Annotated in this window: 45 protein-coding genes and 4 tRNA genes (1 of these 49 cut by a window edge); 25 read left to right on the forward strand and 24 right to left on the reverse strand. The window is 66.1% G+C overall.

Annotation, left to right across the window (positions count from 1 at the left end; all coding sequences use genetic code 11):
• The first annotated feature begins 43 nt into the window (after positions 1 to 43).
• From FGS76_RS04065 to FGS76_RS04075, 3 genes are read left to right on the forward strand one after another with little or no spacing between them, the layout of a single operon-like run.
• Positions 44 to 1,174: an N-acetylglucosaminyl phosphatidylglycerol synthase gene (locus FGS76_RS04065; RefSeq protein WP_138771356.1), complete on the forward strand. Its 1,131-nt coding sequence runs from the start codon at positions 44 to 46 to the stop codon at positions 1,172 to 1,174.
• Entirely contained in the window at positions 1,158 to 1,955 is a 798-nt protein-coding gene (locus FGS76_RS04070; protein ID WP_138771357.1) for an N-acetylglucosaminyl phosphatidylglycerol deacetylase, read from the forward strand. The genes FGS76_RS04065 and FGS76_RS04070 overlap by 17 nt, the downstream gene beginning before the upstream one ends.
• The gene (locus FGS76_RS04075; protein WP_170214394.1) at positions 1,952 to 2,938 is read left to right on the forward strand and encodes a glucosaminyl phosphatidylglycerol flippase; all 987 of its coding nucleotides are present in this window, start codon (positions 1,952 to 1,954) and stop codon (positions 2,936 to 2,938) included. The genes FGS76_RS04070 and FGS76_RS04075 overlap by 4 nt, the downstream gene beginning before the upstream one ends.
• 881 nt (positions 2,939 to 3,819) lie before the next feature.
• Here the strand turns inward: FGS76_RS04075 and FGS76_RS04080 are convergent.
• Positions 3,820 to 5,517, reverse strand: coding sequence for a sulfatase family protein (locus FGS76_RS04080; RefSeq protein WP_138771359.1), 1,698 nt, complete (start codon positions 5,515 to 5,517; stop codon positions 3,820 to 3,822).
• Positions 5,518 to 5,673: 156 nt separating this feature from the next.
• Here FGS76_RS04080 and FGS76_RS04085 point away from each other — a divergent pair, with 156 nt between their 5' ends.
• A complete protein-coding gene (locus FGS76_RS04085; RefSeq protein WP_138771360.1) occupies positions 5,674 to 6,621 on the forward strand; it encodes a LysR family transcriptional regulator in 948 nt (315 codons plus the stop codon).
• A 31-nt stretch (positions 6,622 to 6,652) separates the two neighbouring features.
• On the opposite strand, the gene FGS76_RS04090 is transcribed toward FGS76_RS04085, so the two are convergent.
• From FGS76_RS04090 to FGS76_RS04105, 4 genes are all read right to left on the reverse strand, one after another.
• Complete coding sequence (locus tag FGS76_RS04090) at positions 6,653 to 8,035, reverse strand: MFS transporter (RefSeq protein WP_240692406.1); 1,383 nt, start codon at positions 8,033 to 8,035, stop codon at positions 6,653 to 6,655.
• Positions 8,036 to 8,120: 85 nt separating this feature from the next.
• On the reverse strand, positions 8,121 to 10,454 hold the full coding sequence (locus FGS76_RS04095; RefSeq protein ID WP_138771361.1) for a xanthine dehydrogenase family protein molybdopterin-binding subunit: 2,334 nt from the start codon (positions 10,452 to 10,454) through the stop codon (positions 8,121 to 8,123).
• Complete coding sequence (locus FGS76_RS04100; RefSeq protein WP_276607922.1) at positions 10,447 to 10,950, reverse strand: (2Fe-2S)-binding protein; 504 nt, start codon at positions 10,948 to 10,950, stop codon at positions 10,447 to 10,449. Before FGS76_RS04100 ends, FGS76_RS04095 begins: the two co-directional genes overlap by 8 nt.
• Positions 10,934 to 12,247 (reverse strand): cytochrome c, encoded by a 1,314-nt coding sequence (locus FGS76_RS04105; RefSeq protein ID WP_138771362.1) that lies wholly within the window; start codon positions 12,245 to 12,247, stop codon positions 10,934 to 10,936. Before FGS76_RS04105 ends, FGS76_RS04100 begins: the two co-directional genes overlap by 17 nt.
• A gap of 216 nt (positions 12,248 to 12,463) precedes the next feature.
• On the opposite strand from FGS76_RS04105, the gene FGS76_RS04110 reads away from it, so the two are divergent.
• Positions 12,464 to 14,143 (forward strand): OpgD/OpgG family glucan biosynthesis protein, encoded by a 1,680-nt coding sequence (locus FGS76_RS04110; protein ID WP_138771363.1) that lies wholly within the window; start codon positions 12,464 to 12,466, stop codon positions 14,141 to 14,143.
• Positions 14,144 to 14,167: 24 nt separating this feature from the next.
• On the opposite strand, the gene FGS76_RS04115 is transcribed toward FGS76_RS04110, so the two are convergent.
• From FGS76_RS04115 to thpD, 5 genes are all read right to left on the reverse strand, one after another.
• Complete coding sequence (locus FGS76_RS04115) at positions 14,168 to 15,301, reverse strand: sulfotransferase family protein (RefSeq protein WP_205717171.1); 1,134 nt, start codon at positions 15,299 to 15,301, stop codon at positions 14,168 to 14,170.
• Positions 15,298 to 16,014, reverse strand: coding sequence for a hypothetical protein (locus tag FGS76_RS04120; RefSeq protein WP_138771364.1), 717 nt, complete (start codon positions 16,012 to 16,014; stop codon positions 15,298 to 15,300). Before FGS76_RS04120 ends, FGS76_RS04115 begins: the two co-directional genes overlap by 4 nt.
• 4 nt (positions 16,015 to 16,018) lie before the next feature.
• On the reverse strand, positions 16,019 to 16,333 hold the full coding sequence (locus FGS76_RS04125) for a hypothetical protein (RefSeq protein ID WP_205717172.1): 315 nt from the start codon (positions 16,331 to 16,333) through the stop codon (positions 16,019 to 16,021).
• Positions 16,334 to 16,342: 9 nt separating this feature from the next.
• Positions 16,343 to 17,719 (reverse strand): arylsulfotransferase family protein, encoded by a 1,377-nt coding sequence (locus FGS76_RS04130; protein ID WP_138771365.1) that lies wholly within the window; start codon positions 17,717 to 17,719, stop codon positions 16,343 to 16,345.
• A gap of 138 nt (positions 17,720 to 17,857) precedes the next feature.
• Positions 17,858 to 18,778, reverse strand: a complete 921-nt coding sequence (thpD, locus tag FGS76_RS04135; RefSeq protein ID WP_138771366.1) for an ectoine hydroxylase — start codon at positions 18,776 to 18,778, stop codon at positions 17,858 to 17,860.
• A 363-nt stretch (positions 18,779 to 19,141) separates the two neighbouring features.
• Between thpD and pgm the strand changes: the two genes are divergently transcribed.
• Positions 19,142 to 20,806, forward strand: a complete 1,665-nt coding sequence (gene pgm, locus FGS76_RS04140) for a phosphoglucomutase (alpha-D-glucose-1,6-bisphosphate-dependent) (protein WP_138771367.1) — start codon at positions 19,142 to 19,144, stop codon at positions 20,804 to 20,806.
• Positions 20,807 to 20,960: 154 nt separating this feature from the next.
• Here the strand turns inward: pgm and acnB are convergent, their stop codons facing one another.
• Positions 20,961 to 23,555, reverse strand: a complete 2,595-nt coding sequence (gene acnB, locus FGS76_RS04145; protein ID WP_138771368.1) for a bifunctional aconitate hydratase 2/2-methylisocitrate dehydratase — start codon at positions 23,553 to 23,555, stop codon at positions 20,961 to 20,963.
• A gap of 484 nt (positions 23,556 to 24,039) precedes the next feature.
• Positions 24,040 to 24,942, reverse strand: coding sequence for a lysophospholipid acyltransferase family protein (locus FGS76_RS04150; RefSeq protein WP_138771369.1), 903 nt, complete (start codon positions 24,940 to 24,942; stop codon positions 24,040 to 24,042).
• 111 nt (positions 24,943 to 25,053) lie between these two features.
• Between FGS76_RS04150 and FGS76_RS04155 the strand changes: the two genes are divergently transcribed.
• Positions 25,054 to 25,662 (forward strand): MiaE family protein, encoded by a 609-nt coding sequence (locus tag FGS76_RS04155; protein WP_138771370.1) that lies wholly within the window; start codon positions 25,054 to 25,056, stop codon positions 25,660 to 25,662.
• 103 nt (positions 25,663 to 25,765) lie between these two features.
• Here FGS76_RS04155 and FGS76_RS04160 read toward each other — a convergent pair whose 3' ends face one another.
• From FGS76_RS04160 to FGS76_RS04170, 3 genes are read right to left on the reverse strand one after another with little or no spacing between them, the layout of a single operon-like run.
• On the reverse strand, positions 25,766 to 26,506 hold the full coding sequence (locus FGS76_RS04160; protein WP_138771371.1) for a UDP-2,3-diacylglucosamine diphosphatase: 741 nt from the start codon (positions 26,504 to 26,506) through the stop codon (positions 25,766 to 25,768).
• On the reverse strand, positions 26,503 to 27,108 hold the full coding sequence (locus FGS76_RS04165; protein WP_138771453.1) for a peptidylprolyl isomerase: 606 nt from the start codon (positions 27,106 to 27,108) through the stop codon (positions 26,503 to 26,505). The genes FGS76_RS04160 and FGS76_RS04165 overlap by 4 nt, the downstream gene beginning before the upstream one ends.
• A gap of 41 nt (positions 27,109 to 27,149) precedes the next feature.
• A complete protein-coding gene (locus tag FGS76_RS04170; RefSeq protein ID WP_138771372.1) occupies positions 27,150 to 27,647 on the reverse strand; it encodes a peptidylprolyl isomerase in 498 nt (165 codons plus the stop codon).
• A gap of 85 nt (positions 27,648 to 27,732) precedes the next feature.
• Here FGS76_RS04170 and FGS76_RS04175 point away from each other — a divergent pair, with 85 nt between their 5' ends.
• The 4 genes from FGS76_RS04175 to FGS76_RS04190 are packed head-to-tail and all read left to right on the forward strand — an operon-like array spanning position 27,733 to position 32,604.
• Entirely contained in the window at positions 27,733 to 29,415 is a 1,683-nt protein-coding gene (locus FGS76_RS04175; protein WP_138771373.1) for a glutamine--tRNA ligase/YqeY domain fusion protein, read from the forward strand.
• Complete coding sequence (locus tag FGS76_RS04180) at positions 29,397 to 31,502, forward strand: FUSC family protein (RefSeq protein WP_138771374.1); 2,106 nt, start codon at positions 29,397 to 29,399, stop codon at positions 31,500 to 31,502. Before FGS76_RS04175 ends, FGS76_RS04180 begins: the two co-directional genes overlap by 19 nt.
• A complete protein-coding gene (locus FGS76_RS04185) occupies positions 31,492 to 31,719 on the forward strand; it encodes a DUF1656 domain-containing protein (RefSeq protein WP_138771375.1) in 228 nt (75 codons plus the stop codon). Before FGS76_RS04180 ends, FGS76_RS04185 begins: the two co-directional genes overlap by 11 nt.
• Positions 31,720 to 32,604 carry an efflux RND transporter periplasmic adaptor subunit gene (locus tag FGS76_RS04190; protein ID WP_138771376.1) on the forward strand — a complete coding sequence of 295 codons (885 nt, stop codon included), beginning with the start codon at positions 31,720 to 31,722 and terminating at the stop codon, positions 32,602 to 32,604.
• Positions 32,605 to 32,905: 301 nt separating this feature from the next.
• Here the strand turns inward: FGS76_RS04190 and folD are convergent, their stop codons facing one another.
• Positions 32,906 to 33,751, reverse strand: a complete 846-nt coding sequence (folD, locus tag FGS76_RS04195; protein ID WP_138771377.1) for a bifunctional methylenetetrahydrofolate dehydrogenase/methenyltetrahydrofolate cyclohydrolase FolD — start codon at positions 33,749 to 33,751, stop codon at positions 32,906 to 32,908.
• 178 nt (positions 33,752 to 33,929) lie between these two features.
• Between folD and FGS76_RS04200 the strand changes: the two genes are divergently transcribed.
• From FGS76_RS04200 to FGS76_RS04245, 10 genes are all read left to right on the forward strand, one after another.
• Positions 33,930 to 34,006: transfer RNA gene (locus FGS76_RS04200), tRNA-Pro, on the forward strand.
• Between the two features lie 29 nt (positions 34,007 to 34,035).
• A tRNA-Arg gene (locus FGS76_RS04205) sits at positions 34,036 to 34,112 on the forward strand.
• 40 nt (positions 34,113 to 34,152) lie between these two features.
• A tRNA-His gene (locus FGS76_RS04210) sits at positions 34,153 to 34,228 on the forward strand.
• A gap of 163 nt (positions 34,229 to 34,391) precedes the next feature.
• Positions 34,392 to 35,705, forward strand: coding sequence for a trigger factor (gene tig / locus FGS76_RS04215; protein ID WP_138771378.1), 1,314 nt, complete (start codon positions 34,392 to 34,394; stop codon positions 35,703 to 35,705).
• A 281-nt stretch (positions 35,706 to 35,986) separates the two neighbouring features.
• Positions 35,987 to 36,637: an ATP-dependent Clp endopeptidase proteolytic subunit ClpP gene (gene clpP, locus FGS76_RS04220; protein WP_138771379.1), complete on the forward strand. Its 651-nt coding sequence runs from the start codon at positions 35,987 to 35,989 to the stop codon at positions 36,635 to 36,637.
• A 96-nt stretch (positions 36,638 to 36,733) separates the two neighbouring features.
• Positions 36,734 to 38,017, forward strand: a complete 1,284-nt coding sequence (gene clpX, locus FGS76_RS04225; RefSeq protein ID WP_138771380.1) for an ATP-dependent Clp protease ATP-binding subunit ClpX — start codon at positions 36,734 to 36,736, stop codon at positions 38,015 to 38,017.
• A 67-nt stretch (positions 38,018 to 38,084) separates the two neighbouring features.
• Positions 38,085 to 40,481, forward strand: a complete 2,397-nt coding sequence (lon, locus tag FGS76_RS04230) for an endopeptidase La (protein ID WP_138771381.1) — start codon at positions 38,085 to 38,087, stop codon at positions 40,479 to 40,481.
• Between the two features lie 229 nt (positions 40,482 to 40,710).
• Positions 40,711 to 40,983, forward strand: a complete 273-nt coding sequence (locus FGS76_RS04235; RefSeq protein ID WP_138771382.1) for an HU family DNA-binding protein — start codon at positions 40,711 to 40,713, stop codon at positions 40,981 to 40,983.
• 10 nt (positions 40,984 to 40,993) lie between these two features.
• Positions 40,994 to 41,070 (forward strand) — tRNA-Asp (locus tag FGS76_RS04240).
• Between the two features lie 94 nt (positions 41,071 to 41,164).
• The gene (locus FGS76_RS04245) at positions 41,165 to 43,087 is read left to right on the forward strand and encodes a SurA N-terminal domain-containing protein (protein ID WP_138771383.1); all 1,923 of its coding nucleotides are present in this window, start codon (positions 41,165 to 41,167) and stop codon (positions 43,085 to 43,087) included.
• Positions 43,088 to 43,324: 237 nt separating this feature from the next.
• Here the strand turns inward: FGS76_RS04245 and FGS76_RS04250 are convergent, their stop codons facing one another.
• From FGS76_RS04250 to gloB, 7 genes are all read right to left on the reverse strand, one after another.
• On the reverse strand, positions 43,325 to 44,125 hold the full coding sequence (locus FGS76_RS04250) for an enoyl-ACP reductase FabI (protein WP_138771384.1): 801 nt from the start codon (positions 44,123 to 44,125) through the stop codon (positions 43,325 to 43,327).
• Positions 44,126 to 44,199: 74 nt separating this feature from the next.
• Entirely contained in the window at positions 44,200 to 45,807 is a 1,608-nt protein-coding gene (locus FGS76_RS04255) for an ABC transporter ATP-binding protein (protein ID WP_138771385.1), read from the reverse strand.
• Complete coding sequence (locus tag FGS76_RS04260) at positions 45,804 to 46,850, reverse strand: ABC transporter permease (protein ID WP_138771386.1); 1,047 nt, start codon at positions 46,848 to 46,850, stop codon at positions 45,804 to 45,806. The genes FGS76_RS04255 and FGS76_RS04260 overlap by 4 nt, the downstream gene beginning before the upstream one ends.
• Positions 46,850 to 47,932 (reverse strand): microcin C ABC transporter permease YejB, encoded by a 1,083-nt coding sequence (locus FGS76_RS04265; protein WP_138771387.1) that lies wholly within the window; start codon positions 47,930 to 47,932, stop codon positions 46,850 to 46,852. Before FGS76_RS04265 ends, FGS76_RS04260 begins: the two co-directional genes overlap by 1 nt.
• Positions 47,932 to 49,731: an extracellular solute-binding protein gene (locus tag FGS76_RS04270; RefSeq protein WP_138771388.1), complete on the reverse strand. Its 1,800-nt coding sequence runs from the start codon at positions 49,729 to 49,731 to the stop codon at positions 47,932 to 47,934. The genes FGS76_RS04265 and FGS76_RS04270 overlap by 1 nt, the downstream gene beginning before the upstream one ends.
• 124 nt (positions 49,732 to 49,855) lie before the next feature.
• Positions 49,856 to 51,370: a LysM peptidoglycan-binding domain-containing protein gene (locus FGS76_RS04275; RefSeq protein ID WP_240692408.1), complete on the reverse strand. Its 1,515-nt coding sequence runs from the start codon at positions 51,368 to 51,370 to the stop codon at positions 49,856 to 49,858.
• Between the two features lie 283 nt (positions 51,371 to 51,653).
• A complete protein-coding gene (gloB, locus tag FGS76_RS04280; RefSeq protein WP_138771390.1) occupies positions 51,654 to 52,427 on the reverse strand; it encodes a hydroxyacylglutathione hydrolase in 774 nt (257 codons plus the stop codon).
• Between the two features lie 61 nt (positions 52,428 to 52,488).
• Here gloB and FGS76_RS04285 point away from each other — a divergent pair, with 61 nt between their 5' ends.
• The 3 genes from FGS76_RS04285 to dnaQ are packed head-to-tail and all read left to right on the forward strand — an operon-like array spanning position 52,489 to position 54,482.
• Positions 52,489 to 53,322: a class I SAM-dependent methyltransferase gene (locus FGS76_RS04285; RefSeq protein WP_138771391.1), complete on the forward strand. Its 834-nt coding sequence runs from the start codon at positions 52,489 to 52,491 to the stop codon at positions 53,320 to 53,322.
• Positions 53,323 to 53,325: 3 nt separating this feature from the next.
• On the forward strand, positions 53,326 to 53,769 hold the full coding sequence (gene rnhA / locus FGS76_RS04290) for a ribonuclease HI (protein ID WP_138771392.1): 444 nt from the start codon (positions 53,326 to 53,328) through the stop codon (positions 53,767 to 53,769).
• Entirely contained in the window at positions 53,766 to 54,482 is a 717-nt protein-coding gene (gene dnaQ, locus FGS76_RS04295; RefSeq protein ID WP_138771393.1) for a DNA polymerase III subunit epsilon, read from the forward strand. The genes rnhA and dnaQ overlap by 4 nt, the downstream gene beginning before the upstream one ends.
• A gap of 87 nt (positions 54,483 to 54,569) precedes the next feature.
• Here the strand turns inward: dnaQ and nhaB are convergent, their stop codons facing one another.
• Positions 54,570 to 56,165 carry a sodium/proton antiporter NhaB gene (gene nhaB, locus FGS76_RS04300; protein ID WP_138771394.1) on the reverse strand — a complete coding sequence of 532 codons (1,596 nt, stop codon included), beginning with the start codon at positions 56,163 to 56,165 and terminating at the stop codon, positions 54,570 to 54,572.
• A 310-nt stretch (positions 56,166 to 56,475) separates the two neighbouring features.
• Here nhaB and FGS76_RS04305 point away from each other — a divergent pair, with 310 nt between their 5' ends.
• A protein-coding gene (locus FGS76_RS04305) for a FimL-related protein (protein ID WP_138771395.1) crosses the window boundary here: on the forward strand, positions 56,476 to 57,671 show its 5' portion. It continues 502 nt past the right edge of the window; 1,196 of the gene's 1,698 nt are visible here — the first part of the coding sequence; its start codon is at positions 56,476 to 56,478; the stop codon falls past the right edge of the window.

Consider the following 57,671-nt stretch of genomic DNA (forward strand, 5'->3'; position numbering starts at 1 on the left):
TTGACGAAAATCAGCGAGTTGAGCCAGGGAGAAGGAGAGCCGCTTGAAGATTCTCGATAGCACCTTGTTTTATACGCAATCAAGCGGCGGGGTGCGCACTTATATTGATGCCAAGCGTCAGGCGCTGCTGCGCCGTGACGGCATGGGCCACAAGGTGGTGCTGCCCGGCGCCGGGGTACGCTTCGAAGAGGATTTCATCCAGTTGCCGGCCATGCCGCTGCCGCTGGCGCCGGGTTACCGGTTCCCGGTACGGCTGGGGCTGTGGGCCAACGTGATGGCCGGTTTGCAGCCGGACGTGATCGAAGCCGGCGACCCCTATTCGCCGGCCTGGGCCGCCCAGCGCGCCGCGCGCATGCTGGACGTGCCGGCGGTGGGTTTCTACCACTCGGACCTGCTGTCGCTGATCCACCATCGGGTGGGCGCCTTTCTGGATTCCGGCACGCGGGCCTATATCCGCCGTCTGTACCAGGGCTTCGACCTGGTGCTCAGCCCCAGCCAGGTGATGGCGCGGCGGCTGGCGGAGTGTGGCGTTGAAGACGTGCAGGTGCAGGCCCTGGGCGTGGATCTGAACGCCTTTCATCCGCGCCGGGCCAAACCCGATGCCCGCCGCACCCTGGGCATCGAGGACGACCGCCCGCTGCTGGTATTCGCCGGCCGTGGCACCCAGGAGAAAAACATCCCGGTGCTGCTGGAGGCGATGCGCGCCTTGCCCGACTATCACCTGCTGCTGATCGGCACCGGCCTGCAACCGGAGGCGCCGGACAATGTGTCGGTGATCCATGAATTCTGCCCGACCCCGGAAGTGGCCGGCTGGATGGCGGCGGCGGATGCCCTGGTGCACGCCGGCGACCAGGAAACCTTCGGGCTGGTGGCCCTGGAAGGCATGGCCAGCGGCCTGCCGGTGGTGTGCGCCGATGCCGGCGCGCTGCCGGAGGTGGTGCCGGCCCGTTGCGGTCGCCATGCACCGGCCAACAACGGCGGCGCCTTCGCGGAAGCTATCCGTGATCTGTTCGAGCACGACGATCCGGCGGCGCTGGGCCGTGCCGCCCGGGCCCACGTGGAAGCCCGGCACAGTTGGGACACCGTGGTGGACAGCCTGCTGGGCCACTACCACCGGGTGCTGGGCGTTTACGATCAACCTGTCTTGGCGCGAACCCATGAATCCCATCCCTGACGATCCCCGGGCACCGGCGTTCATGCTTTCCCTGCATGACGTGGCGCCCCACAGCTGGCCGCTGTACCGCGCGTTCCTGGCGGAGCTGGAGCGCGAGGAAGAGGGCGGTGAGCTGCGCTGCACCCTGTTGGCGGTACCCAATTTTCACCATGACGACCTGGCCGAACGGCACCCGGCGTTCTGCCGGGCGCTGCGGGCCCGCCAGGACGCCGGGGACGAACTGGTGCTGCACGGTTACTACCATGAGGACGACGGGCCGCCGCCCCACGGGCCCGCCGGCCTGCTGCGTCGCCGGGTGCTCACCCACGAGGGCGAGTTCTCGGCGCTGAACCGGGGCGAGGCGGCGCGCCGCATCCGCGACGGCCTGGCCATGTTCTACGGCCAGGGCTGGCACGCCGATGGCTTCGTGCCGCCGGGCTGGGTGACCAACAGCGAAGGCCGCAACGCGATCCGCGAAGCCGGCTTCGCCTACCGCACCGACGGCGGCGCCATCTACCGGCTGCCGGACGAGCGCCGCTGGCCACTGCCGACCCTGGTGATGTCCTCGCGCAGCGCCTGGCGCCGGCGCCTGTTTATCCTGCTCAACCGGTGGCGCATGTTCTACTACCGCGGTGCGCCGATTCTGCGCCTGGCGCTGCACCCGGTGGATCTGCGCCATGAAGAGAGCCGCCGCTTCTGGCTGGACACGGTGCGGCGCCTGCGCCGGCAGCGGCGCACCGTGACCAAGCGCCGCTGGCTGCTGGAACAAAGCCGGTTCGAGCAGCGGCGAGCGGCGCAGTGAGTCGGCACTGGCGCTGGTTGCTGGCCCTGGCCCTGCTGGTGGGCGGCACGGTGCCGCTGGTGCTGGGCGGGCCGGAAGCGTTCCACGATCTGGCCCGGTTGCCGCTGGGCTGGTTGCTGCTGCTGCTGGCGATGATCGGTCTGTGCTGGAACCTGAACGCCTGGCGCCTGCGCCTGATGCTCAACGGCCGGGCGCCGACCCTGGGCCACGGTTCCGCGCTGATCACCACCGTGGCCACCGAGTTCAGTCTGAACGCCACCCCCGGGGGCAGCGGCGCGCCGTTCACACTGGCCGCCCTGTTGTCCCGCCATGGGGTGGCGCCTTCCCGGGCCACCGCCGTTCTGGCGGTGGATCAGCTTACCGACATGCTGGTGTTCGCCACCTTGCTGCCCACCGTGGCCTTCTACGGCCTGGCCCGCTATCTGGACTGGGGGGCCTGGTGGCAATTGGCGGTGCCGCTGGGGCTGCTCTTGGGCGGACTGGCGGCGGTGGTGCTGACCGTGCGCCACCAGCGCTGGCTGCTCGTGGCCTCCGGCGAGCTGCTCGCCTGGTTGGGCATGCGCCGGCGGCGCCGCTTCCGGCTGGCCCGGGCCACCCTGCGTTTTCGGCGCGGCCTGGAGGAGACCCTGGCGGTGTCCCGGCGCCGGCTGGCGCTGATGTTCGGCCTGTGCATGTTGCACTGGTTGCTGCGCTATTCGGTGATCTATATCGCGGTGCTGGCCCTGGGCCAGCATCTGGATTGGGCCTATGGCTTTTTCGTGCAGATGGTGGCCATGGGCGCCGGCCATCTCACCCTGCTGCCCGGCGGCGCCGGTGGCGCCGAGGTGGCCGGCGCCGCCTTGCTCAATCCCTGGCTCGGCACTGTCACCGCCGCCACCGTGATCGTGATCTGGCGATTCGTGACCTTCTACTGGTACCTGATCGTCGGCGCCCTGCTGATGCTCTACCTCGGCGCCCGCGAAACCCGTCCGCTGATGAGCTGATCTGACAGCGGCGAACTGTTTAACGGTTGATTGAAGTTTCGTTCTCCAGCCGGGACGCAATCACGATGGCGCCGGAAGGGATCGCGACTAAAGTCGCTCCTACAGGTCAACACTGGTCTCCCCAGAGGTGGCTGGGGGTGTTGTAGGAGCGACTTTAGTCGCGATGAAGATGGCGCCGAGGGGATCGCGGCTAAAGCCGCTCCTACATCTCAACACTGGCCTCCCCGGACAGTGGCTGCGGTTGTTGTAGGAGCGACTTTAGTCGCGATAACGATGGTGCCGGAGGTGATCGCGGCTGAAGCCGCTCCTACATCTCAACACTAGCCTCCCCGGACAGTGGTTGGGGTTGTTGTAGGAGCGACTTTAGTCGCGATGAAGATGGCGCCGAGGGGATCGCGACTAAAGTCGCTCCTACAGTTCAACACTAGCCTCCCCGGACAGTGGTTGTGGTTGTTGTAGGAGCGACTTTAGTCGCGATAACAATGGCGCCGGAGGTACAGCAATCCCCAGCCTACGAAGCCGCCACCACCACCCACCCCGGTTCATCGTTGTTGGTACCCGGAACGGTTCCGCTACCTCGGAGCAGAGCCGTGTGGGGACCTTCCGGGACCCTTGAGAACAGGACGTTCGAAAGGGAGCCTACAGGGGTGAGGCAAGCGTGTTGCGAAGCACTGCTTCGCGCGCCGCCGAACGCCGCCCATCTGTGATGGGTGGCCGGGCCCGCTTGCGGGTACTCGCGGCGTTCCCGGAAGGTCCCCACACGGCTCTGCGCCCCGGATAAAGACCCGCTTTTTCAAACGATGCACCAATAAAAAGCCCCGGACCTTGCGGCCCGGGGCACGCCCCCCAAGGGCGAATACGGAATCAGCGGTGTGGCTGGTCTAGAGCGTGTACATAAAGGTGGGTCCGATAAATTCGGCGCCGTTGTCCTCGCCCACCTCGTCGGCCACCAGCCGGTTGGTTTTCTCGTTCATGGCCATGATCAGGGCCTGGTCCGGGTCCCGCCCGGTGGCCAGGTTGTGGAGTTCGTGGGGGTCCTGCCAGGTGTCGTAGAGCTCCAGGTCGTTGTGGGCGTTGAGGGTGTTCCAATCGGTGGGAGTGTGGTGGCTGTCCGGGCTGAAGTAGCGGGCGAACTTATAGCGGCCATCGAACACGCCCCGGTGCAGTCCCCGGTTGCCCAGTTCCGGGCCCAGCCGCAGCTGCTTGAGAAAATCGGCCATCAGCTTCACCGGGGTGATTTCGTCGCCTTCGGTGACCAGCCGGCGGGTGGCTTCCGGGTCGGTGTACAGCAGCACCCCGTAGGCGAACAGCACCCCTTGGTCGTCCCGGCGGGTAGCGCCGCCGTTAAGCACCGGGCTCAGGTCCACCCCGGGGGTGTCGGTCTTGCTCTGGCCCTCGGTGGCCAGCCCCACCAGGGTCGGCAGCAGGTCCAGGGTGGAGCCCAGGTTGGCCACGGTGCGCCCGCCGCGCACGTCCGGGTGGCGGATGATCAGTGGCACCCGGCTGTTTTCCTTGTAGACCATCGGGCCCTTCTGTCGCAGGCCGTGGGCGCCGGCCATTTCGCCGTGGTCGGCGGTGTAGACGATGATGGTGTTGTCCATCTGGCCGCTTTTTTCCAGCGCCCACAGCACCCGGTCCACCTGCCGGGACACGTCGCGCAGGCAGTTGTAGTAGTAGCTTTGGTTGGCCAGCCAGGCGGCTTCGTCGTCCTTGTCGATGTGCCCGTAGAGGGTGTCGATCACATCGGCATAGGAGTGGTGGCACCAGGGTTTGCCGGCCAGGGTTTCACGATGGAAGGAGGCGGGCAGGGGCAGGTGGGTCCAATCCCGGTCGTAGAGCGGGTCGTTGGGCGCCGGTCGCAGCGGCGCCATGAACATGGGATTGGCCCGGGAGCGGTCCTGGGCCTCGCTGGTGGAGAAGAACATGATGTCGTGGGGATTGACGAAGTTCACAGCCAGCAGCCAGGGCCGGTCCAGTTTGCCGCTGTCGCGCAGCAGCCATTGGCCGGCCTCGCCGGACACCATGCGATCGGCCAGATAGCCCTGCCATACGGAGCCGTGCACGTCGCCGGTGAGGTTGTAGTCGTGGAAGCCGTAGGGTTCCAGGGCCTGGCGCCGGCTGGGGTAGCTGCCGTACATCAGGCCGGGGCCGTCCTCGATATCGGACAGGTGCCACTTGCCCTTGTAGGCGGTGTGGTAGCCCAGGGCCTGGAACACATGGCCCAGGGTCGGCAGGTCGGTGTTCAGGGTGGGAAACGGCGGCGCGTGCAGGTTGGCGGTCATGCCGGTGTGCATGGTGTGCTGGCCGGTGTACATCACCGAACGGGACGGCGAGCAGGGCGAGGTGTTGGCGTGGTACTGGGTGAAGCCCACGCCCCGGGCCAGCAGCTTTTCGTGGGCCGGCAGGTCCAGCTCGCCGGGCAGGTCCGGCCAGCTTCTTTCCTGATCGGAGACCAGCAACAGCACATTGGGGCGCTTGCCGGCGCCACCGGCGGCGGCACGCAGGGCCGGCGCGGTGCCCAGGGCGGCGGTGCCCAGCGCCAGTTGCTTGAGCAGGGTGCGTCGGCTGAAGGACGTCATCGGCTTGGTCTCGGCGATTTCTCGTTGTTTTTTTGAACGATGGGCGGGAGTATGGCGCCATAACCCATTACTCGGGGTTATATATCCATGCCTTCGGCGCCGGCCGAGGCTGCCAAGGCCGCCGCCGGGCGGCACCGAGAAGCCCCGGGAGGGCCCATGTGGCAATTGCAGCAGTTGGTTCAGTTCCGCGCGGTCTATGAGCACCGCAGCCTGTCGGCGGCGGCGCGGGCGCTGGGCGTCACCCAGCCGGCGCTGAGCCGGGTCCTGCAGAAACTGGAGGAGGAGCTGGGCGCGCCGCTGTTCCAGCGCCATACCCGTTCGTTGCGTCCCACCGAGTTCGCCTCCGTGTTGTACCGGCAGGCGTCACGGGTGCTGCACGAGAGCGCCGGCCTGGACCAGATGGTGGAGCGCTTCCGCCAGGGCCGGGAGGGGCAGGTGCGGCTGGGCTGCGGGCCGTTCGTGCCGGACTTGCTGTCCCGGGAGCTGGCGCTGGCCATGGAGCGGGCCGGGCTGAAGCTGCATCTGGATGTGCACACCGACCATTTCGAGGCCCTGCGCGAAGGGTTGTACGGCTACCGCTATGATTTTCTGCTCTACGACGTGCGTGGCCGGGCCAATCTGCCCGACCTGGACGACGCGGTGGTGGAACCGTTGCTGGACCTGCCGCTGAGAATGGTGGCGCCGGCGGACTGGCTGCGCGGCGAGGCCCGGGCGGCGCTGGACTCGGAGGCGGCGGCGCTGGCGTTCGTGGCCGGCCGGCCCTGGGCGATGCCCCGGGTGTCGCCGGATTACGGCCGCCAGGCGGCGCCCTGGTTCCACCGCTTGCTGATGGAGCGCAATGGCGCTGAATTCCTGATGCCGACGCTGAGCGCCTGTGTGGGGCTGTGCCGGGCCGGCCACGCCCTGACGCTGGCGCCGGACGCACTGATCCGCGAAGAGCTGGCGGCGGGCTGGCTGGTGTCGCTGCCCCTGGATGTGGGCGCCACCGCCCACACCTGCGCCTACCGGTTGCGCTCGCGGCCCCTGTCCCAGGCCGCCGGCCGGCTGTGGCGGCTACTGGCGGAGGGCGGCCTGGGGCTGCGCGAGCAGACCGTTATACCTTAGGCGTTATACCTTAGGCGTTATACCTTAGGCGTTATACCTTAGGCGTCACGCCAATCCGCAACAGACTGATCAGCGCCGCCGCCAAGGAGAAGCCGGCGGCCATCAGCAGCGCCGGGGTGATGGCGTCGTCCATCAGGCCGAACATCAGCGCGGTGAGGGCCGCGCCCAGGGTCTGGCCAAGCAGCCGGGTGGTGCCCTGCATGCCGCCGGCGCCGCCACTGCGCTGGCGCGGCGCGGAGCCGATGATGGCGCGGTTGTTGGGGGCCTGGAAAAAGCCGAAGCCGAACCCGCACAGCGCCATGCAGCCGAGAATCACCCCCAGCGGTGCCTGATTGGAGAGCACCGCCAGCAGCACCAGACCCACCACTTTCAGCAGCAGCCCCAGCGAACACAGGATGCCGATCGGGTAGCGGTCCGCCAGCCGCCCGGCGATGGGCGCGGTGACCATGATCGCCGCCGGCCAGGGGGTCATCAGCAGGCCGGTCTGCACGGCGCTGTAGCCGAGCACGTCGTGCAGATAGAAGGGCAGGGCGATAAAGGCGGCCATCTGGCTGGTGAAGGAGCAGAACGAGGTGCCGATGGCCAGGGCGAACGGGCGGATACGCAGCAGATCCACCGGCAGCATGGGCGACGGCTGGTTCAACTGGCGGCGCACCAGGGCGGTGCCCACCAGCAGGGCGGCGGCCAGGGCGGCCATCGCCGGCAGCGGCGACAGGCCATGGGCCAGGCCGTCCACGGCGCTGACCAGCAGGCCGATGGCCAGGGCGTTGAGCAGGGCGCTGGGCCAGTCGAAGCGGCGCGCATCGGTGGGGGTGCGCGGCAAATTGCGCGAGGCCAGGTACAGCGCCAGCAGGCCCAGCGGCACGTTGAAGGCGAACAGCCAGGGCCAGTCGGCCACCGACAGAATGCCGGCGGCCACCGTGGGCCCCAGGCCGGAGGACAGCGCCACCACCATGGCGGTGAGGCCGATGCCGCGCCCCAGGGAGCGGGCCGGGTAGATAAAGCGCACCAGGGCGGCGTTGACGCTCATTACGCCGGCGGCGCCCAGGCCCTGGAAAAACCGGGCCACCGCCAGGGTCACCAGGGAATCCGCCAGGGTGCAGACCAGGGAAGCGACCACGAACAGGCCCAGGCCCAAACGGTAGATGCGGCGGTAGCCGACAATGTCGCCCAGGGACGATAACGGCAGCAGGGTGGTGGCCACCGCCAGCAGGTAGGCGTTGACCACCCACACCACCTGGGAGCGGCTTACGTCCAGACTGTCGGCGATGGTGGGCAGGGCCACGTTGACGATGTTGCTGTCCATCACCGACATACCGATGCTGGTGGCGATGGCGAGCATGGCCAGGCGGCGTTGCCGCGCCGGCAGACCGTCATGCTCGGGACGGTCCTCCAGGGAACTGCTTGCGGCCAAGAAAGGGCCTCCCGGTCGGGTTCAGGGTCGGCCCGTCATCATACGCCTTTATCGGCGGCGGTGCTCCGGTCGGTGGCGGCGCCGGTTAACTCTTGGCGCCGCTTTGCAACGCCTCGCGGACCGCCGCCGGGGTGATCGGCAGATGGCGCAGACGTACCCCCACCGCGCTCTCGATGGCGTTGGCGATGGCCGGCGCCACCACCGTGGTGCCGGGCTCGCCGAGCCCCACCGGAACCTCGGTGCTCTCCACCAGTTCGATCTCGATGTCCGGCGTGTCGATCATGCGCAGCGGGGTGTAGCTGTCCAGGTTGGTGTTGCGCACCCGGCCGTTCTTGAACTCGGTGCCTTCATAGAGCGCCATGGATACACCCCACAGGGCACTGCCTTCCACCTGGGCGCGGGCGCCGTTGGGGTCCACCACGGTGCCGCAGTCCACCACCAGCCAGACTTTGTGCACCGACACCCGGCCGCTGTCCCGGTCCACGCTCAGGTGCACCGCGCCGCCCACCCAGGTGGGCATGCTGCGCGACTGGCCGTAGGTGGTGGCGATGCCGATGGCGCTGTCCTTGGGCAGGTCGTCGCGGCCATAGCCGGACAGGGCCGCCACCCGTTTCAGCACCGCCGCCTGACGGTGGGCGCCGCCCACGGAATTGGGCGCCTGGCCGGCGTTGCGACCCTCGGCCTTGAAGTGGTTGAGGCGGAAGCGCACCGGGTCCTCGCCGATATGGCGGGCGGCTTCGTCCATAAAGCTCTCCACCGCGAAATTGATCCAGCCCGGGGACACCGAGCGCAACCAGCCGGGGCGGAAGGTGTGTTCGGCCAGCTCGTTGGAGATGGCCCGGGCCCGTTGCGCGCCGACGCCGTACCAATGGTCGATGCCGTCCGAGGAGAACGGGTCGTAGGGCTCGCCGTTGGTGCCCTTGGGCATGAAGGAGGGGATCATCACCTTGGTGGGCCAGCCGGACGCCACCGCGCTGTCCATGCCCACCACTTTTTTGTCGCCGTCGAAGGCCATGCGCAGGCGGGACAGGGTGGGGGAGCGCACGCTGTCGAAGTGGCTGTCGTCGGCACGGGTCATGATCATCTTCACCGGCTTGCCGTCCAGCGCCTTGGAGGCCAGCGCGGCGGGAACCGCATAGTCGCCGTTGAGCCGCCGGCCGAAGCCGCCGCCCAGCAGGTAGGTGCGCATCACCACCTTGTCCTCGTCCACGCCCAGGGCTTTTTGCAGCCAGGGCAGGCACAGGGACTGCCACTGGTTGCCGGTGTGCACCTCCCAGACCCCGTCGTCGTTGCGGAATACCAGGGCGTTGGCCGGTTCCAGTTGGAAATGCAGCACCGTCTGGGTGCTGTAGTCCGCCTGGAAGGTGTCGGCGGCGTCCTTGAAGGTGGCATCCACATCGCCGGTGTCGCCGGTGTCCATGATGGCGCCACTGCCGCTGTCGTCGATCAGACGCCGGTTCTCGGTCTGGATTTCCGCTTCACCCACTCCGGTGGCGTCGCCGGTGTTGTAGGACACCTTGATATGGCGAGAGGCCTTCAGCGCGGCCCAATGGTTATCGGCGATCACCATGGCCCAGCCCGGCGCGGTGCCGGACGGATCATCCAGCTTCAGGGTCTGCTGGTAGCCCTTGATATCCTTGGCGGCGCTGTCGTCGATGTTGGTGATGGTGCAGTCGTAGCGGGTCGGCGGCAGGATCGGCACGGCGTGCACCATGCCCTCCACCTTGGCGTCGATGCCGTAGATCGCCTGGCCGTTGGTCTTGGTGTCGATGTCCAGGGCCTTCAGGTCCTGGCCCAGCAGGGTGAGCTGGTCGTGGGGCTTGAGCGGCAGGTCCTTGAGTTCGTCCTCGCTGAATTGGCGGTCCAGCCCCTGTTTGACCAGTTCGCCGAAGCCCATGCTGCGGCCGCCGGCGCTGACCCGGCCGTCCGCCACGGTCACCGCGTCCGCCTTGATGCCCCACTGGGCGGCGGCTTTTTCCGCCAGGGCCAGGCGGCCGGCGGCGCCGGCGCGGCGGTAGACCGGCCAGCTTTGCCAGACCGACCAGCTGCCGCCGGTGACCATGGTGCCCCACTTGGGATCGCTGTCCACGTGCTCGATGTGCACGTCCTCCCAGCGGGCGCCCAGCTCATCGGCCAGGATGCGGGCGATGGCGGTGCCCACGTGCTGGCCCATTTCGGCGCGGATCACATTCACATTGACCCGGCCTTCGGTATCGATCCAGTACCAGATGGTGGGTTCGAAACGTCGCCCGGCGGCCTCCAGGGGCTGGCCGTCGGCGGCTTCCGGATTCATCGCCGCCAGACCGGCGCGGGGAAAACCGAACACCGCGCCGGCGGCGCACATGGACACCAGGAAGCTGCGCCGGGTAAGGCGCGGCGTCGCCGGAGCGTGGTCGGGTAAGCGGCGTGGATCAACCATGGGCGCTGCCCTCCTTCATGGCGGCGGCGGCATCACGGATGGCGCCACGGATGCGCGTGTAGGTCATGCAGCGGCACAGATTGCCGGTCATCACCGCGTCGATGTCTTCGTCGGTGGGGTTGGGCATGTCCTTGAGCAGCGCGGCGGCCTGCATGATCTGGCCGGACTGGCAGTAGCCGCACTGCGGCACCTGCAGTTCCCGCCAGGCCTGTTGCAGCGGGTGGCCGCCATCGGCGTCCAGGCCCTCGATGGTGGTGATCTCGGCGCCGGCCACATCCTTCAGCGGGGTGATGCAGCTGCGGGTGGCGTGCCCGCCCACATGGACGGTGCAGGCGCCGCACAGGCCGATGCCACAGCCGAATTTGGTGCCGGTGAGGCCGGCCAGATCGCGCAGGGCCCACAGCAGCGGCATGTCCGGGTCCGCGTCCAGGCGGACCTTTTCTCCATTAATGGTGCACTCGATCATGGTGGTGTCCTCGTCAGTGCGTGCCGGCATGGGCGCGCAGGTCGCCCACCCGGGCGGGCAGATCCGGCCAGGACGGCAGGTCCGTTCGGCTGGCGCGCAAATAGGCGGCGATGGCGGCGATCTGCTGGTCGCTGAGCGCGTCACGGAAGGCCGGCATCACCACGCCCTGACTGCCTTCGTCCGACGGCACCCCGTCCAGGATCACATGGATCAGGTTGGCCGGATCATCCAGCCGCACGGCGGAGTTGATGCCCAGCTCCGGGCGCGTCGCTTTCAGATCGTCGGCGCTATCGTTGTAGTGGCAGGACGCGCAGGCGGTGGCGTACAGGCGCTCGCCATCGTCGAGACGGTAGGCCGGGTCCGGCTTGCCGGCGGCCACGCTGGCCTGCACCGGCGAATAGTCCGGCTGTGGCTCGGCGCCGCTGTCGCCGTCCCGGGCGATGCTGGCGAAATAGACGCCCAGGGCCTGCAGGTCCGGGTCCGACAGTTCGGCCACCCCGGCGTGCACCACCGGCCCCATGGGACCGGCGGCGATACCGTGGTAAGCCTCGGCGCCGTGTTTCAGATACAGGGTCAGGTCGGCGGCGGTCCAGCGCACCGCCGAGGGATTGGCGCTGGTGAGCGCCGGGGCCACCCAGCGGTCGATGGTGGCGCCGGCGTAGCGCCGGTCACCGTCCTCGGCGCCCAGGGCGTTGCGGGGCGTGTGACAGGCTCCGCAATGGCTGATGCCCTCGGCCAGATAGGCGCCCCGGTTCCAGGCATCGCTCTGGTCCGGGTCCGGTTGATAGCGGCCGAAGTCCACGAACAGCAGCTTCCAGCCGGCCTGCAGGAAACGCAGATTCAGCGGGAACGGCAGGGTGTTTTCGCGGGTGCTTTGTTTTACCGGTTCCACTTCGCTCATCAGGTAGGCGTAGAGGGCGTCCACGTCCTGGTCGGAGAGCAGGGTGAAATGGTTATAGGGCAAGGCCGGGAAGAGATGCCGCCCCTGGCGGTCCACGCCCTCGTGCATGGCACGCCGGAACGCCTCCGGCGACCAGCTGCCGATGCCGGTTTCCGGGTCCGGGGTAATGTTGGAGCCATAGATGGTGCCGAAGTCGCTGACCACCGGGTAGTTGCCGGCATAGGGTTCGCCACCGGCGGCGGTGTGACAGGTGCTGCAGTAGCCCGCCCCCGCCAGCACCCGGCCCCGCTCGATGGTGTCGGCGTCGAAGGCCGGGCGGTCCGCCGCCGCCATGGCCGGCAACTCCGGGTGCCAGGCGTAAAACGCGAATGCGCCCGCCACCACAACGCCCACTACCACCAGGGCGAGGAAAATACGTTTGATCATGGTGTGCCCCTTGCAGACCGATCCGGCCACCAACATACACCCGCAGCCGGTGTGGGCCAATATTCCCGGACACTTCCCAGGGTTTTGTTTTGTGAACCGGTGCCGGAACGGGCGCCCCCGGAACCGGTCCCAATATTCAAGCTTTTACCCTCGCCCGGGACGGCATCGGTTATCGTTTCCGTACCCTCGGCCCTTGGCACAAGGACCCACATTTCGATGAAACGCAGAACCCTGTTGAAGAGCGCCCTGGCCATGGCGGCCTGGTACGGCCTGCCGTCCGCGCCGCTGTTCGCCGCCGCCCGCGCCAACGCCTCAACCGCCGAGGCCTCAACCGCCGACAACCCCCTGGCCGACGGCCAGGCACAGCCATTCAGTTTCGACGGCCTGCGGCGGCGGGCCCGGGAACAGGCCGCCAGGCCCTACCGGGATGGCGCCCGGCGGTTGCCGGACACCCTGGCGGCGCTGACGCCGCACCAGTACAACGAGATCGGGTTCGACCCGGGGCGGGCCCTGTGGCGCGGGCAAAGCGACCAGCTCAACGTGCAGTTCATCCATGCCGGCATGGCCTTCGACCAGCCGGTGCGGATGTACTCGGTGGACCCGGACAGCGGCCAGGCCCGGGAGATTCATTTCCGTCCGGAGCTGTTCGACTACCACCGCGCCGACGTGGACGTGGCGCAGCTGGGCAGCGACCTGGGCTTCGCCGGCTTCCGCGTGTTCAAGGCGCCGTCCCTGGACGAAAAGGACATCATCTCGTTTCTCGGTGCCAGCTATTTCCGCGCGGTGGACGGCTCCTACCAATACGGCCTGTCCGCCCGGGGCGCCACCGTCAACACCTTCGCCGAGGGCGAGCAGGAGGAGTTTCCGGACTTCACCCATTTCTGGTTCGAGACGCCGGCCCGGAACGCCACCCGGTTCACCGCCTATGCGCTGCTGGACTCGCCGAAACTGGCCGGTGCCTATCGCTTCGTGATTGATTGCGGCGACGACGGGGTGGTGATGGACATCGACAGCCACCTGTTCCCCCGCGAGGCCGTCAGCCAGCTGGGCATCGCGCCGATGACCAGCATGTTCAGCTGCGGTGGCCACCAGCGGCGGCAGTGCCGCACCCTGCATCCCCGGGTGCACGACTCCGACCGGCTGGCCCTGTGGCGGGGCAATGGCGAATGGGTGTGCCGGCCGCTCAACAACCCGCCACGCATTCAGTTCAATGCCTTCGGTGACCACGACCCGAAGGGCTTTGGCCTGCTGCAGACCCACCGGGACTTCGACGATTACGAGGATGTGATCGGCCGTTACCACGACCGCCCCAGCCTGTGGGTGGAGCCCAAGGGACAATGGGGCGACGGTGAAATCCAGCTGCTGGAATTGCCCACCACCGGCGAGACCATGGATAACGTGGTGGCGTTCTGGAAGCCGCGACAGGCGATCCAGGGCGGCGAGGCGCTGAGCTTTGGCTATCGGCTGCACTGGGCCGCCCGGGCGCCGGTGCACACCGAGCTGGCGCGGGTGCGCGCCACCCTCAGCGGCATGGGCGGCTTTCCGGAAGGCTGGGCCCCCGGCGAGCACTATCCGGAGGTGTGGGCGGAACGCATCGCGGTGGACTTCGTGGGCGGCGAGCTGAAGGCGTTGTACGACGCCGATATCGATGTGGACACCCAGTTGGATACCTCCGCCGGCCAGGTGAAGGACCTGCATGTACTGTGGGTGAAGGACCTGGACGGTTTCCGCATTCTGTTCGACTGGTACCCGGACAGCGACGCCACGGACCCGGTGAACATGCGGCTCACCCTCAGTGCCCGGGGCAAGGTGATCAGCGAGACCTGGCTGTTCCAGTATTTTCCGCCGCCGAAGGAAGAACGCCGGTTCCCGCCGTTCCCCGGTAGCCAGGCGTGAGGGGGCCCCGTCACGCCCGGATGATCATGCTCCGGTGTAGCCGAAACGCCGCGCCACCGGCGCGGTGATCTCCTCGATCAGGGCACGCTCGCGCTCATCGAACCGGGGCTGGTAATAGGTGGGGGCGTGCAGCCCGCTGGCCAGGCGCTGGCGTTCCGGGTCCGATAGCGGCAGTTCGGCGTGCCGGAACACGCCGGCCAGGGTGTGATCGGCGTCGCCGCAAAGATCCTCGTAGCGCACCACCAGGGCGGCCTGGCCCAGGGCCCGGTCGGCGTCCAGGGTGTCCGCCACCTGCCGGTAGACCGCCGTCCAGTAACGGGCCCAGCCTTCCACTTCCTGGCCGCTTTGCCACAGGGCGGTGATCCGCGCGGTTTCCCCATCGTTGCCCATGTTGATGGCGCGCCGGTCGAGGCCGAATTCGTAATGGCCCACCCGCCGCATATGTTCCAGGGCACGGGGTTCGGCGGTTTCGCCGGCCACGAACAGGGCTTGCTGTTTCATCAGCGAAGCGATGTGCCAGACCGGGTCGCGGATCATCACCAGGAAGCGGGCGTCCGGATAGAGACGGTGCAGATAGCCGAGCCGGGCCAGGTTGTAATTGCCCTTGGCCAGATAGCGGCGGCGCTCCCGGATCGCCAGCAGCTTGCGGATGTGTTGATCGTAGAACGCCTCGAAGTCCGGGTGACGGTCGTCGCGGCCCAGCACCGAGCTGTGGTCGGGATCGTGGGCGTTCGGGAAGAACGCCATCCACAGCATTTCCTCGAACGCCTCCGGACTTTTCGAGGTCACCTGAATGCCATCCTTATGGGCCCGCTCGCGGGCCTCCTCGTGGGCGCCGGGCACCAGTGACAGCCAGCGATTCCACCAATAGGGAATCGGCAGGAAGGGAAAGTCCGCGTAACGGTGGGAGGCCACCTCCGGGTGGCCGGCCAGATGTTCCAGCACGATGGTGGTGCCGGAGCGCGCCAGGCCCGCCACGTACAGGGGCCGGTCCACGGTCAGGTCTTCGATGGCGTCGGCCACCGCCCGGGTCTCCAGATTGCCCAGCTTGATCCAGGCGCGGGGGTGACGGTGCACCCAGCCGCCGGCCAGATGCATCCAGGTGGCCACCTGAAAATCCGGGTCCTCGGTGCGGTCCGTGCGTGCGGATGTGTTCATTGGATTTTCGCCCATCGGTAGGTGAGCAGGGAAACGATCAACATGATCGGGAAGAACACCGCCAGCCAATGGCGCAGCCAGCCCGGGCCGAACGGCAGGTACTCCGGTTGGGGCAGGGCCAGGGTCACCCGCTGCACGCCGCTGTCCTCCGGCAGATAGCCCAGCGGGTTACTCACCAGCCAGTTCCACCAGTGGCGCTGTTCCACCACCGGAATCGGCGCGGTGACCGGCACTTCCGCCACCTGGCGCTGGCCCTGGCGGACCTGGATCACCGGCGTGTCCCCGCCGACCGACCAGTGCGCCTGGTAGTCCGCCGGCGCCGCCTCCAGGGCCGGCGGCTGGCCCGCCGGCGGCAGCCGGTGCGCGTAGTGGCCTTCGATCCAGGTGAGCAGGGCCAGCAGCGGCAGGATCGAGATCAGCGTGGGGATCACCACCAGGCCCAGATGCCGGAAGGCGGTGACGAACTGGTCGCGGATCAGGGGGCCGGCATCGCTGAATTCGCCGTCGAACCCGTTCAGCGCCCGGCGGGCCTCCCGGGCGGCGCGCTTGGCATCGCCGATGCGCCTCTGCGGTGACAGCCACTTGTACAGAAACAGAGTGCCGACACCGGCCACGGCCGCCCACACCGCCAGCCGTGCCACCGCCGGCAGCAGTGTGGCCAGGCCGGTGTCGACCAGGGCGAACAGCGGGGCGGGCAGATCGAACAGCGCCATGGGGCTAGACGCGCCGGTCGTCGTCGCCGGGGCGCGGCGATTCGTCGGTGTGACCCGCCGGGGTCTCGTCCACCGGTGGCTCCGCCACCTTGGCGGCGGACTCGTCGGCGGCGGCCTTGCGGCGCCGGCGCATGCGTCGGATCGGCCACATGATCACGAACAGCAACGCCACGCCGATGGCGGCGACGATGCCCCACAGGGCGGTGAGCAGGCTGAGCCCGGCGCCGGGGCCCACGTAGGCACAGGCCAGGCCTGGCAGCAGCAGGGCGGGCAGGGCCAGGGCGGCGGCCCGGGTTGCCCGGGAAGTATGAATACTCATGGTGGTCTCCTAACGTTGCTCTGAAGAGGGTTGTTTCCGAGACGGTGCTTGCGGTTCTGCTTGCACTTTCAGTTGCGAGCGGAATGCCGGGTCCAGGTCCTCCGGGGCCACCCGTTGGGCGGCGGACACCACCGGGATGTACTGGTCCCGGTCGCCGGCGCGCACCGGATTGACGAACTCCCAGACGATCTCGCCGTCGGCCACTTCCAGCAGGCGGCCGCCGTCGGATTCGGTGATCAGCCAGTTGCCGTTGGGCAGTTCTTCCACGGCGCCGCGCAGGCCGCTGTCGAAGGGATGCGCGGCGTCGCCGGTATAGCGCGCCACGATGCGCTGATCCTCCGGGTCCACTTCGAGCACGCGGGTGCGGTTGCCGGGCTCGAAGTTGCCCAGGTTGTCGAACAGGGTGAAATGGCCGGCCCGGTTGATGCGCGGATAGTGCTGCCCCAGCCAGGGGCCCTTGACGGCCCAGTTCATGGTGCCGCTGTGCGGGTCCACCAGGGCCACCGCGCCGGGATGGCGGAACGACAGCAGCACCTGGCCGGCATGGCCCTTGGCCGGCGCGAAACGCTGGCTCATGGCCGGCGTCAGGTACTGCACGCTGTTGGTGTGCAGCGGGTCGGCGGTGGCGAAGCTGGGCACCGCGTAGAACAGATCCGCGTAGGGCGACTCGACGAACGAGCGGGCCAGTGACACCTTGCTGAGTTCCTTGCCGGTGTCGCCGTCGAGCACCACCAGGAAGTCGTCCAGCCAGGGGTACTCCAGCCGGGCAAAGTCCGGCAGCGGCCGGTCGGTGAATTCATGGGTCAGGGTCACCACGTTGCCGTCCGGGGTAATGTCCAGGTCGTGGTGAGTGCTGGCGTGGTAGCGCCAGATCACCTTGGAGTTGGCGTCCAGCTTCACTAGGCCATAGCCCCAGGGGGTGTCGTTGTTGGCGATGTACATCGCCAGCAGGTCGCCGTTGGGCAGCAGTCGCGCCTTGCGCCAATAGATGCGGTCGTCCGGGCGCGGCGGGCGGCCCACCGGGCTTTGTTGCCACACCTGGCTGTAGGGCAATGCCCAGCGGTGCACTTCCCGGCCGTCCATATCAATCAGGCTGGCATGGCTGCCGTCGCCGGAGGTGTACAGGGTCAGGCCCGCCTGGGCCCGCCGCCGGTCGTGCACGGTAACGCCCCGATCGTCCCGGCGGGCGTCCCGCCACAGATCGGACTGCGTGTACAGATCGCTGAGCGAGTGTTGCTGCAGCAGCGCACCGGCGGCCTTGTGGGCATCGTTGAAAAGCGGGTAGGGGAAGGTCCGGGTCAGCACCACGAAGGCGCCGGCCACGAACGCGATAAAAACAATCGCGAGGAAAAAAACCGTGAAGCCGATTCGATCCGAATTTTTCATGCCGTCATCCTGAAAGCACTGGCAAGGTCGCCTGCTTAATAAACACCCGGCATGGCAGATGGTTTGTCAGTCTTTGTAAAAGCTGGGGAATAGGGCGGGGTTTTGTGAACCGGGCCTCATTGAGGCCCGGTTGGTGGCTTAGAGTGGCTCCAGATTGTCGTACATGGACAGCGCCGCGGTATCGTCACGGTTGGCCAGAAAGCCGGGCCGCGCATCGGTGCCGCCGTAGGGTTTCTCCAGGCCGTTGTCCACGCTGTTATAGACAAAGAACAGATTGGCCCTTGGCCAGGGCGACAGGTTTTTGTTGGACGCGTGCAGGGTATTGCACTCGAACAACAGCAGTGAACCCGGCGGGCCCTTGGGCGCCTGAATGCCGCCCTGGTTGACCATGGTGCGCAGGTTTTCCTGGCTGGGCACGCCGACCCGCTGGCTCTTCAGGGAGTCCTTCCAATTGTCTTCCGGCGTCTTGCCGTGGCAGGGCACGAAGTAGTGGTGCGAGCCGGGAATCAGCATCAGCGGCCCGTTGAACTCGTTGTTGTCGGTGAGCATGATCGAAGCGCTCACCGCGCGCATGCGCGGCATGCCGTCCTCGGAGTGCCAGGTTTCAAAGTCCGAGTGCCACTGAAAACCGCTGCCCTGGAAACCGAACTTATCGTTGATGCGGGACTGGTGAATGTAGACATCACCGCCGAGCAACTGCCGGACCATGCCGAGAATGCGCGGGTCCCGGGTCAGGGCGTCGAAGCGCTTGGAGATACGATGCATGTCGAACACGGAACGAAGGTCGCCGGAGTCCGGGTCGGTGATCACCTGGTCGGATTTCACCAGCTCGGTGTCCTTGGCCATTTCGTTGAGTTCATCGAAAAACGGACGCATCCGTTCCTGGGAAAAGAAGCCTTCGAACCACAGAAAACCATCGCGCTCGTAACGGGACAGGGATTCCTCGCCCAGGGGGCCGTTCCAACGGTCCTGGTTGCGGGCGTGAATCACCGGGTCCAGCCGGGGGAAGGGTTTGCGGTCCTGCTCCATGCGAGTGGGAAAGAGATCTTCGCTGCTCATAAGCTGCTCCTCTCCGCGAGATTCCATTTTCGAGTTGAGGGACTGCCACGGCGTGATCGGCGAGGACCGCCAGGTCGCGGCGGGCATCACGGGGGATTGTGCATACCGGGGCGTGGCGGGTCAGCCTTGTTCAATAGTTCTTTACAGGGGGAGGTAAAAGGTGGGTTAAAAGTTGAAAGTTGAAAGTTGAAAGGGGAGCAGACCGGGAAGCAACGACTCGTACTTAAGCGCGGGCACGACCTTCCCAAGCGTCAGCCTGTTTCCGCGTTTCAATTATGGCCGAGCTTATCTTGCCTGTCGGGCGTTGAAGATGGTCTGCTATAAGAAAGGCATTCCTCCCCAGACCATCGAAAGGAACTGACGATGAGCATCGACTCCCAAGCGGGACGCTTGCCGGACGAGCACAGCCTCGCCAATATTCCGCGCCTGGTGTCGCGCTACTACAGCGAGAGGCCGGACCCCAGCGACCCGGGCCAGCAGGTGGCTTTCGGCACATCGGGCCATCGCGGCTCCTCGTTGAAGACCAGCTTCAACGAATGGCACATCCTGGCCACGACCCAGGCGATCTGCGAGTACCGTGAAGCGCAGGGTGTCGACGGCCCGCTGTTCATCGGCATGGATACCCACGCGCTCTCCGAGCCGGCATTCTGCTCGGCGCTGGAAGTACTGGCGGCCAACGGTGTCGATACGCGCATCGATGCCGGCTGCGAAGAAACCGGTGGCGAGGTGGGGTACACGCCGACACCGGCGATCTCCAACGCCATTCTGGTCTACAACCAGGGACGCAGCGGCGGGCTGGCCGACGGCATCGTCATCACGCCTTCGCACAATCCGCCGGGCGATGGCGGGTTCAAGTACAACCCGACCAACGGCGGGCCGGCGGATACCAACGTCACCAAGTGGATCCAGGAGCGAGCCAACGACCTGCTCGCCGGCGGCCTCGAGGGCGTTCGCCGCATCGGTTATGCCGAAGCCCTCAAGGCGTCGACCACCCAGCGTTTCGACTATATCGAGAGCTATATCAGCGGCCTCGACAAGGTCATCGACATGGCGGCGATTCGCGACTCCGGGCTCAGGTTCGGCGTCGACCCCCTCGGCGGTGCCGGGGTGCACTACTGGCCACGGATCGCCGCGAAGTACGACCTGCCGCTGGAAGTGATCTCGACCACCGTCGATCCGACCTTCCGCTTCATGCGCGTCGACTGGGACGGCAAGATCCGCATGGACTGCTCGTCGCCCTACGCCATGGCCGGACTGATCGAGAACAAGGACCGCTTCGACGTGTCCTTCGCCTGCGATACCGACCACGACCGCCACGGCATCGTCGCCCGCTCCACCGGGCTGCTGAACCCCAACCACTATCTCGCCGTGGCCATCGAGTACCTGTTCACCCATCGCCCGCTGTGGAGCGACACGGCCGCCATCGGCAAGACCCTGGTGTCGTCATCGATGATCGATTACGTCGCGCAAGGGCTGGGTCGGGAGGTGGTCGAGGTGCCGGTGGGCTTCAAGTGGTTCGTTGACGGCCTGATCGACGGCAGTCTCGGCTTCGGCGGCGAGGAGTCCGCTGGCGCCTCGTTCCTGACCCTGGACGGCAAGCCCTGGTCCACCGACAAGGACGGTATCATCCTGGGCCTGCTGGCCGCCGAGATCACGGCGGTCACCGGTCAGGACCCGGGCGAGCGTTATCTGGCGCTGACCGAGCGTTACGGCGCGCCGGTCTATGAACGCATTGATGCGCCGGCCAACCGCGAGCAGAAGGCCAAGCTGGGCAAGCTGTCGCCGGACCAGGTCAGCGCCGATACGCTGGCCGGCCATCGGATCACTCGCAAGCTCACCGAGGCGCCGGGCAATGGCGCTGCCATCGGCGGGCTCAAGGTGGTCACCGAGGCGGGCTGGTTCGCGGCGCGCCCGTCCGGCACCGAGGACGTCTACAAGATCTACGCCGAAAGCTTCGAAGGCCAGGCCCATCTGGAACGTATCCAGCAAGAGGCCAAGGCGCTGGTCGACGCCGTCCTGGCGAGCTGACAGCAGCAGCCTTCCGCTTCAGTCGCGATTGAACTGGCACCACCGGCAATCGCGACTGAAGTCGCTCCTACGGAGAGCCCGGCGTAACGTTATCGCCAGCCACAAAAAAGCCCGGCACAAGGCCGGGCTTTTTTGTGGTCGGAGGGAGAGTCCCTTAGCTGGCTTGCGCCACCGGGATCTTCACCTTGTCCGCCACTTCCTGGTACTCATCCATGCGGTCGAAGTTCATGTAGCGATAGATCTCGCCGGCCATGGAGTCGATGGTTTCGGCGTACTGCATGTACTCCTCGGTGGTCGGCAGTTTGCCGAGCACCGCCGCCACCGCCGCCAGTTCCGCGCTGGCCAGGTACACATCGGCGCCCTGGCCCAGACGGTTGGGGAAGTTCCGGGTGGAGGTGGACACCGCGGTGGACTTGGGCGCGATCCGTGCCTGGTTACCCATGCACAGGGAGCAGCCCGGCATCTCGGTGCGCGCGCCGGCGCGGCCGTAGATGTTGTAGTAGCCCTCTTCGGTGAGCTGGTGCTGGTCCATCTTGGTGGGCGGGGCGATCCACAGGCGCGTGGTCAGGCCGTCCACTTTTTCCAGCAGCTTGCCGGCGGCGCGGAAGTGACCGATGTTGGTCATGCAGGAACCGATGAACACTTCGTCGATCTTGGCGCCGGCCACGTCGGACAGGGTCTTGGCATCGTCCGGGTCGTTCGGGCAGCACAGTACCGGCTCCTTGATCTGATCCATGTCGATCTCGATCACGGTGTGGTACTCCGCGTCGGCGTCGGCACGCATCAGGCTGGGGTTGGCCAGCCACTCTTCCATGCCCTGGATACGACGCTCCAGGGTACGGGCGTCGCCGTAACCGTTGGCGATCATCCACTTGAGCAGGGTGATGTTGGACTTCAGGTACTCCGCCACGCTGTCCTCGGACAGGGTGATGGTGCAGCCGGCGGCGGAACGCTCGGCGGAGGCGTCGGACAGCTCGAACGCCTGCTCGGCGGTCAGATCTTCCAGGCCTTCGATTTCCAGGATGCGACCGGAGAACACGTTCTTCTTGCCGGCCTTGGCCACGGTCAGATGGCCTTCCTTGATCGCCTGCAGCGGAATCGCGTGGACCAGATCACGCAGGGTGATGCCGGGCTGGCGTTTGCCCTTGAAGCGCACCAGCACGGATTCCGGCATGTCCAGCGGCATTACGCCGGTGGCGGCGGCGAAGGCCACCAGACCGGAGCCCGCCGGGAAGGAAATGCCCATCGGGAAACGGGTGTGGGAGTCACCGCCGGTGCCCACGGTGTCGGGCAGCAGCATGCGGTTCAGCCAGGAGTGGATGATGCCGTCACCCGGGCGCAGGGACACGCCGCCCCGGTTCATGATGAAGTCCGGCAGGGTGTGCTGGGTTTCCACGTCCACCGGCTTCGGATAAGCGGCGGTGTGGCAGAAGGACTGCATCACCAGGTCGGCCTGGAAGCCCAGGCAGGCCAGGTCTTTCAGCTCGTCCCGGGTCATCGGGCCGGTGGTGTCCTGGGAGCCCACGGTGGTCATCTTCGGCTCGCAGTACATGCCCGGACGCACGCCTTCCATGCCACAGGCTTTACCGACCATTTTCTGGGCCAGGGTGAAGCCGGCGTTGGAGTCGCCCGGTTGTTCCGGCTTGCGGAACAGGGTGGATTCTTCCAGACCCAGGGCAGCGCGGGCCTTGGTGGTCAGGCCACGGCCGATGATCAGGTTGATGCGGCCGCCGGCGCGCACTTCGTCCAGCAGTACCTGGGAGCGCAGCTCGAATTCGGCGATCACTTCACCGTCTTTTTCCACCCGGCCTTCGAACGGGTAGATGTCGATCACGTCACCGGTGTTCATCTTCTCCACGTCGCACTCGAACGGCAGGGCGCCGGAGTCTTCCATGGTGTTGAAGAAGATCGGCGCGATCTTGCCGCCGATGCAGACGCCGCCGGCGCGCTTGTTGGGCACGTAGGGGATGTCGTCGCCAAAGTGCCAGAGCACCGAGTTGGTGGCGGACTTACGGCTGGAGCCGGTGCCGACCACGTCGCCCACGTAGGCCACCGGGTGGCCCTTGGCTTTCAGCTCGTCCATCTGCTTGAGCGGGCCGATTTCGCCGTCTTTCTCCGGGAAGATGCCTTCGCGGGCATTCTTCAGCATGGCGTTGCCGTGCAGCGGGATGTCCGGGCGGCTCCAGGCGTCCTGGGCCGGGGACAGGTCGTCGGTGTTGGTTTCGCCGGACACCTTGAACACGGTGACGGTGAACTTCTCGGACAGGTCCTTGCGGTTGGTGAACCATTCGCCCTCGGCCCAGGATTCGATCACTTCCTTGGCCTTGGCGTTGCCGGCTTTCATTTTGTCTTCCACGTCGTGGAAGGCATCGAATACCAGCAGGGTGTGTTTCAGTTCCTTGGCGGCCACGGCGGCCAGTTCTTCGTCGTCGAGCAGCTCGATCAGCGGGGCCACGTTGTAGCCGCCCTGCATGGTGCCCAGCAGTTCGGTGGCGCGCTTGCGGTCGATCAGGGGGGAGCTGGCTTCGCCTTTGACGATGGCGGACAGGAAGGCGGCCTTGACGTAGGCGGCCTGGTCAACGCCCGGCGGAACGCGATTGACGAACAGGTCCTGGATGAACTCCTCTTCACCGGCGGGCGGGTTCTTCAACAGCTCCACCAGGGCGGCGGTTTGCTGTTCGTCCAGCGGTTTCGGGGGCACGCCCTCGGCGGCGCGTTCCTCGACATGTTTGCGATAGGCTTCTAGCACAGCGAATCCCTCGTTTCGTCTGACCGATTTCTTTTGGAAATCAGTTGGTTGGGGTGAGACTGGGGGTTGGAATTGCGCGCGGAGTATAGCCGAAACCCCATCAACTGTTAAACGGAACCGGGCTCCTGGCCATTCATGGCGTGAATACTCGCAATCACTGGCCTTTGTGGGTGGGCGGCGGATCGCGGCTGAAGCCGCTCCTACAGGGGCGGCGGGGTGAGGGGGTCGCGGCTGAAGCCGCTCCTACGGGGGGGGCACGGGGTGGCGTGTGCGGATTGGGCGGGGTGATCGCGGCTGAAGCCGCTCCTACAGGGGTGCGGTACGGGGTGGTGTGGTGCGGATTGGGTGGGGGGATCGCGGCTGAAGCCGCTCCTACGGGGGTGAGGTACGGGGTGGGGTGGTGCGGCGTGATCGCGGTTGAAGGCGCTCCTGCGGTGATGCGGGGGCTTGGGTGTAGGAGCGGCTTCAGCCGCGATCCAGCGTATCAATAGGGCAGGGTGCCGCCGGGCGGTTGCCGGCGGAAGCGCTTATAGCTCCACAGATACTGGGCGGGCTCCTCGCGGATCAGGGCTTCGATGGAGCGGTTCATGGTGGTCAGCGCGTAATCCAGGTCGTCATCGTGCACGCCCGGGTCCGCCGGCCGCACCCGGATCTCGAAGCCCTGCCGGCCGGGCAGGCGCCTGGCCCAGGCCAGGAATACCCGGGCGTTGGTCTGTTTGATCAGCTTGCAGCTCAGGGTGCCGGTAAAGGCCGGCTGCCCGAAGAACGGCGCGAACCGGCCGCTGCGCCGGTCCGCCACCTGGTCCGGCAGGATCGCGGTGAGCGCCCCCTGGCGCATGGCCCGCACCAGGCCGGCCACGCCCCGGGCGGTGGCCGGGTACATGGTGGTGCCGAAATGCTCGCGGCCTTCCTTGATCAGCTGGTCCACCTCCGGCAGGCCAGAGGGGGCGAACATGGCGTGCAGGCCGAACTCCCGGGCCAGCCAGAAGTTGAGCACCTCCCAGCAACCCAGGTGCGGCGCCAGGATCAGCACCGGTTCCCGGTTGGCCACCGCCTGGCGCAGGGGGCCGTCGCCGTCCTCGGACACCACCCGTGCCAGGCCGTCCCCCGGGTGGCGCCAGAAGCGGGCGATCTCGAAGGTGTTCTTGATGCTTTCCACCAGGGAGGCCCGGGCCAGGGCTTCCCGCTGCGGCTGTTCCGGCAGGCACAGCCGCAGGTTGATGCGGGTGACGCGCCGCGCCTCGGTGGGCAGCACGGCCAGCAGCCGGCCCAGGCCGGTGGCCAGGGCCCGGTTCAGGGCAAAAGGCAGCAGACCCAGCAAGCGCAGCGCGCCGGCGGCGGCGCGGCCCTTGAAGGTCTGGATGGCGGGGTGAGTTCGTCGTCCCATGGGGCGCGATTATATCGTTGCGGCCCCCGAACACCAGGGGCAGCGCCCGCTGTCCGGGCTGGTTTTGCGCCGGCGGGCTTGTAGAATGGCGCCGTCCTGCTTGAGGTGGCCATGACCGACATAACCCCGCTCCGTGAATTCCTGCCCTGTCCGACGCCGGAGGCCTGGATCGGTTGGGCGCTGGCGCACCCGGACATTCTGCTGATCGACCATGCCCACTGCGAAAAGAAGGCGGCGTCCACGGCGCTGAACCTGATGTTCCGCTATGTGGACCGGCCGGAGCTGCTGGACAATCTCAGCCAGCTGGCCCGGGAGGAGCTGCTGCACTTCGAGCAGGTGGTGGGCATGATGCGCGAACGGGGTGTCACCTACGATCACCTGTCGCCGTCCCGCTACGCCCAGGGCCTGCGCCGCCATGCGCGCACTTCCGAGCCCGGCCGGCTGGTGGATACCCTGATTATCGGCGCCCTGATCGAGGCCCGCTCCTGCGAACGCTTCGCCGCCCTGGCGCCCCATGTGGATGACGAGCTGGGGCGCTATTACCGCTATTTATTGAAGAGTGAATCGCGTCACTTCGAGGATTATCTGCGCCTGGCGCGGCTGTACGCGGACGGCCCCATCGAGGAGCGGGTGGCGTTCTTCAAGGAGCAGGAGAGGGCGCTGATCGAGGAGCCGGACCAGGCGTTCCGGTTTCATTCCGGTGTGCCGGCGGTCGGGTGAGGGGGCCGTTGGGGTTTATCGCGACTGAAGCGGAATGCCGCCCAGTCGCTCCTACATTGTTCTTCCACCTATGTAGGAGCGACTTCAGTCGCGATAAAACCGCCTAAGAAGCCCCGCCAATCTCCCAGCTCTCCAGGCGCAGACCATCACCGTCGGCGACAATCCACCAGCCCAACTGACCCCAGTCGCCCAGCACCCAGCGCTTGCCGCTGGCGCCGTCGCCCAGGTCCACGTCGTGCACCGCCGGGCGGTGGGTGTGGCCGTGGATCAGATCACGGACGCCGGCCTCATTCATCACCCGCACCACCTCGGACCGGGTCACGTCCATGATGTTCTCGGCCTTATTGGCGTTGTTGCTCTGGCTCTGCATGCGCATGCCCTGGGCCAGGGCGCGCCGTTCGTCCAGGGGCTTGGCCAGCATCATTTGCTGCCATTGCGGGTTGCGGGCCATGGCACGGAATTGCTGGTAGGCCTGATCCTCGGTGCACAGGCTATCGCCGTGCATCAGCAGGGCGCGGGTGCCGTGCAGGTCCACCACCGTGCCTTCGTCGAGCAGGGTGCCGCCGCAGTCGTCGGCGAAACGCTGGCCGAGCAGGAAGTCCCGGTTGCCGTGCATGAAGAACAGTTCGGAGCCGGCGTCGGAGAACGCCCGGAAGGCGGCGATGGCCTGGCGGTTGAAGTCGCTGTCGTCATCGTCGCCGATCCAGGCCTCGAACAGATCGCCGAGCACATAAAGGCGCGCGGCGCGGCCCGCCTGGTCGGCCAGCAGGCGTTCCAGCTCCGCCAGGTGCCCGGGACGCACCGGGTCCAGATGCAGGTCGGAAATCAGCAGGCTGTAGCTCATTGCTGGTCGTTATTGTCGTCGTTGGCGGCGTCCAGGCGGCGGGCTTTTTCGATCACCACCGGCGTGCGCGGCACATCCGCGACCCGGGGGCCGCCGGCCAGCTTGCCGCTGCCGGTGGGCACCGTGGCGATGCGTTCCACCGTGTCCATGCCTTCCACCACCTTGCCAAACACCGCATAGCCCCAGCCCCGGGGCGTTTTGCCGCTGTGGTCCAGGCTGCGGTTGCTGACCAGGTTGATAAAGAACTGGGCGGTGGCGGAATGGGGGTCGCCGGTGCGCGCCATGGCGATGGTGCCACGCTCGTTGCGCAGGCCGCTGTCCGCTTCATTCTTGATCGGCGCGCGGGTGTCCTTCTGACGCAGGTCGGCGTCGAAGCCGCCGCCCTGGATCATGAAGCCGTTGATCACCCGGTGAAACACGGTGCCGTCGTAGAAGCCGTCGTCCACGTAGCGAAGGAAGTTGGCCACCGTTTCCGGCGCCGCCTTCGGGTACAGCTCCAGCACGATATTGCCCTGGCTGGTGGTCAGCTCCACCCGCGGGTTGGCGGCCAGCGCCAGTGCCGGCACCAGCAGCACGGCGGCAAGCACAACCCGGCCCGCTATACGGCTCACTACACGGCTCACTGCCCGACTGGCTGACCGGTTCATTCTTCGATGACCTCGGCGGACTCGATGATCACGTCCTCGCGGGGCACGTCCTGGTGGAAGCCCTTGTTGCCGGTGGCCACGCCCTTGATGCGGGTGACCGTCTCCATGCCCTCGACCACCTTGCCGAACACCGCGTAGCCCCAGCCGTCCGGGGAACGGGCCTTGTCCAGGAAGTGGTTGTCGGCCACGTTGATAAAGAACTGGGCGGTGGCGGAGTGCGGATCGCTGGTGCGCGCCATGGCGATGGTGCCGGCCTCGTTGGAGAGCCCGTTGGCGGCTTCGTTCTCGATCGCCTCGCGGGTGGGCTTCTGTTCCATATCCGGGGTGAAACCGCCGCCCTGGATCATGAAGTTGCTGATGACACGGTGGAACACGGTGCCGTCATAGTGCCCGTCCTTGACGTACTGGACGAAGTTATCCGTGGTCTTGGGAGCGCTCTCGGCGTCCAGTTCCAGCAGGATCTTTCCGTAGGTGGTGGTCAACAGCACTTTCATGGGGTCTCCGGATCCGGGGAGTCTTTGACTGTGGGGGGGCGCACTGTACACTAGCGCACCCCGGATTTCAGCCGCAGGCGGCTCAATGAGTGAAGCAAAAGCGCCCAGTAATTTTATCAGACAGATCATCGATCGTGACCTGTCGGAAGGAAAAAACGATGGCCGTGTGGTCACCCGGTTCCCGCCGGAGCCCAACGGTTATTTGCATATTGGGCACGCCAAGTCCATCTGCCTGAATTTCGGCATCGCCGAAAGCTACGGCGGTGCCTGCCATCTTCGCTTCGACGACACCAACCCGGAGAAGGAAGAAGACCAGTACATTCGCTCGATCCAGCGTGACGTGGAATGGCTGGGTTTCGAATGGACCGGGCCGGTGCGCTTCGCCAGCGGCTATTTCGACCAGCTGCACGACTACGCCCTGCAGCTGATCGACAAGGGGCTGGCCTATGTGGACACCCAGTCTCCGGAAAAAATCGCCGAGATGCGCGGTAATTTCACCACCCCCGGCCAGGACAGCCCGCACCGGGACCGGTCCGTGGAAGAGAACCGGGCGCTGTTCGCGGCCATGCGCGCCGGCGAGTTCGACGAGGGCGCGGCGGTGCTGCGGGCGCGTATCGACATGCTCAGCCCGAACCTGAACCTGCGCGACCCGATCCTGTACCGGATACGAAAAAAAGCGCACCACCAGACCGGCGACAAGTGGGTCATCTACCCGATGTATGACTTCACCCACCCGCTGTCCGACGCCATCGAGGGCATCACCCACAGCCTTTGTACCCTGGAGTTCGAGGATCATCGGCCGCTGTACGACTGGCTGATCGAGAATGTGGAGGTGCCGGCCCAGCCCCGCCAGTACGAATTCTCACGGCTCAACCTGAACTTCACCGTGACCAGCAAGCGCCGCCTCAAGCTGCTGGTGGACGAAGGCCACGTGGACGGCTGGGACGACCCGCGCATGCCCACCCTCAGCGGCCTGCGCCGGCGCGGTTACACGCCGGCGGCGATTCGCAACTTCTGCGAAGCCCTGGGGGTCAGCCGGGCGGACTCGGTGATCGACATGAGCCTGCTGGAAGAAGCGGTGCGTGACGATCTCAACCAGCACGCCCCGCGGGCCTTCTGCGTGCTCAACCCGCTCAAGCTGGTGATCGAGAACTGGCCGGAGGGCCATGAGGAAACCCTGGTGGCGCCGGTACACCCGCAGAACGAGGCCATGGGCAACCGCGAGATGCCGCTGACCCGGGAGGTCTACATCGACCGGGAGGACTTCCGCGAGGAAGCCAACAAGAAGTACAAGCGGCTGGTGCTGGGTGACCGGGTGCGGCTGCGCTACGGCTATGTGGTGCGCGCCGAATCCGTGGTCCGTGACGACGCCGGCGAGATCGTCGAGATCCGCTGCAGCTACGACCCGGACACCCTGGGCAAGAACCCGGAGAACGACGAAGGGCAGGGCAAACTGCGCGGCGTCATTCACTGGGTCAGCGCCGACCGGGGCGTGCCCTGCGAGGTGCGCCTCTACGACCGGCTGTTCCAGGTGGCCAATCCGTCGAAAGTGGCGGAAGGGGAGTCCTTCCTCGACCACCTCAATCCGGAATCCCTGCGGGTATTGAGTGGCTGCATGGTGGAGCCCGGCGCGGCCGGCGCCGTGGCCGAGACCCGCTTCCAGTTCGAGCGCGAGGGCTACTTCAGCGTGGACCGGGACAGCAGCGCCGATAAACCGGTGTTCAACCGCACCGTGGGTCTGCGGGAATCTTGGCCCCGGGAAGCCTGATCCCGGCCTTCCTGCGCCAGGCCGGGGCGCGGGAGTGGCAGTTCAGCCTGCGCACCTTCGCCGCCGGCATGCTGGCGCTTTATATCGCCCTGGCGCTGGGCCTGGACCAGCCCAAATGGTCGCTGATGACGGTCTATATCGTCGCCCAGCCCCTGGGCGGCATGGCCGTGGCCAAGGGCATCTACCGGCTGCTCGGCACCCTGGGCGGCGCCCTGGTGGCCACCTTGCTGGTGGGCGCGCTCAACGGCCAGCCGACCCTGTTCTTTATTGCCCTGGTGGTATGGCTGGGGCTGTGCACCTTCGCCGCCAGTCTGCTGCGCAACTTCCGCGCCTACGCCTTCGTGCTGGCCGGCTACAGCGCCCTGATCATCGGCGTGCCGGCGGTGCTGGCGCCGGATCAGACCTTCTCCCTGGCGGTGGCCCGGGTCACCGAAATCAGCCTGGGTATCTTCTGCGTCAGCCTGCTCAGCGTGCTGGTGTGGCCGCGCTCCGCCGGTGGCGCCTACCTGCAGAGCAGCCGCAGCCAGCTGATCGCCCTGATCCGGCTGGTGTCGGACACCGCCGGGGGGCGGCTGGATCGGGATCAGCTGCGCGCCCGCCGCCAGACCCTGATCACCGACGGCATGGCGCTGGAAAACCTGCGCGAACACGCCCTGTTCGATTCCCCGAAGCTGCGCAACCGCGCCGGCCTGTGCCGCCGCCTGGGCCATGAAATGCTGGCGATGATCTCCTCGGTGGGGCCGCTGCACGTCTATGTGCTCCGCGACGCGGAGCGCCACCACCACCCGGCGGTGGCGGCCCTGTTGGCGGACATCGCCGCCCTGGACCCGGAAGCGCCGCCGGAGGCCCTGCGTGACACCCTGCACGGCCTGTACGTGCGCGCCCGGACCCTGGCGCGGGAACTGCGCGGTGGCCAGCGGGACGACAACGACGAGCGCTTCTACGCCCTGCAACTGGCCCTGGAGCACAGCGCCGAGCTGTGCGACCGGCTGCGCTCCAGCGTGGCGCTGTTCGCCATGCTCACCGACCGGGCGCCGCTGGTGCAGTGGCGGGGCGGCACCTCGCGGCCCCATCTGGACCCGTCCCAGGCCTGGCGCAACGGCGTGCGCGCGGCCCTGGCGCTGAGCGGTGCCCTGGCGTTCTGGTATTGGAGCGCCTCGCCCCAGGGCGCCGGCGTGGCGATCCAGGTGGGGGTGATCTGCGCGCTGTTCGCCACCCGCGACAACCCGCTGGCGGCGGTGCGCGGCTTTATCAAGGGCGCCGCCCTGGCGGCGCTGCTGGCAACGCTGTACCGGCTGGTGCTGCTGCCCGGCAGTGATGGCTTCGCGGAACTGGTGGTCTGGCTGGCGCCGGTCTATGTATTGGCCGGTCTGGCCATGGCGCGGCCGGCCACGGCGGGCATCGGTATTCCGGTGACGATCTTCTTCCCGCTGTTGCTGGACCTGTCGCCGACCCAGAATTTCGACGCGCTGCCGCTGTTCAACAACATGCTGTCCCTGGGCATGGGCATGATTCTGGCGGTGCTGGCGTTCATGCTGGTGTGGCCCGGCGACACCCCGGCCCGGGCCCGCCAGCGGCTGTGCCGGGATCTGTGCCGCACCCTGGGGCGCTGGCCGATCCGCCGCCGCTGGCCGCGCCACCGACTGGAACGGCAACTGTACGACCGCATCAGCCTGCTGCTGCCCAATCTGGACCCGTCGAATAAAGAGGACGGCGAGCTGCTGCGCGGCGCCCTGGCGGCGGTGACTCTGGGTCTCGGCCTGCTGTATCTGAATATGATGTGCCGGCGCGGGCTGCCCGGCGACGAGAAGCTGGCCATCACCCGGCTGATCCGCGATACCCAGCGGGTGCTGCGTGACGGTGACGAAGACCGCTGGCTGGCGCTCACCGCCCAGGCGGACACGGTGCTGCGCCGCTGCCAGCGCGCCTATGGCCCGGAGCTGGAGCCCGGCGAACGGCGCCGGCTGGTGCGTTCGGTTGTGCGCTTGCGCCTGCAGATCAGTATTATCCGGCGATACGCGGGCTTTTTCCTGGCCGGCTCGGCGGACCGGCCCTGGCGCGGCTTGAGGAATCTGGATGTTGTATGAGATCGATTGGGGTGGCGTGCTGCTGCCGCCGCTGTTGCCGGTGCTGTTGGTGGCGCTGCTGCTGTTCTGGCCGGTGAACCGGCTGCTCGGGCGGCTGGACGGCTACCGCTGGTTCTGGCATCCGGCCCTGGCCGGTCTGTGTGTGTTTCTGGTGCTGTGCGCCTTGGCGCTGGCGCTGTTTATGTGGGCAAGTGCCTTAATGTGGGAAGTGTCTTAAATGTCGGAAGCCCCCCTGTCTGAACGCCGTCCGGGCCGCTGGCGGCCGCTGCTGCTCACCGGCGGGCTGGTACTGGTCGCCGCCATCGCCGTCTGGTTTCTGTGGTTTCAATACGTGCACCAGCTGTGGACCCGGGATGCCCGGGTACGAGCGGCGGTGATACAGGTGGCGCCGGACGTGTCCGGGCGCATCACCAAGATGGCGGTGACCGACAACAGCCGGGTGGAGGAGGGCGAGGCCCTGTTCAGCGTGGACCCGGAGCGCTACCGGCTGGCGGTGACGCGGGCCGAGGCGGAGCGGGCCCACCGCCGCCAGGAACTGGCCCTGCGCGACGACGAAGCGTCCCGGCGCAAGCGTCTGGGGCGGGCGGTGTCCTCGGAGGAGCGGGAATCCGCCACCCGTCTGGCGGAAGTGGCCCGCGCCGACCTGCACGCCGCCGAAGCGGCCCTCAAGGAAGCGCAGCTGGACCTGCAACGGGCCAATGTCCCGGCGCCGGTGGGCGGTTTCGTGACCCATCTGCTGGCCCAGGCCGGGGACTATGCCCGGGCCGGCGAACCGGTGCTGGCCCTGGTGGACGGCCAATCGTTCTGGATCGAGGCCTACTTCCGGGAAACCCAGGTGCACCGCCTGAGTACCGGCGACCGGGCCCGGGTGCGGCTGCTCGGCAGCGACCGCATCCTCGACGGCAAGGTGGCCGGCATCGCCCGCGGCATCGCCAACCCCAACGCCGCCTCCGGCACCGACCAGGGCCTGCCCCCGGTATCGCCCACCTTCGAATGGGTACGCCTGGCCCAACGCATTCCGGTACGCATCGAACTGGATCGGGTGCCGGAGGACCTGACGTTGGTGGCCGGTATGACGGCTAGCGTTTCCATCGGGGAATAGGGCGGCAAGCCGCGCCGGCTTCAAGTCGCAAGCTGCAAGCCGCAAGCTGGCGCGGTGGGGCGGAGTTGCCGTGCCAAGAATCGGCCAGTTGAAAGTTAAAAGTTAAAAGTTAAAAGTTAAAACGCGGGTTGGGGCCTGTAGGGCGGCGAGGCCGTGGCCGCGTTCAGGGCGGCCGAAGGCCGCTGCAGCCCCTCTCCGCCACGACCTTTGAACTTTCAACTTTGAACTTTTAACTGATCGCTACCGGCACGGCGGCTCAGCCCCACCGCGCGGGCTTGTAGCTTGCAGCCTGCAGCTGCCCCTAAGCGAACGCCTTCTCGCCGGCCTCCAGCGTCTGAACGATCAACGTATTGATGGTCATGGGGCCGACGCCGCCGGGCACCGGAGTGTAAGCGGCGACGCGGTCGGTGAGGGGGCCCAGTTCGATGTCGCCGCATTTTTCCGGGTGGAAGCCGGCGTCCACCACCACGGCGCCGTCCTTGATCCAGTCCGCCTTGATGAATTCCGGGCGGCCCACGGCGCCGACCACGATGTCCGCCTGGCGCACCAGCGCCGGCAGGTCCCGGGTGCGGCTGTGGCAGATGGTGACGGTGGCGTTGGCGCCCAGCAGCATCATCGCCATGGGCTTGCCGAGAATGGCGCTGCGGCCCACCACCACCGCGTGCTTGCCTTCCAGCGGCACCTCATAGTGCTCCAGCAGGCGCATGATGCCCTTGGGGGTGGCGCAGCCGTAGGCTTCCTCGCCCATGGCCATGCGGCCGAAACCCAGGCAGGTGACGCCGTCCACGTCCTTGCCGGGGCTGATGGCGTCGAAGCACAGGCGCTCGTCGATCTGTTCCGGCACCGGGTGCTGCAGCAGGATGCCGTGCACGTCCGGGTTGTTGTTGAGCTCATCGATCCGCGCCAGCAGCTGGTCGGTGGTGGTGTCCGCCGGCAGTTCCACGGCCATGGAATCCATGCCCACCCGGCGGCAGGCGTTGCCCTTCATCTTCACATAGGTGGCGGAGGCCGGGTCGGCTCCCACCAGAATGGTGGCGAGAATGGGGGTGCGGCCCCCGGCCTTGGCTTTCAGGGCCTCCACGCGGCCTCGCATTTCTTCCTCGAAATGCTGGGCCAACGCCTTGCCATCCAGAATCTGCGCGCTCATCGGTTCTCTCTGTCTGTGGGGTGGAAGGAAGGGAGCGCGGATTCTCGCATGGGCGCCCGGTTCGGGCAAAGCGGTGGCCGGCTGGCGAATATTCCAGCGAACGGTCGTGATCGGCTCGGGGTGTCGTTGACGGTCCCGGAGGGCGCGGGTATTATGCCGCCTCGCTCGACCTGCCCGGCGGGGTGTAGCGCAGTCTGGTAGCGCGCCTGCTTTGGGAGCAGGATGTCGGGGGTTCGAATCCCTCCACCCCGACCATTAGCGGGCTGATGGTGGGTTCGGTTAAAGCGCCTGTAGCTCAATTGGATAGAGCAACGGCCTTCTAAGCCGTAGGTTGCAGGTTCGAGCCCTGCCAGGCGTGCCATCGAGCGCCTCGAAGGCCTGGCAGAGCGACGATTTCGTTGGTGGCTGTAGCTCAGTTGGTAGAGCCCCGGATTGTGACTCCGGTGGTCGTGGGTTCAAATCCCATCAGCCACCCCAACATGAAGGCCCCCGGGTGACGCCCGGGGGCCTTTTTTATGGTTCAACGCTTTATGGTTCATCTCGGCGGCGCCATTGACTATAATTGCCGCCCTTCAAAGTACGTGGTCCCGGGCCGCCCAAGTCGGTCTCCGGCCCCAAAAGTCTTTAGAAAGAGGATGTTATGCAGGTTTCCGTAGAAACGACTTCAGGTCTGGAGCGGCGCGTTACCGTGGGTGTACCCGCGGAGAAAGTGGACTCCGCCGTGGAGAACAAGCTCCGCGAAGCGCAAAAAAGCGTCCGCCTGGATGGCTTCCGCCCCGGCAAGGTGCCGATGCGGGAGGTGAAACGTCGCTTCGGTGCCGCCGTGCGTAACGAAGTGCTCGCCGACGTGATGCGCGAGTCCTTCCTGGAAGCGGTGGAGCAGGAAAAACTGCAGCCGGCCGGCATGCCCGGTTTCGAAGCCACCAAGAACGTGGCCGGCGAGGACCTGGAGTTCATCGCCACCTTCGAAGTCTTCCCGCAGGTGGAAGTGGTCGCTTTCGACGCCATCGAAGTGGAAAAGCCGGTGGCGGAAGTGACCGACGCCGATGTGGACGAAATGATCGAGACCCTGCGCCAGCAGCGCGCTGAGTTCGAGGACGTGGACCGCGCCGCCGAAACCGGCGACCGCGTCAATATCGACTTCAAGGGCCTCAAGGATGGCGAGGCGTTCGAAGGCGGCAGCGCCGAGGGTCACGACCTGGAGCTGGGCTCCGGCCAGATGATCCCGGGCTTCGAGGACGGCATCGTTGGCATGAAAGCCGGCGAGGAGAAGGACATCGACGTGACCTTCCCCGAGGACTACCAGGCCGAGGAGCTGAAAGGCCAGGCGGTGGTCTTCCAGATCAAGGTCAACAAGGTGCAGGCCAAGGCGCTGCCGGAAGTGGACGGTGAGTTCATGAAGGCCTTTGGCGTCGAGGACGGTGACCTGGACAAGTTCAAGGCCGAAGTGCGCAAGAACATGGAGCGCGAGCTGAGCAACGCGGTCAGTGGCAAGGTCAAGGAACAGGTGATGGACGGTCTCGCCGGCCAGCACGAGTTCGACGTGCCGGCGGCCCTGGTGGACCAGGAAGTGGACCGCATGCGCCAGCAAATGATGCAGCAGTTCGGCGGCGGCCAGCAGTTCGATGCCTCCATGCTCCCGGCGGAGCTGTTCAAGGACCAGGCGGAGCGTTCCGTGCGTCTGGGCCTGGTGATGCGCGCCATTCTCGAGAAGTTCGAGCTGCAGGCGGACGCCGACCGGGTCAAGAGCCGGGTGGAAGAGATCGCCTCCCAGTACGAGCAGCCCGAAGAGCTGGTTAACTGGATCTACAGCAACCCGCAGCAGCTTCAGCAGATCGAAGGCGCGGTGCTGGAAGACCAGGTGGTGGATCTGGTACTGGAATCCGCCAAGGTGGAAGAGAAGACCCAGCCCTACCAGGACGCGGTCAAACCCCGCGATCAGCAGCAGGGCTGAACCGGAGTCCGCCGCCAGGGCCGTCCCGAACGGCGCCCAGCGAACCTCCGAAATGCCGGAAAAATCGGCGTTTCGGAGGTTTTTTCGTTCCAAAAGGGTACTTTTGTGCAACTTTTGCGCAGTTGAACGGCTTATTCACCGGCCTTTATGGACGGCCCACGGGGGCCCCCTTACTATCGGGGTAATAGGCGCGCCCTGCCTTGTAAGCGGACGCCCGCGCCCCAATTACCCTGTGCGGGCCGCCAGTCGGCGCCACAGGGACCCGAAAAAGGAAGCGCTAGATGATAGATTTGAGCCGGATCACGTCCATTACTCCGGAAATGAAGACCCTGATGCAGGACCCGACCAACGTGGGCCTGGTGCCCATGGTGATCGAGCAGACCTCCCGGGGTGAGCGTTCCTTCGATATCTATTCCCGCCTTCTCAAGGAGCGGGTGATTTTTCTGGTCGGCCAGGTCGAGGACTACATGGCCAACCTGATCGTCGCGCAAATGCTGTTTCTGGAGTCCGAGAACCCGGACAAGGACATCAATTTGTATATCAACAGCCCGGGCGGGTCGGTGACCGCCGGGATGTCGATCTATGACACCATGCAGTTCGTGAAGCCGGACGTGTCCACCATGTGCATCGGCCAGGCCGCCAGCATGGGCGCCTTTCTGCTGGCCGCCGGCGCCACCGGCAAGCGCCACGCGCTGCCCAATGCCCGGGTGATGATTCACCAGCCGCTGGGCGGCTTCCAGGGCCAGGCGTCGGACATCGAGATCCACGCCCGCGAGATTCTCAAGATCAAGAGCGATCTCAACCGCATGCTCGCCGAGCACACCGGCCAGCCCCTGGAAGTGGTGGAGCGCGACACCGACCGTGACAACTTCATGGACGCCACCCAGGCGAAGGAATACGGCCTGGTCGACGAGGTGCTGCGGCGCCGCTGAGGGCAGCGCGCGGCCGGGCCGGCGCGCCGCCGGGCTTGAAAAAGCCGGTGGCACCCGGCATCTTCAAACTGAAACATCAGGTTCTGAGGCGATTCGATGACCGATACCACCGGAAAGGGCGACGACGGCAAGCTGCTGTATTGCTCGTTCTGCGGCAAAAGCCAGCATGAAGTCCGCAAGCTGATCGCGGGCCCGTCGGTCTTTATCTGCGACGAGTGCGTGGATCTGTGCAACGACATCATCCGCGAGGAAGTGCAGGAAGAGTCCGGCGACGGCGGCGACGAGCGCCTGCCCAAGCCCCAGGAAATCAAGACCACGCTCGACGATTACGTGATTGGTCAGGAACGCGCCAAGCGGGTGTTGTCGGTGGCGGTGTACAACCACTACAAGCGGCTGGGCGTTAAGTCGTCCCGTGGCCGTGACGAAGTGGAACTGGGCAAGAGCAATATTCTGCTGATCGGGCCCACCGGTAGCGGCAAGACGCTGCTGGCCGAGACCCTGGCGCGGCTGCTGAACGTGCCGTTCACCATCGCCGACGCCACCACCCTCACCGAGGCCGGTTATGTCGGCGAGGATGTGGAAAACATTATCCAGAAGCTGCTGCAGAAGTGTGACTACGACGTGGACAAGGCCCAGCGCGGCATCGTCTACATCGACGAAATCGACAAAATTTCGCGCAAGTCCGACAACCCCTCCATCACCCGTGATGTGAGCGGCGAGGGCGTGCAGCAGGCGCTGCTGAAGCTGATCGAGGGCACCGTGGCCTCGGTGCCGCCCCAGGGCGGCCGCAAGCATCCGCAGCAGGAGTTCCTGCAGGTGGACACCTCCAACATTCTGTTCATCTGTGGCGGTGCCTTCGCCGGCCTCGACAAGGTGATCCGTGATCGCTCCGAGAAGGGCGGCATCGGTTTCTCCGCCGAGGTGAAGAGCAAGGACGCCGCCCTCACCATGGGAGAGATGCTGGCCAGCGTGGAGCCGGAGGATCTGGTCAAATACGGCCTGATTCCGGAGTTCATCGGCCGCCTGCCGGTGATCGCCACCCTGGAGGAACTGTCCGAGGAGGCTCTGGTGCAGATTCTCACCGAGCCCCGCAATGCGCTGACCAAACAGTACACCCGCCTGTTCGAGATGGAAGGGGTGGAACTGGATTTCCGCGACGACGCTTTGCGCGCCGTGGCCCGCAAGGCCATGGAACGCAAGTCCGGCGCCCGCGGCCTGCGCTCGATCCTGGAAGCGGTGCTGCTGGATACCATGTATCAGGTGCCGTCCCTGGAAGGCGTGGCCAAGGTGGTGATCGACAGTGCCACCATCGAGGGTGAGTCCGAACCCCTGCTGATCTATGAGAACAGCGAGCAGAAGTCCAGAGTGGCGCCCGACTGAATCGGGCGCCCGGCCCGTGCGCGGGCCGACCCATCAACAGCCGACTCATCCACATTAGGGGCGATACGTGCTGAAAGAGATTCCGCTGCTGCCACTGCGTGATGTGGTGGTATATCCGCACATGGTGATCCCGCTGTTCGTCGGTCGGGAGAAATCCATAGCCGCGCTGGAAGCGGCCATGGCCAGCGACAAGCAGATCATGCTGGTGGCCCAACGCAACGCGTCCGACGACGATCCGGGCGAAAAGGACATCTACCGGGTGGGCACCGTGTCCACCATCCTGCAAATGCTGCGCCTGCCCGACGGCACCGTGAAGGTGCTGGTGGAAGGCGGCGGTCGCGGCCATCTCAGCAAGGCGCGCTTCGACGACGACGGCGCGGTGGCGGATGTGCGTGAGCTGGACGACGTGGCGCCCTCCGACAGCGAACAGGAGGCCCTGTCCCGTTCCTTGCTCGCCAAGTTCGAGGAATACGTCAAGCTGTCCAAGAAAGTGGCGCCGGAGATCATGAATTCGGTGTCCTCCATCGATGAAATCAGCCGCCTGGCCGACACCATTTCCGCCCACCTGCAACTGAAGCTGGAAGAAAAGCAGGACGTGCTGGAGATGGTCGACGTGCGCGAGCGCGTGGAGCACCTGGTGGCGCTGATGGAATCCGACATGGACGTGCTTAAGGTGGAGAAGCGCATCCGTGGCCGGGTCAAGAAACAGATGGAGAAGAGCCAGCGCGAGTACTATCTGAATGAGCAGATGAAGGCGATTCAGAAGGAACTCGGCGATCTGGACGAAAGTGGCAACGAGCTGGAGGATCTGGAGAAAAAGATCGACGACTCCGGCATGCCCAAGGACGCCAAGGAAAAGTCCAAAAACGAATTGAACAAGCTGCGCATGATGTCGCCGATGTCCGCCGAGGCCACGGTGGTGCGCAGTTACCTGGACTGGATGACGTCCGTTCCGTGGAAAAAACGCAGCCGCGTTCGCCACGACATCGCCCACGCCAAGCAGATTCTCGACGAGGATCATTATGGCCTGGAAGAGGTGAAGGAACGGATTCTGGAATTCCTGGCCGTGCAAAGCCGGGTCGGCAAGGTGAAGGGCCCGGTACTGTGCCTGGTGGGGCCGCCCGGCGTGGGCAAAACCTCCCTGGGGCAATCGGTGGCCCGCGCCACCAATCGCAAGTTCGTGCGCATGGCCCTGGGTGGCGTGCGTGACGAGGCGGAGATTCGTGGCCACCGGCGCACCTACATCGGTTCGCTGCCGGGCAAGGTGATCCAGAAGCTGTCCAAGGTGGGCGTGCGCAACCCGCTGTTCCTGCTTGATGAAGTGGACAAGATGGGCATGGACATGCGCGGGGACCCGGCGTCCGCGTTGCTGGAAGTGCTCGATCCGGAACAGAACCACACCTTCAGCGATCATTATCTGGAAGTGGACTACGACCTGTCCGAAACCCTGTTCGTGTGCACCTCCAACTCCATGAACATTCCCGGCCCGCTGCTGGACCGGATGGAAGTGATCCGTCTGCCCGGTTATACCGAGGACGAGAAGGTCAATATCGCCGCCCAGTACCTGATTCCCAAACAGATCAAATCCAACGGTCTCAAGGAAGGGGAAGTGGTGTTCGACGACGCCACCCTGCGCCATGTGATTCGTCACTACACCCGGGAAGCCGGTGTGCGTGGTCTGGAACGGGAAGTCAGCAAGGTGTGCCGCAAGGTGGTGAAAGAGCACCTGCTGGCCAAGGACGACACGCCGGTCAAGCTGGACCCGGAAAGCCTGGAGGAATACCTGGGCGTGCGCCGGTTCAGCTATGGCCGCGCGGAAGAACAGGATCAGGTGGGGCAGGTTACCGGTCTGGCCTGGACCTCGGTGGGCGGCGAACTGCTGACCATCGAAGGCGTGTCCACGCCGGGCAAGGGCCGCGTCACCACCACCGGTTCCCTGGGCGACGTGATGCAGGAATCGATTCAGGCCGCCTGGACGGTGGTCAAGAGCCGTGCCCGTCACCTCGGCATCCGTCGCCGTCAGTTGGAGCGGAACGACCTGCACATCCATGTGCCGGAAGGCGCCACGCCGAAGGACGGCCCCAGCGCCGGCATCGGCATGTGCACCGCCATGGTGTCCATGCTCACCGGTATCCCGGTGCGCGCGGACGTGGCGATGACCGGGGAAATTACCCTGCGCGGTCAGGTGCTGGCGATTGGCGGGCTCAAGGAAAAACTGCTGGCCGCCCATCGCGGCGGCATCAAAACAGTGTTGATTCCGCACGAAAACGAGCGTGACTTAAAAGAAATTCCTGACAACATCAAGGAAGCTCTTGAGATTCGTCCGGTGAAGTGGATCGACCAGGTTCTCGAAGTGGCGCTGACGCATACGCCGACGCCACTGAGTGAAGCCGAAGTGGAGGAAGATCTCGCTCTGGCGGAAGAAAAAGCGCAAAAGGAATCCGAACGGCCGAGCACCCATTGACCGTCGCTGAATGGACGGTTCTAATGCGGGACCCGATCACCGAGCGGTGAACGTTGCCGACGTTTTTAAAACATTGATTGAAAAGGTTTTTTACCTTTGTTAAAGCTGGCGCGTAAGGCCTCTTCCTTTCTTGACGCCCCCTGGGACCGTTGGTATAAAGGCGGCTTCGTCATAAGGAGAGTGCATCGCGCCTCGACCATAAAACCGGGAAAGAGAAAAGGGGAATTTTGTGAATAAATCCGAACTGATCGATGCTATCGCCGCCGCTGCTGATATCTCCAAGGCGGACGCTGGCCGTGCGCTGGATGCCACTCTGGATGCCGTTACCGGCGCGCTGAAAAAGGGCGACAGTGTCTCCCTGGTGGGCTTTGGCACCTTCTCCGTGAAAGAGCGGGCAGCTCGCGAGGGCCGCAACCCGCAAACCGGCGAAACCATCAAAATCGCCGCCGCCAAGGTTCCGGGCTTCAAAGCCGGTAAAGCACTGAAGGACGCCGTTAACTGAACAGGTTCCAGGAGCGGTAGTTCAGCTGGTTAGAATACCGGCCTGTCACGCCGGGGGTCGCGGGTTCGAGTCCCGTCCGCTCCGCCAGCAGAATAAGCGTATCCAGGGCGGATGCGCTTTTTTGCTTTCTGGATCTATTCGACCTGACGATAAAAAAAGACGATATCCCTTGGAGTAAAGCATGCAGGAGTTCAGGCGGTTCGTCCGCGGGCCCGTGGGCAAGGTGCTGCTTGCCGCCATCATTCTTCCGTTCGTGATTTCCGGTTTCTACGGGTATTTCACCGGCGGTGGCAGCGACACCACCGTGGCGGAAGTGGAAGGCAACAAGATCACCCGCGCCTACGTGAATTCGCGTACCCAGCAGCTGCGTCAGATGCTGCGTCAGCAAAGCCCGGACATCAACGAATCGGTGCTGGACTCTTTCATCCGGCCGCAGATGGTGCTCGAGGGCATCGTCAACGAGCAGCTGATGATCGCCGCCGCCCGTAACGCCAACATGGCGTTCAGCGATACCCAGGCGGCACGCATGATTCGCTCCAACCCGGCGTTCACCGACCAGGGCGCCTTCTCCGAAAGCCGCTTCGAACAAATGGTCCGTGCCCAGGGCATGACCCCGCAGGGGTACCTGGACGGGCTGCGCCAGGAGAGCATCAGCCAGCAGTACCGGGATGCCTTCGCCAGCACCGATTTTGCGTTGCCCGGCGAACTGGCGGAGCAGCGCCGGCTGGGTGAGCAGAGCCGCGACATCCGTTACGTGCGCCTCGACCTGAACCGGCTGCGGGGCCAGGCCCAGGTCAGCGACGAGGAAATCCAGAGCTACTACGATCAGAACCGGGACAGCTTCATGCGCCCGGAACAGATGAAAGTGCAGTACCTGGTGCTTTCCCCGGAGCATTACCGGGACCAGGTGGACGTCAGCGAAGATCAGATCAAGGCCGAATACGAGGCCCGCCGGCAAATGCAGCAGGATGGCGACACCCGCCGTCAGGTGGCCCACGTGCTGATCGCCGTCAATGATGACCGCGACCAGGACCAGGCGGTGGCCCGCGCCCGGGAAGCCCGCCAGGCCCTGGAGCAGGGTAAGAGCTTCGCCGAAGTGGCCCGGGAATACTCCGACGACCTGGCCACCGCCCGCAGTGGCGGCGAGCTTGGCGTGGTCGAGCCCGGCACCCTGCCGGACGAGCTGGACGATGCCCTCAACGGTCTGCAGGTGGGTCAGGTTTCGGAACCGGTGGTCTCCGACTCCGGCGTCCATCTGCTCAAGCTGGAGAGCGAGAGCAAGCCGGAAATGGCGCCCCTGTCCTCCATGCGTGACGGCATCGCCGCCGACCTGCGCCGCTCCCAATCCCAGGCCCTGCTGTCCGAGGACCTGGTGAAGCTGGAAGAGCTGATCTACGAACACCCGAACCTGGACGTGCCCGCCGAGCAGCTGAACCTGCCGCTGGAAACCACCGACTGGGTGTCCCTGCAGGATCTGCCGGCACCGCTCAACAATGATCGTGTACGCCAGGCCCTGAACAGCACGGCGGTGCGCGAACAGGAGCACAACAGCGACCTGCTGGAACTGGGCGGTGACCGTTACGTGGCGGTGCGTCTGAAAGAAATCGAGAAGCCCGAGCCCCTGCCGCTGGCGGACGTGCGCGATGACATCCGTGCCCAACTGCGCCTGAACAAGGCCCGTGACCAGGCCGAGTCCCTGGCATCCGAAGCACGCACCGCCGTGGACGATGGCGCGGATCTGGATCGCGTGGCCGAGCTGCTGGGCGCCCAGGTGGACGAAGAGCAGGGCATCCAACGGGGCGCCGCGGAACCGGACATGGCGGTAAGCGACGCCGCCTTCGCCACCCCCCGCCCGGCGGACGGCGAAAGCAGCGACATCCGCTTCGTCAACCTGCGTAACGGCGACCTGGTGGCCTTCCAGGTCACCGCCGTGGCCGACGGCAACGCCGACCCCCTGCCGGACGGTCAGCAGCAACAAGCGCTTCAGGAACTGGCCCGGGTGGAAGGCGAACGCACCTTCCGCCAGGTCATGACCTTCCTGCGCGACAGCCTGGACGTGGACCTCCACCCCCAACGCCTGGCCGACGGCGACGCCCCCCAATAACCCCAGCGAACCGCCCACAAAAAAGCCCGCTCCGGCGGGCTTTTTTGTACCTCGGGGTCGGACCACGCTAACCGCTTGATACACAAACACTTCTTAGCGATTCAGGCCCGAATCCGAAGCTTAGAGGCGATTTTTGCGGGGGAGAAGGCCGTTTAAGGCCTGTTTCTCCCCCGAAAAATCACGGAAACCCTATTGGAATCAATGGGTTGCCGTGGTCCGACCCCGGTTATTCCCCGGTTATTCGCCGGGTTCTTCGAAGGGCATGGAGACGGTGGCGGCACCGGCGTCCACGTAGGTGATTTCGGCGGTGATGCCGGAGGCCAGGTCGGAGCAGAGGAAGGCGGCGGTGTTGCCCACTTCTTCAATGGTCACGTTGCGGCGCAGGGGGGCCTTGGCGGCGTTGTAGTCCAGCATGGTGCGGAATTTCTTGATGCCGGAGGCGGCAAGGGTACGGATCGGGCCGGCGGAGATGCCGTTCACGCGGATGCCGTCCGGGCCCAGGCTGGCGGCCAGATAGCGCACCGAGGCTTCCAGGCTGGCCTTGGCCAGGCCCATCACGTTGTAGTTCGGCACGGTTTGCCGGGAGGCGTGATAGGTCAGGGTCAGCAGGGAGCCGTTGCGGCCGGCCATCATCGGGCGGGCCGCCTGGGCCAGCGCCACGAAGCTGTAGGCGGAGATGTCGTGGGCCATGCGGAAGCCTTCCCGGGTGGCCACGTCGGCGAAGTTGCCGTCCAGCTCGGCGGCCGGGGCAAAGCCCACCGCGTGGACCACGCCGTCCAGCCCGTCCCATTGCTCGCCCAGACCGGCGAACACCTGCTGGATCTGCTCGTCGGAGGTCACGTCACAGGGGAAGCACAGGGCTTCGTTGCTGCCGCATCGCTCGGCCACTTTGAGCACCCGGCTCTTGAGCTTGTCGTTCTGGTAGGTAAACGCCAGTTCCGCGCCTTCACGGTGCATGGCGTCGGCGATGCCGGTGGCAATGGAACGGTCGCTGGCGATGCCCACGATCAGGTATCGCTTGCCTGCGAGAAAACCCATGTTCTGTCCTCAAAAATAGTCACTCCGGCGCCCAGTATAGGCGATCACGGTGGCCGTGAAAGACGCCGGCGGGGTTATTGTGCAACGGCTTGTTTCCCGTCACGGTTGAAGGCCGCCTCCATAAGACGCCGGGTGTAGGCCTGCTCCGGGGACTGGAACAGGCGCTCGGTGTCGCCATGCTCGACCACCTTGCCATGGCGCATCACCAGCAGCCGGTGGCTGATGGCGCGCACCACCTTGAGGTCGTGGCTGATAAACACATAGCTGAGTCCGCGACGGCGTTGCAGGTCTTTCAGCAGCTCCAGCACCTGGGCTTGAACGCTGCGGTCCAGGGCCGAGGTGGGTTCGTCGAGAATCAGCAGGTCCGGTTCCAGCACCAGGGCCCGGGCGATGGCGATGCGTTGGCGTTGGCCGCCGGAGAATTCGTGGGGGTAGCGGTCGCCGCTGTCCGCCGGCAGACCGACTTCGGCGAGCAGGGCGCGCACCCGTTCGGCGCGCTGGTCGGCGTTCAGGCCACGGTCATGGACGCGCAGGCCTTCTTCCACCGCCTGATGGACGGTGAGGCGCGGGTTGAGACTGCCGTAGGGGTCCTGGAACACCACCTGCATATGCCGGCGCCAGGGGCGCAGGGCCCGGCCGCTCAGGGTTTGCAGCGGCTGATCCAGCAGCACCACCTTGCCCTTGGCGCGGATCAGCCGCAGCAGAATCAGCGCCAGGGTGGACTTGCCGGAGCCGGATTCGCCGACCACGCCGAGGGTTTCGCCGCGCCGCAGCTGGAACGACACGCCGTCCACCGCCGCCACCGTTTCCCGGGCGCCAAGCCAGCCCCGTCGCCGGCCGCTGAAGTGCGCCTCCAGGTCGTCGGCGCGCAGCAGCACCGGCGCGTCCGCCGGGGTGGGCGGCGGCTGGCCGCCGGGCTCCGCCGCCAGCAGATGGCGGGTGTAGTCGTCCTCTGGGTGGTTCAGCACCCGGTCGGTGGCGCCCCGTTCGACGATGCGGCCCTGGTGCATCACCGCCACGTCCTCGGCGAAGCGGCCCACCAGGCCCAGGTCATGGCTGATCAGCAGCACGGCCAGGTGGCGTTCCCGCTGCAGCCGTTTGAGCAGGTCGAGGATGGCTTCCTGAATGGTCACGTCCAGGGCGGTGGTGGGTTCGTCGGCGATCAGCAGCCGCGGGTCGTTGGCCAGCGCCATGGCGATCATCACCCGTTGCCGCTGGCCGCCGCTGAGCTGATGGGGATAGCGGGCCAGCATGTCGTCGCTGGCCGGCAATTCCACCTGTTCCAGCAGTTCCAGGCAGCGCTTGCGCACCGCCGCCCGGCCCAGCCGCTGATGCACGCGGATCGCCTCGCCGATCTGCTTTTCCACCCGGTGTAGGGGATTCAGGGCGGTGAGCGGTTCCTGGAAGATGGTGCCTATATCTCCGCCGCGCAGGGCACGCCGCCGGGCTTCCGACCAGTCCAGCACATTGTCGCCGTCCAGTTCGATGGTGGCGGCCTGACGGTGGGCACCACCGGGCAGCAGGTCCAGCAGCGACAGGGCGGTGAGTGATTTGCCGGAGCCGGATTCGCCCACCAGGGCCAGCATGCGGCCCGCTTCCAGGTCCAGATCGATGCGGTCCACCGCCGGCCGCGCCGGGTCGTCGAACCAGACACTCAGTTCACGAACACGAAGCAGGCTCATGGGCGGCTCCCGCTGTCGGCATGGTATTTCCTCGGGTCGAAGGCATCGCGCACCGCCTCGCCCACGAACACCAGCAGCGACAGCATCAGCGCCAGGGTGACGAAGGCGCTGAGCCCCAGCCAGGGGGCGTGCAGGTTGGCCTTGCCCTGGCCCAGCAGTTCACCGAGGGAGGGCGAGCCCGGCGGCAGGCCGAAGCCGATAAAGTCCAGGGAGGTGAGCAGGATCACCGAGGCGTTGAGCACGAAGGGCAGGTAGGTGAGGGTGGCGACCATGGCGTTGGGCAGCATATGGCGGAACAGGATCACCGGGGTGCGCACCCCCAGGGCCTGGGCGGCGCGCACATAGTCCAGGTTGCGCGCGCGCAGGAATTCGGCGCGCACCAGGTCCACAAGTGTCATCCACGAAAACAGCAACATGATCAGCAGCAGGGTCCAGAAGCCGGGCACCACGAAACTGGAAATCACGATAATCAGATAGAGGATTGGCATGCTCGACCAGATTTCCAGAAAGCGCTGCCCGGCCAGGTCCAGCCAACCGCCGTAGTAGCCCTGTAGCGCACCCACCACGACGCCGATGGCACTGGAGGCCACCGTCAGGATCAGCCCGAACAGCACCGACAACCGGAACCCGTAAATCAACCGCGCCAGCACGTCGCGGCCCTGGTCGTCGGTGCCCAGCCAGTTCTCCGCCGAGGGCGGCGCCGGCGCCGGCTGGGTCAGTTCGTAGTTGATGGTGTCATAGCTGTAGCGGATCGGCGGCCACAGCATCCAGCCATCCTTGTCGATCAGTTCCTCGACGAAGGGGTCCCGATAATTGGCCTCGGTTTCGAACAGGCCGCCGAAGGCGGTCTCCGGGTAGACCTGGAACACCGGCCAGTACAGCTCGCCCTGGTAGCGCACCAGAATCGGCTTGTCGTTGGCCACCAGTTCGGCGCCCAGGCTGACCACGAACAGCACCATGAACACCGCCAGAGACCAGAGCCCCCGGCGGTTGCGGCAAAAGGCCCGCCATTGGCGGCGCCAGATCGGTTCGCTGCCGGTCATCAGCGCGACCTCCGCTCGAAATCGATGCGCGGGTCCACCCACATGTAGGTCAGGTCGGACACCAGCTTCAGCAGCATACCCAGCAGGGTGAAGATGAACAGGGTGCCGAACACCACCGGATAGTCCCGGTTGATCACAGACTCAAAGCCGAGCAGGCCCAGGCCGTCCAGGGAGAAGATGTACTCGATCAGCAGCACGCCGGTGAAGAACATGCCCACGAAGGCCGCCGGGAAACCGGCGATGATGATCAGCATGGCGTTGCGGAACACATGCCCGTAGAGCACCCGGTTCTCGGTGAGGCCCTTGGCGCGGGCGGTTTGCACGTATTGTTTGCCGATTTCGTCGAGGAAGGAGTTCTTGGTGAGCATGGTCAGGGTGGCGAAGTTGCCGATCACGATGGCCAGGGTGGGCAGGGTGATGTGATGGATATAGTCGATCACCTTGCCGAACGCCGACAACTGCTCAAAGTCGTCGGAGGTCAGCCCCCTCAACGGGAACCACTCCAGGTAGGAACCGCCGGCGAACAGCACCACCAGCAGAATGGCGATCAGAAAACTGGGAATCGCATAGCCCACCACGATGGCGGTGCTGGTCCACACATCGAAGCGGCTGCCGTCGCGCACCGCCTTGCGGATGCCCAGTGGGATCGCCACCAGATAGGTGATCAAGGTACTCCACAGGCCCAGCGAGATGGACACCGGCAGGCGCTCCAGGATCAGCTGGCCCACCGGCCGGTCCCGGTAATAGGATTCGCCGAAATCGAAGGTCAGGTAGCGTTTGATCATCAGCCAGAAACGTTCCGGCGCCGGCTTGTCGAAGCCGTAGAGCTTCTCGATGCGCTGGATCAGTTCCGGCGGCAGCCCCCGGGAGCCCCGGTAGTCGGCGCCGCCGGAGCCGACGAAATCCGCGGTGTTGCCGGCGAAACCGGCACCGGCGCCACCACCACCGAGGCCCTGAAGCTGGGCCAGCGCCTTTTCCACCGGCCCGCCGGGCGCCGCCTGCACGATCACGAAATTCAGCAGCAGAATGCCGAACAGGGTGGGAACGATCAGGGCCAGCCGCTTGAGAATATAGACCAGCATCAGCGGGCGCTTTCATTCCACCAGAGGTCCAGCGCCCCGGTGATCGGTACATAGGGGGGCAGGGGCGCGTGGCTGAGGCCGGCCCGGTAGGCGAACCGATGGGTCGGCGCGTACCAGTTGGGCACCACGTAGAAGCCCCACTGCAGGGCCCGGTCCAGGGCCCGGGTACGGGTGACCAGGGCCTCGCGGCTCTGCGCCGCGATCACCTTGTCGACCAGGGCATCCACCGCCGGGTTGCAGACCCCGGCATAGTTCTGGCTGCTTTCCCGCTTGGCGGATTCGCAGCTCCAGAAGCCGCGCTGTTCGTTACCCGGTGAGGTGGACTGCCCCCAGCCGCCAACGATCATGTCGAAATTGAAGCGCCGCAGGCGCTGCACGAACTGGGACTGGTCCACCCGCACCACGTTGGCGTCGATACCCAGGGTCTTCAGATTGCGGGCGAACGGCAGCACGACGCGTTCGAACGCGGGCCGGGAGAGCAGGAACTCGAAGGCCACCGGTTTGCCGTCCGGGGTGTACAGCTTGCCGTTCCTGACCTGGTAGCCGGCGTCGATCAGCAGCTTCTGGGCATGGCGCAGATTTTCCCGGGGGCGCCCGGAACCGTCGGAATGGGGCGGCTGATAGCTTTCCGTGAACACCCGGGGAGGCAGGTCTTTCCTGAGCGGTTCCAGCAGCGCCAGTTGGTCCTCGTCGGGCAGGCCCTCGGCGGCCAGGTCGGAGTTCTGGAAGTAGCTGCGGCTGCGCCGGTACTGACCGTAGAACAGGTTCTTGTTGGACCATTCAAAATCGAAGGCGTAGGTGATCGCCTCGCGCAGCACCGGGTCCTGGAACACCGGGCGGCGGGTGTTGAACACGAAGCCCTGCATCCCGGCCGGATTGCTGTGCGGCACTTCCTCGGTGATCAGACGGTGCTCGTCGAAGGCGTCACCGGTGTAGGCGGTGGCCCACAGCTTGGAGTTGGTTTCCGTGCGCCAGTCGTAGTCGCCGCGCTTGAACGCTTCCAGGGCCACGGTTTCGTCGAGATAGTATTCCTGGATCACCCGGTCGAAATTGTAGCGGCCGCGCATCACCGGCAGATCCCGGGCCCAGTAGTCGTCGCGGCGCTCATAGACCACCCGCTTGCCGGGCTTGAAGCTCTTCACCCGGTAGGGGCCGGAACCCAGCGGCGGTACCAGGGTGGCGTCGGCGAAGTCCTTGTCCTGCCAGTAGTGCTTGGGCATCACCGGCAACTGGCCGACGATCATCACCAGCTCCCGGTTGTCGCCGGGCTTGAAGGTGAACTTCACCTTGCGCTCGGAAAGCGCCTCCACGTTTTCCACATCGCCATAGTAGTAGGCGTAGAACGGCTCGCCTTCGTCCCGCAGTTTCTGGAACGTCCACACCACGTCCTCGGCGCGCACCGGCTGGCCATCGGCGAAGCGGGCTTCCTTGCGCAGGGTGAAGGTGACCCAGCGGCGGTCCTCCGGCCATTCGATGGTTTCCGCCAGCAGACCGTACTCGCTGAACGGCTCGTCCAGGCTGCGCACGGTGAGGGTGTCGTACAGGTATTCGCCAACGCCGGCGGCGGCGGTGCCTTTCGGCAGCCAGGGCATGAAGTTGTCGAAACCACCCAGGCTGTAGAGCCGCAGATCGCCCCCTTTGGGGGCGTCCGGGTTGACGTAATCGAAGTGTTTGAAGCCGGGCGGGTACTTGGGCGTACCGTGCATGGCGATGGCATGGGCGGAGGTGGTGTCCGCGACCGCCCCTTGGGGCAGGGGCACCAGCAGAAAAACAACCGCCAGAAACAAAAAGGACCGCATTGCGCCTGTCATCGTTATTGTGGACTCCAGAAAGGGGCCGGTGGCGACACCATAGCCCAGGCCGCGTTTTTCACCAAATACCCGGATTGGAGCCTGATCCGGCCGTGGAGTTCGCGGCCGCCGATCAGGGCGCGCTGCGCACGTCCACGTACAGGGTCAGATGGTCCCCCGGTTGCAGGTAGCGGCGCTGCTTGACGCCGTTGTTCCAGTCGCGGATCTGGTTCACCGATACATTGAAGCGGCTGGCGATGGCGTACAGGGAATCGCCCTGACGCACGGAATAGCGCACCTTGCGGATCATTTCGTCGCGGCGTTCGTCGCGGCGGGTGGCGGCGGGGCCATCCTCGGTCCAGACCGCCAGGGTCTGGCCGATGCGCAGCGGGTCGCCGGGGGCCATGTTGTTCCAGCGCGCCAGCTCACGGACGCTGACGTCATAGCTGCGCGCCAGCGCCCACAGGGTCTCGCCGGATTCCACCCGGTGATCGATGCGCTGGCGTCCGGCCCGGGCCCGGTCCTGTTGCCGGGCCCGGCGGGCGTCGGCGCTGAGCGGGTAGTCGTCCGCCGCCCGTTCCGGAATCAGCAGGGTGCGGCCGGCGACAATGGTGCTGCCTGGCAGGTCATTGATGTCGCGCAGTACCGAGGTTGTGGTGCGGTGGCGGCGGGCAATGGCGCTCAGCGAGTCACCGGGGCGGATGGTGTAGCGCATCCAGCGCATGCGCTCGGCGGCGGGCAGGGCGGCGATCCGTTCGCGGAAGGTGTCCGCGGCGTCCACCGGCACCAGCAGATCGGTGGGGCCGTCCGGCGCGGTGGCCCAGCGGTTGAAGGCCGGGTTGAGCAGATACAGTTCCTCGCTGGAGATCTCCGCCAGTCTGGCGGCCTGGGCCAGGTCGATCTGGCCGCCGGCGTCCACGGTGGCGAAGTAGGGCTGGTCCTCGATGGGGTGCAGGGTCACGCCGTAGCGTTCCGGAGTGTTGACGATCTGCGCCACCGCCAGCAGCTTCGGCACATAGGCGGTGGTCTCGCTGGGCAGGTCCAGGTTCCAGAAATCCGTGGGCAGGCCGGCTTCCTCGTTGCGGCGCCGGGCGCGGGACACGGTGCCGCCGCCGGCGTTGTAGGAGGCCAGCGCCAGCAGCCAGTCGCCGTCGAAGCGTTCCGACAGCTGCTGCAGGTAATCCAGGGCGGCGCGGGTGGAGCGCACGATGTCCCGGCGGCCGTCGTACCACCAGGTCTGATCCAGGCCGAAGTACTTGCCGGTGGAGGGAATGAACTGCCAGGGCCCGGCGGCGCGGCCGTGGGAATAGGCGAACGGGTCGAAGGCGCTCTCCACCACCGGCAGCAGCACCAGCTCCAGCGGCATGTCCCGGGCTTCCGCCTCCTCCACGATAAAGTGCAGGTAGCGCTCCGAGCGGGTGGTGACGCGGGTGAAATACTGGGGGTGGCGGGCGTACCAGTCGCGCTGGGCGCTGACCCGCGGATTGTCCTGCTGCAGGTCCAGGCGGTAGCCACGGCGGATGCGGTCCCACAGGTCCTGGTCGCTGGCATCGGCGTTGCCGTGGGGCGCCGGCTCGGCCATGCCGTTGGCCAGATCCGGGTCCTCCAGGGAGGGCTCCGCCGCCGGCATCGGCGGCAGCTGTGTCACATCCGGCTTATCGCCACGGTCGCCGTCACTACTGGACGGTGTCAGGGCACAACCGCTCCCCACTAGCGCGATCCCCAAGATCGCGCAACCCATAAATTTATTCATAACAATGATATACAAGCGGAATTTTGCGTTGATTCTAGGCACCGCCCCCGGCAGGGGCAAGCAAAAATGCCCCGGCCACGGTGCCCTCCCATGGAAATCCGACGTCCGTCACAGGCCTATCGGAATGCCAGAATCGTGCCGTTCCAAGGGGGCGCCGGCCCGTTTGGCTGTGCTGTGTTCAGGCCGAGTCCTTCCAGCGGCGCAGGGCCGCGAAGCCTTCCACCGGGTTGTCCGGGCGGCTGCCGAAGTGTTGCTGGCAGGCCTCGCGGAGCTGCGGTTCGGCGGCGCGCAGGAACGGGTTGGTGCGCCGTTCCTCGCCGATGGTGGAGGGCAGGGTGATGCGCTGTTCGTCGCGCAGTTCGCGCACCCGGCTCAGGCGGTCATTCACCGCCCGGTCGTCCGGTGACACGGTGGCGGCGAAGGTCAGGTTGGCCAGGGTGTATTCGTGGGCGCAGAACACCAGGGTCTGCTCCGGCAGCCCGGACAGCCGGGTCAGGGAGTGGTGCATTTGCTCCGGGGTGCCCTCGAACAGGCGCCCGCAGCCGCCGGCGAACAGGGTGTCGCCGCAGAACAGCCAGCCTTGCAGCGGCGCCAGGTAGGCGATATGGCCCAGGGTGTGGCCGGGCACGTCGATCACTTCCAGTTCCAGGTCCGGTTCCGGGAGCCGCACCCGGTCGCCGTCACGGAGCGGGTGGCTCATTTCCGGAATGGTTTCCCGGGCCGGGCCGTACACCGGAATGTCCCGGTCCCGGCACAGGGCGGAGACGCCGCCCACATGGTCCGGGTGGTGATGGGTGATCAGCAGCGCGCTCAGCACCAGGCCCTGTTCGGCCAGCCAGGCTTCCACCGGCGCCGGGTCGCCCGGGTCCACCACCACGCAGTGGCTGCCGTCGTGAACGGCCCAGATGTAGTTGTCGGAAAAGGCGGGTATCGCCGTAGGGGCTTGCAGCATGACGTGATACTCTGTGCTTGGGATGCTGTGATGCTAACAGCCGGCACGGAGAATGTCAGAGATGCAACTGCCCCCTCTTTCGCGCGCGCCGTTCCGCCGGCAGCCCGAGGACATGGTGCGTCGCTTCGATCATTGGCTCGAAAGCGAGGCCGGCCAGGCGGTTCTGGCCGCCGAACGGAGCATGGTGGCCGAATGGCTGCCCAAGCTGGTCGGTCAGCGGGCGCTGGAAATCAGCGGCGGCCGGGGCCGCGACCTGCTCGCCGGTATCCGCCTGCCGTGGCGCTGCTCGGTGACGCCGGTACCGGACCCCGACGGCGACCGTCGGGTGCGGGACCCGGAGTGCGCCGCCGAGGAGCGGCCACCGGTTCGGGTGCAGGCCTGTCCGGAGGCCCTGCCGGTGGCCAAGAACAGTGTCGACGTGGTGCTGCTGCACCACGGTCTGGAATTTCAGGATAACCCCCATTTGGTATTGCGCGAGGCGGCCAGCTGCGTGGCGCCGGGCGGCACCATCGCGGTGCTCGGCTTTCACCCGCTCAGCGTCATGGGCCTGGCCCGCTGGCTGCGTGGCGGCGCCAACCGCCCGGGCTGGAACGGGCGCTACTTCCGGCCCTACCGGGTCAGCGACTGGTTGCATGTGCTGGGCTTCGAGGTCGAAGGGCTGGCCGGGGGCTTCTATAATCTGCCGCTGGGCGACCGGGGCCGGGCGCGGCTGCGCTGGCTGGAATGGCTGGGCGGCAAGCTGTGGTGGCGGTTCGGCGGTGTCTATCTGCTGGTGGCGCGCAAGCGCGCGGCGATGATGCGCCCGCTGGCGCCGCAGCGGGCGTTCAGCCGCCAGCGGCCCACGGTGGTGTCGGTGCCGGTGGCGCGCTGGCGCCAGGAACGGAATACGGAGTGACGTTTGAATCAGATTGAAATCTTCACCGACGGCGCCTGCCGGGGCAATCCCGGCCCTGGCGGCTGGGGCGCCGTGCTGCGCTATGGCGACAGCGAAAAGGAACTGTACGGCGGCGAACCGCACACCACCAATAACCGCATGGAACTGATGGCGGCGATCCGCGCCCTGGAGGCGCTGACCCGGCCCTGCGAGGTCCATCTGACCACCGATTCCCAGTACGTGCGCAAGGGCATCACCGAGTGGCTGGCCAACTGGAAAAAGCGTGGCTGGAAAACCGCCGCCAAGAAGCCGGTGCTCAACCAGGACCTGTGGATGCGGCTCGACCAGGCCACCGCCAACCATCGCCTGCACTGGCATTGGGTGAAAGGGCACAGCGGCCACCCGGACAACGAACGGGCGGATCAGCTGGCCAATCGTGGTATCGATGAGATGAAGGCACGGGCATGAGACAGATCGTTCTGGATACGGAAACCACCGGCCTGGACCCGCAGTCCGGCCACCGCATCATCGAGATCGGCTGCGTGGAGCTGGAGAACCGGCGCCTTACCGGCAACAACCTGCACCTGTATATCAATCCCCAGCGTGACATCGACGAAGGGGCCCTGGAGGTGCACGGCATCACCGTGGAATTCCTGGCCGACAAGCCCACCTTCGCGCAGGTCGCCGAGGAATTCATGAGCTTCGTGCGCGGCGCCGAGCTGGTGATCCACAACGCCCCCTTCGACGTGGGCTTTCTGGACCATGAGCTGAAGCTGCTGGGCCGGCAATGGGGCAAGGTGGCGGACGCCTGCGGCGTGCTCGACACCCTCAAGCTGGCCCGTGACCTGCACCCGGGCCAGAAGAACAGCCTGGACGCGCTGTGCCGCCGCTACGACGTGGACAACGGCCACCGGGAACTGCACGGCGCCTTGCTGGATGCGGAGATCCTGGCGGACGTTTACCTGGCCATGACCGGCGGCCAGACCCGCCTGTCCCTGGGCGCGGAAGGCAGTGACCAGGGCGCCAGCGTGGCCGAGGCGATCCGCCGCCTGGACCGGGAGCGCCCGCCGCTCACCGTGGTGCGCGCCGCCGATGCCGACCTGGCCCGCCACCGGGCCAAGCTGGAGGCGATCTCCGCCCGCAATGGCCAACGTACCCTGTGGGAAGAATTGGAAGGCTGAGCGTTTTCCGGTGGGAACGGAATCGCGGCTGAAGCCGCTCCTACAGGGGAAGTTGTAGGAGCGGCTTCAGCCGCGATCACCCACCAATCAATGGTGCGGCGTGGTATCCGCGTCCATGTTCAGTTCGCTCGGCTGGTGGTGCTCGATCCAGCCATGCTCATACATGTACTGGGTGGCCGGCTCCAGAGCGAAGGCGGTCATCGCCAGGCCCGTGAGGCTCATAACGATGGTGTAGGGCAGGGCCATCACCACCATCCGTCCGTAGGACAACCGCACCAGCGGCGCCAGCGCCGAGGTCAGCAGGAACAGGAACGCCGCCTGGCCGTTCGGCGTGGCCACCGACGGAATGTTGGTGCCGGTATTGATGGCCACCGCCAGCAGGTCGAAGGTGTCCCGGTTGATCTCATTGTTGACCAGGGCCAGGGCCACCTCATCGATGTACACCGAGGCCACGAACACGTTGTCGGACACCGCCGACAGCACGCCATTGGCCATATAGAAGGCGGCGCCCTGGGCGTCCCGCTCCAGGGACAGCACGTATTCGATGACCGGCGCGAACAGTTGCTGGTCTGCGATCACCGCCACCACCGCGAAGAATACGGTGAGCAGGGCGGTGAAGGGCAGCGCTTCCTCGAAGGCGGCGCCCAGGCGGTGTTCCTCGATGACGCCGCAGAAGGCGGTGGCCAGGATGATCACGCTCAGACCCACCAGGCCCACCGGCGCCGCGTGGGTGGCCAGACCCACCACCAGCCATACGGCGATCAGGCCCTGTACCACCAGGTTCACCTTGTCGCGGGTGGTGCGGCGGCTTTCCTGTTCCAGGGCGGACTGGCGCATGATGCTCTGGACCTTTTCCGGGATCTCCTCGCCGTAGCCGAAGCTGCCGCTCCATTCCAGGAACATGCAGGTCAGCAGGCCGGACACCAGTACCGGCAAGCTGATCGGCGCCATGCGCAGGAAGAATTCTCCGAATTCCCATTGCGCCTTGGTGGCGATCAGCAGGTTCTGGGGTTCACCCACCAGGGTGCAGACGCCGCCCAGGGCGGTGCCCACGGCGGCGTGCATCAGCAGGCTGCGCAGGAAGGCGCGGAAACGGCGCAGGTCCTCGCGGTGCAGTTCCTCCACGGCGGTGTCGTCGCCGTGGTCGTGCTTCTGCTGAAAATTCTTGCCCGACGCCACCTTGTGATAGATGCCGTAGAAGCCGGTGCACACCGCGATCACCACGGCGGTGACGGTGAGCGCGTCCAGAAACGCGGACAGCACCGCCGCGGCGATGGAAAACAGCAGGCTGAGCAGCAGCTTGGAGCGCACCCCCAGCAACAGCCGGGTGAACATGTACAGCAGCAGGTCCTTAAGGAAGAAAATACCGGCCACCATGAAAATCAGCAGCAGCAACACTTCCAGGTTGCCCTCCACCTTGTGCAGCACGGTGGCCGGGCTGGTCAGGCCGATCAGCAGGGCTTCGATGGCGAGCAGGCCGCCGGGTTGCAGCGGGTAGCATTTAAGCGCCATGGCCAGGGTGAAAATAAACTCACCCAGCAGCAGCCAGCCGGCGGCGGCTTCGCCAAGCGTCCACGCGACAATCGGATTCACCGCCAGGAAGGCGACGATGGTGTATTTGTACCAGGCGGGGGCTTGCCCCAGGAAATTCTGACCGAACGCACGGCCAAGGTGGGCGGACATGGCGCGACTTCCTGCTTTTATAGCTGATGGGATCGGACGGGCGCGGCAATCATAAGCACTTCCGTTGGCCGGGTACAGGGTGAGGGGGACGGGACTTGCCCTGGATCAACGGGTGAGGCCGTGGAGAGGCTGTGCAGCGGTTAACAATGTGCCGACAAATCAGTTGCTTAGAGTTGAAAGTTGACGCATTGTTGAAGCTCATGAGAAAGTGAAAACGCCGCGCGGGCGGCATTTTACCGCGCCATTGGCGCGGTCGCCGGAACCGCTCCGGCGTATCGGGGACATATTATTACCAGGGGTTTCGGAACGCATGGTCGCCATCACCAATACCACCTCCCTGACGTTTCTCAAGGAGGCCATCGACGCCACTCTCAGTGAAGCCGAGGCCAGTCTGGAGGCGTTCGCCGAGGAAAATGGCGACGCCGCCGGGCTCGACCAATGTGCCCAGGCCTTCCATCAGCTGCGTGGCATTTCCCAGGTGCTGGAGCTTAACGCCGCCACCCTGATGAGCGAGGAAATGGAACTGGCGGCGGAGTCCCTGAAGCGCCAGCGGGACCGGGCCCTGATCCAGGCCCTGGGCAATGCCATCGTGTTGCTGAACCGCTATTTCGAGTACGTGCAGCTCAAGGACAGCGCCTTGCCGGAGCTGCTGATCGGCGGCATCAATGAGCTGCGCCGGGCCGGCGGCAAGTCCATGATTCAGGAAAGCCATTTCTTCAGTGTCGACCTGGCCCGCCCACGGGCGCCGGCCGCCGGGCCCGGTGAGCCGGAGGCCCTGACCGCCCAGGGCCGGCGCCTTCGTCATATGTACCAGGTGGGGCTGCTGGGGCTGCTGCGCGGCGACAACCGGGATGCCCACCTGAAGCTGATGGCCCGCGCCCTGCAGCGGGTGGACCGGCTGTGTGGGGACTGTGCCCAGAGCCGCTTCTGGTGGGTGGCCCGGGCCGCCACCGAAAGTCTGGCCGCCGACCAGATGGTGATTACCCCGGCGCGCAAGGCGTTGCTGGCCCAGTACGACCGCCAGCTTAAGAAGCTGGTCTATGACGGCCCCCGGGCGCTCACCCAGGAAGCGCCTCTGCTGCTGATCAAGGAAAGCGTGTTCCTCGCCAGCCTGGGCTCCGGGGCCTCGGACAGCGCCGCCGAGGTGCGCGCCGTGTTCGGCACCGGGCAGGGCATCAGCGATGCCGACCTGCAGCGGGAACTGGCGCTGATGACCGGCTCCCGGGGCTCGGTGATCCGCTCCGTGGCCGGTGCTCTGAAAGACGAAATCAACCAAATCAAGGACACCCTGGACCTGGCCGCCCAGGGCGTGGCCGACACCGATTACGCGGCGGTGGCCGGCGGCCTGCGGCGGGTGGCCAGCACCCTGGAAATGGTCGGCAAGGAACAGGAAGCCGGGGTGCTGCGCCAGCGCGCCTCGGCGATCCGCGACTGGCCGGCGGACACCGAGGTGGACAGCGCCGGCTTCCACGCCCTGGTGGACGACCTGCTGGCCGCCGAGAACAC

Origin of the sequence: Alloalcanivorax gelatiniphagus, from assembly GCF_005938655.1 — a bacterium.
In the GTDB taxonomy this organism is placed as follows: domain Bacteria; phylum Pseudomonadota; class Gammaproteobacteria; order Pseudomonadales; family Alcanivoracaceae; genus Alloalcanivorax; species Alloalcanivorax gelatiniphagus.

Coding starts and splice junctions, on each gene's coding strand:
- FGS76_RS04070 (WP_138771357.1), top strand. CDS start 1,158: ATGAATCCCATCCCTGACGATCCCCGGGCACCGGCGTTCATGCTTTCC.
- FGS76_RS04080 (WP_138771359.1), bottom strand. CDS start 5,517: ATGACGTCCTTCAGCCGACGCACCCTGCTCAAGCAACTGGCGCTGGGC.
- FGS76_RS04085 (WP_138771360.1), top strand. CDS start 5,674: ATGTGGCAATTGCAGCAGTTGGTTCAGTTCCGCGCGGTCTATGAGCAC.
- FGS76_RS04095 (WP_138771361.1), bottom strand. CDS start 10,454: ATGGTTGATCCACGCCGCTTACCCGACCACGCTCCGGCGACGCCGCGC.
- FGS76_RS04100 (WP_276607922.1), bottom strand. CDS start 10,950: ATGCCGGCACGCACTGACGAGGACACCACCATGATCGAGTGCACCATT.
- FGS76_RS04105 (WP_138771362.1), bottom strand. CDS start 12,247: ATGATCAAACGTATTTTCCTCGCCCTGGTGGTAGTGGGCGTTGTGGTG.
- FGS76_RS04110 (WP_138771363.1), top strand. CDS start 12,464: ATGAAACGCAGAACCCTGTTGAAGAGCGCCCTGGCCATGGCGGCCTGG.
- FGS76_RS04115 (WP_205717171.1), bottom strand. CDS start 15,301: ATGAACACATCCGCACGCACGGACCGCACCGAGGACCCGGATTTTCAG.
- FGS76_RS04120 (WP_138771364.1), bottom strand. CDS start 16,014: ATGGCGCTGTTCGATCTGCCCGCCCCGCTGTTCGCCCTGGTCGACACC.
- FGS76_RS04125 (WP_205717172.1), bottom strand. CDS start 16,333: ATGAGTATTCATACTTCCCGGGCAACCCGGGCCGCCGCCCTGGCCCTG.
- FGS76_RS04130 (WP_138771365.1), bottom strand. CDS start 17,719: ATGAAAAATTCGGATCGAATCGGCTTCACGGTTTTTTTCCTCGCGATT.
- thpD (WP_138771366.1), bottom strand. CDS start 18,778: ATGAGCAGCGAAGATCTCTTTCCCACTCGCATGGAGCAGGACCGCAAA.
- pgm (WP_138771367.1), top strand. CDS start 19,142: ATGAGCATCGACTCCCAAGCGGGACGCTTGCCGGACGAGCACAGCCTC.
- FGS76_RS04150 (WP_138771369.1), bottom strand. CDS start 24,942: ATGGGACGACGAACTCACCCCGCCATCCAGACCTTCAAGGGCCGCGCC.
- FGS76_RS04155 (WP_138771370.1), top strand. CDS start 25,054: ATGACCGACATAACCCCGCTCCGTGAATTCCTGCCCTGTCCGACGCCG.
- FGS76_RS04160 (WP_138771371.1), bottom strand. CDS start 26,506: ATGAGCTACAGCCTGCTGATTTCCGACCTGCATCTGGACCCGGTGCGT.
- FGS76_RS04170 (WP_138771372.1), bottom strand. CDS start 27,647: ATGAAAGTGCTGTTGACCACCACCTACGGAAAGATCCTGCTGGAACTG.
- FGS76_RS04175 (WP_138771373.1), top strand. CDS start 27,733: ATGAGTGAAGCAAAAGCGCCCAGTAATTTTATCAGACAGATCATCGAT.
- FGS76_RS04185 (WP_138771375.1), top strand. CDS start 31,492: ATGTTGTATGAGATCGATTGGGGTGGCGTGCTGCTGCCGCCGCTGTTG.
- FGS76_RS04190 (WP_138771376.1), top strand. CDS start 31,720: ATGTCGGAAGCCCCCCTGTCTGAACGCCGTCCGGGCCGCTGGCGGCCG.
- folD (WP_138771377.1), bottom strand. CDS start 33,751: ATGAGCGCGCAGATTCTGGATGGCAAGGCGTTGGCCCAGCATTTCGAG.
- tig (WP_138771378.1), top strand. CDS start 34,392: ATGCAGGTTTCCGTAGAAACGACTTCAGGTCTGGAGCGGCGCGTTACC.
- clpP (WP_138771379.1), top strand. CDS start 35,987: ATGATAGATTTGAGCCGGATCACGTCCATTACTCCGGAAATGAAGACC.
- clpX (WP_138771380.1), top strand. CDS start 36,734: ATGACCGATACCACCGGAAAGGGCGACGACGGCAAGCTGCTGTATTGC.
- FGS76_RS04245 (WP_138771383.1), top strand. CDS start 41,165: ATGCAGGAGTTCAGGCGGTTCGTCCGCGGGCCCGTGGGCAAGGTGCTG.
- FGS76_RS04250 (WP_138771384.1), bottom strand. CDS start 44,125: ATGGGTTTTCTCGCAGGCAAGCGATACCTGATCGTGGGCATCGCCAGC.
- FGS76_RS04255 (WP_138771385.1), bottom strand. CDS start 45,807: ATGAGCCTGCTTCGTGTTCGTGAACTGAGTGTCTGGTTCGACGACCCG.
- FGS76_RS04260 (WP_138771386.1), bottom strand. CDS start 46,850: ATGACCGGCAGCGAACCGATCTGGCGCCGCCAATGGCGGGCCTTTTGC.
- FGS76_RS04265 (WP_138771387.1), bottom strand. CDS start 47,932: ATGCTGGTCTATATTCTCAAGCGGCTGGCCCTGATCGTTCCCACCCTG.
- FGS76_RS04270 (WP_138771388.1), bottom strand. CDS start 49,731: ATGCGGTCCTTTTTGTTTCTGGCGGTTGTTTTTCTGCTGGTGCCCCTG.
- gloB (WP_138771390.1), bottom strand. CDS start 52,427: ATGCTGCAAGCCCCTACGGCGATACCCGCCTTTTCCGACAACTACATC.
- FGS76_RS04285 (WP_138771391.1), top strand. CDS start 52,489: ATGCAACTGCCCCCTCTTTCGCGCGCGCCGTTCCGCCGGCAGCCCGAG.
- dnaQ (WP_138771393.1), top strand. CDS start 53,766: ATGAGACAGATCGTTCTGGATACGGAAACCACCGGCCTGGACCCGCAG.
- nhaB (WP_138771394.1), bottom strand. CDS start 56,165: ATGTCCGCCCACCTTGGCCGTGCGTTCGGTCAGAATTTCCTGGGGCAA.